40 protein-coding genes, 1 tRNA gene and 2 pseudogenes (1 of these 43 only partly in view) are annotated in these 57,671 nt (G+C 69.0%); 16 read left to right on the top strand and 27 right to left on the bottom strand.

Annotation, left to right across the window (positions count from 1 at the left end; translation table 11 throughout):
- The 4 genes in view from J1M64_RS09280 to J1M64_RS09265 are tightly spaced (at most 29 nt apart) and all read right to left on the bottom strand, a layout consistent with a single transcriptional unit that may run on beyond the window.
- Positions 1-1,221, bottom strand: the 5' portion of a protein-coding gene (locus J1M64_RS09280) for a TniQ family protein (RefSeq protein WP_206473961.1). 1,122 nt of this gene lie to the left of the window's left edge; 1,221 of the gene's 2,343 nt are visible here — the first part of the coding sequence; it begins with the start codon at positions 1,219-1,221; its stop codon lies off the left edge, out of view.
- Positions 1,211-2,299 carry a TniB family NTP-binding protein gene (locus J1M64_RS09275; protein ID WP_206473960.1) on the bottom strand — a complete coding sequence of 363 codons (1,089 nt, stop codon included), beginning with the start codon at positions 2,297-2,299 and terminating at the stop codon, positions 1,211-1,213. Before J1M64_RS09275 ends, J1M64_RS09280 begins: the two co-directional genes overlap by 11 nt.
- On the bottom strand, positions 2,296-4,299 hold the full coding sequence (locus tag J1M64_RS09270; protein ID WP_241261327.1) for a Mu transposase C-terminal domain-containing protein: 2,004 nt from the start codon (positions 4,297-4,299) through the stop codon (positions 2,296-2,298). Before J1M64_RS09270 ends, J1M64_RS09275 begins: the two co-directional genes overlap by 4 nt.
- Before the next feature lie 29 nt (positions 4,300-4,328).
- Positions 4,329-5,165 (bottom strand): TnsA-like heteromeric transposase endonuclease subunit, encoded by an 837-nt coding sequence (locus J1M64_RS09265; protein WP_241261326.1) that lies wholly within the window; start codon positions 5,163-5,165, stop codon positions 4,329-4,331.
- Between the two features lie 641 nt (positions 5,166-5,806).
- Between J1M64_RS09265 and J1M64_RS09260 the strand changes: the two genes are divergently transcribed.
- Positions 5,807-10,711, top strand: a complete 4,905-nt coding sequence (locus J1M64_RS09260; RefSeq protein WP_206473958.1) for a DEAD/DEAH box helicase — start codon at positions 5,807-5,809, stop codon at positions 10,709-10,711.
- 38 nt (positions 10,712-10,749) lie between these two features.
- A complete protein-coding gene (locus J1M64_RS09255) occupies positions 10,750-11,319 on the top strand; it encodes a hypothetical protein (protein WP_206473957.1) in 570 nt (189 codons plus the stop codon).
- Between the two features lie 169 nt (positions 11,320-11,488).
- Here J1M64_RS09255 and dnaB read toward each other — a convergent pair whose 3' ends face one another.
- The 5 genes from dnaB to J1M64_RS09230 form a co-directional block, all read right to left on the bottom strand.
- The gene (gene dnaB, locus J1M64_RS09250; protein ID WP_067720007.1) at positions 11,489-13,312 is read right to left on the bottom strand and encodes a replicative DNA helicase; all 1,824 of its coding nucleotides are present in this window, start codon (positions 13,310-13,312) and stop codon (positions 11,489-11,491) included.
- A gap of 486 nt (positions 13,313-13,798) precedes the next feature.
- A complete protein-coding gene (rplI, locus tag J1M64_RS09245) occupies positions 13,799-14,251 on the bottom strand; it encodes a 50S ribosomal protein L9 (RefSeq protein WP_067720010.1) in 453 nt (150 codons plus the stop codon).
- A gap of 115 nt (positions 14,252-14,366) precedes the next feature.
- A complete protein-coding gene (locus J1M64_RS09240) occupies positions 14,367-14,942 on the bottom strand; it encodes a single-stranded DNA-binding protein (protein ID WP_067720013.1) in 576 nt (191 codons plus the stop codon).
- Between the two features lie 105 nt (positions 14,943-15,047).
- On the bottom strand, positions 15,048-15,335 hold the full coding sequence (rpsF, locus tag J1M64_RS09235) for a 30S ribosomal protein S6 (RefSeq protein ID WP_067720016.1): 288 nt from the start codon (positions 15,333-15,335) through the stop codon (positions 15,048-15,050).
- A 157-nt stretch (positions 15,336-15,492) separates the two neighbouring features.
- Positions 15,493-15,753, bottom strand: coding sequence for a LuxR C-terminal-related transcriptional regulator (locus tag J1M64_RS09230; protein ID WP_067720216.1), 261 nt, complete (start codon positions 15,751-15,753; stop codon positions 15,493-15,495).
- Between the two features lie 168 nt (positions 15,754-15,921).
- Between J1M64_RS09230 and J1M64_RS20530 the strand changes: the two are divergent.
- Positions 15,922-18,288 (top strand): annotated as a pseudogene (locus tag J1M64_RS20530) (NACHT and WD repeat domain-containing protein); the annotation flags it as partial.
- 1,557 nt (positions 18,289-19,845) lie between these two features.
- Here the strand turns inward: J1M64_RS20530 and J1M64_RS09225 are convergent.
- From J1M64_RS09225 to J1M64_RS09210, 4 genes and pseudogenes are all read right to left on the bottom strand, one after another.
- Positions 19,846-19,977 (bottom strand): annotated as a pseudogene (locus J1M64_RS09225) (antibiotic biosynthesis monooxygenase); the annotation flags it as partial.
- A gap of 200 nt (positions 19,978-20,177) precedes the next feature.
- The gene (locus J1M64_RS09220) at positions 20,178-21,746 is read right to left on the bottom strand and encodes a glycosyltransferase 87 family protein (protein ID WP_206473956.1); all 1,569 of its coding nucleotides are present in this window, start codon (positions 21,744-21,746) and stop codon (positions 20,178-20,180) included.
- Between the two features lie 36 nt (positions 21,747-21,782).
- Positions 21,783-24,080, bottom strand: a complete 2,298-nt coding sequence (locus J1M64_RS09215) for a transglycosylase domain-containing protein (RefSeq protein WP_206473955.1) — start codon at positions 24,078-24,080, stop codon at positions 21,783-21,785.
- A gap of 130 nt (positions 24,081-24,210) precedes the next feature.
- The gene (locus tag J1M64_RS09210) at positions 24,211-24,699 is read right to left on the bottom strand and encodes a DUF5318 family protein (protein ID WP_227022312.1); all 489 of its coding nucleotides are present in this window, start codon (positions 24,697-24,699) and stop codon (positions 24,211-24,213) included.
- A 188-nt stretch (positions 24,700-24,887) separates the two neighbouring features.
- Here J1M64_RS09210 and J1M64_RS09205 point away from each other — a divergent pair, with 188 nt between their 5' ends.
- The 5 genes from J1M64_RS09205 to J1M64_RS09185 all read left to right on the top strand — a co-directional run bounded on the left by J1M64_RS09205 (position 24,888) and on the right by J1M64_RS09185 (position 28,064).
- Positions 24,888-25,439, top strand: a complete 552-nt coding sequence (locus tag J1M64_RS09205; RefSeq protein WP_096906350.1) for a PadR family transcriptional regulator — start codon at positions 24,888-24,890, stop codon at positions 25,437-25,439.
- Positions 25,436-26,524, top strand: coding sequence for an inositol-3-phosphate synthase (locus J1M64_RS09200; RefSeq protein WP_096906351.1), 1,089 nt, complete (start codon positions 25,436-25,438; stop codon positions 26,522-26,524). Before J1M64_RS09205 ends, J1M64_RS09200 begins: the two co-directional genes overlap by 4 nt.
- Before the next feature lie 295 nt (positions 26,525-26,819).
- Entirely contained in the window at positions 26,820-27,080 is a 261-nt protein-coding gene (locus J1M64_RS09195; protein WP_206473954.1) for a hypothetical protein, read from the top strand.
- Between the two features lie 110 nt (positions 27,081-27,190).
- Positions 27,191-27,859, top strand: a complete 669-nt coding sequence (locus tag J1M64_RS09190; RefSeq protein ID WP_206473953.1) for a HemK2/MTQ2 family protein methyltransferase — start codon at positions 27,191-27,193, stop codon at positions 27,857-27,859.
- Between the two features lie 34 nt (positions 27,860-27,893).
- Positions 27,894-28,064 (top strand): CDGSH iron-sulfur domain-containing protein, encoded by a 171-nt coding sequence (locus J1M64_RS09185; protein ID WP_206473993.1) that lies wholly within the window; start codon positions 27,894-27,896, stop codon positions 28,062-28,064.
- Between the two features lie 156 nt (positions 28,065-28,220).
- On the opposite strand, the gene J1M64_RS09180 is transcribed toward J1M64_RS09185, so the two are convergent.
- Both J1M64_RS09180 and J1M64_RS09175 read right to left on the bottom strand, forming a co-directional pair.
- A complete protein-coding gene (locus tag J1M64_RS09180; RefSeq protein ID WP_206473952.1) occupies positions 28,221-29,258 on the bottom strand; it encodes an iron-containing redox enzyme family protein in 1,038 nt (345 codons plus the stop codon).
- A gap of 9 nt (positions 29,259-29,267) precedes the next feature.
- The gene (locus J1M64_RS09175; RefSeq protein ID WP_307872407.1) at positions 29,268-30,518 is read right to left on the bottom strand and encodes a hypothetical protein; all 1,251 of its coding nucleotides are present in this window, start codon (positions 30,516-30,518) and stop codon (positions 29,268-29,270) included.
- Positions 30,519-30,712: 194 nt separating this feature from the next.
- Here J1M64_RS09175 and fdh point away from each other — a divergent pair, with 194 nt between their 5' ends.
- Genes fdh through nrfD form a run of 3 tightly spaced genes read left to right on the top strand, consistent with a single transcriptional unit; the run spans position 30,713 to position 36,069 of the window.
- Complete coding sequence (gene fdh, locus J1M64_RS09165; RefSeq protein ID WP_241261366.1) at positions 30,713-33,970, top strand: formate dehydrogenase; 3,258 nt, start codon at positions 30,713-30,715, stop codon at positions 33,968-33,970.
- 3 nt (positions 33,971-33,973) lie between these two features.
- Positions 33,974-34,963: a 4Fe-4S dicluster domain-containing protein gene (locus J1M64_RS09160; RefSeq protein WP_206473951.1), complete on the top strand. Its 990-nt coding sequence runs from the start codon at positions 33,974-33,976 to the stop codon at positions 34,961-34,963.
- Positions 34,963-36,069, top strand: coding sequence for an NrfD/PsrC family molybdoenzyme membrane anchor subunit (gene nrfD, locus J1M64_RS09155; RefSeq protein WP_206473950.1), 1,107 nt, complete (start codon positions 34,963-34,965; stop codon positions 36,067-36,069). The genes J1M64_RS09160 and nrfD overlap by 1 nt, the downstream gene beginning before the upstream one ends.
- A 71-nt stretch (positions 36,070-36,140) precedes the next feature.
- Here the strand turns inward: nrfD and selB are convergent, their stop codons facing one another.
- The 3 genes from selB to J1M64_RS09140 all read right to left on the bottom strand — a co-directional run bounded on the left by selB (position 36,141) and on the right by J1M64_RS09140 (position 39,381).
- The gene (selB, locus tag J1M64_RS09150) at positions 36,141-37,904 is read right to left on the bottom strand and encodes a selenocysteine-specific translation elongation factor (protein ID WP_206473949.1); all 1,764 of its coding nucleotides are present in this window, start codon (positions 37,902-37,904) and stop codon (positions 36,141-36,143) included.
- Positions 37,904-39,166 (bottom strand): L-seryl-tRNA(Sec) selenium transferase, encoded by a 1,263-nt coding sequence (gene selA / locus J1M64_RS09145; protein WP_241261365.1) that lies wholly within the window; start codon positions 39,164-39,166, stop codon positions 37,904-37,906. The genes selB and selA overlap by 1 nt, the downstream gene beginning before the upstream one ends.
- A 119-nt stretch (positions 39,167-39,285) precedes the next feature.
- Positions 39,286-39,381 (bottom strand) — tRNA-Sec (locus J1M64_RS09140).
- 72 nt (positions 39,382-39,453) lie between these two features.
- On the opposite strand from J1M64_RS09140, the gene selD reads away from it, so the two are divergent.
- Entirely contained in the window at positions 39,454-40,464 is a 1,011-nt protein-coding gene (gene selD, locus J1M64_RS09135) for a selenide, water dikinase SelD (RefSeq protein ID WP_206473948.1), read from the top strand.
- A gap of 146 nt (positions 40,465-40,610) precedes the next feature.
- Here the strand turns inward: selD and J1M64_RS09130 are convergent, their stop codons facing one another.
- From J1M64_RS09130 to J1M64_RS09115, 4 genes are all read right to left on the bottom strand, one after another.
- On the bottom strand, positions 40,611-41,798 hold the full coding sequence (locus tag J1M64_RS09130) for a M20 family metallopeptidase (RefSeq protein WP_206473947.1): 1,188 nt from the start codon (positions 41,796-41,798) through the stop codon (positions 40,611-40,613).
- The gene (locus J1M64_RS09125) at positions 41,776-43,665 is read right to left on the bottom strand and encodes a S9 family peptidase (protein WP_206473946.1); all 1,890 of its coding nucleotides are present in this window, start codon (positions 43,663-43,665) and stop codon (positions 41,776-41,778) included. The genes J1M64_RS09130 and J1M64_RS09125 overlap by 23 nt, the downstream gene beginning before the upstream one ends.
- A complete protein-coding gene (locus J1M64_RS09120) occupies positions 43,658-45,877 on the bottom strand; it encodes a carboxylate--amine ligase/circularly permuted type 2 ATP-grasp protein (protein WP_307872406.1) in 2,220 nt (739 codons plus the stop codon). The genes J1M64_RS09125 and J1M64_RS09120 overlap by 8 nt, the downstream gene beginning before the upstream one ends.
- A 323-nt stretch (positions 45,878-46,200) precedes the next feature.
- The gene (locus J1M64_RS09115; RefSeq protein WP_206473944.1) at positions 46,201-47,001 is read right to left on the bottom strand and encodes a crotonase/enoyl-CoA hydratase family protein; all 801 of its coding nucleotides are present in this window, start codon (positions 46,999-47,001) and stop codon (positions 46,201-46,203) included.
- A gap of 500 nt (positions 47,002-47,501) precedes the next feature.
- Between J1M64_RS09115 and J1M64_RS09110 the strand changes: the two genes are divergently transcribed.
- Positions 47,502-48,212 carry a GntR family transcriptional regulator gene (locus J1M64_RS09110; protein ID WP_185952087.1) on the top strand — a complete coding sequence of 237 codons (711 nt, stop codon included), beginning with the start codon at positions 47,502-47,504 and terminating at the stop codon, positions 48,210-48,212.
- A gap of 251 nt (positions 48,213-48,463) precedes the next feature.
- Here the strand turns inward: J1M64_RS09110 and fadD5 are convergent, their stop codons facing one another.
- From fadD5 to J1M64_RS09085, 5 genes are all read right to left on the bottom strand, one after another.
- Positions 48,464-50,056, bottom strand: a complete 1,593-nt coding sequence (fadD5, locus tag J1M64_RS09105) for a fatty-acid--CoA ligase FadD5 (RefSeq protein WP_206473943.1) — start codon at positions 50,054-50,056, stop codon at positions 48,464-48,466.
- Between the two features lie 59 nt (positions 50,057-50,115).
- Positions 50,116-50,907: an enoyl-CoA hydratase gene (locus J1M64_RS09100; protein ID WP_206473942.1), complete on the bottom strand. Its 792-nt coding sequence runs from the start codon at positions 50,905-50,907 to the stop codon at positions 50,116-50,118.
- On the bottom strand, positions 50,904-51,890 hold the full coding sequence (locus J1M64_RS09095) for a nitronate monooxygenase family protein (RefSeq protein ID WP_206473989.1): 987 nt from the start codon (positions 51,888-51,890) through the stop codon (positions 50,904-50,906). The genes J1M64_RS09100 and J1M64_RS09095 overlap by 4 nt, the downstream gene beginning before the upstream one ends.
- Before the next feature lie 313 nt (positions 51,891-52,203).
- Complete coding sequence (locus J1M64_RS09090; RefSeq protein WP_206473941.1) at positions 52,204-53,283, bottom strand: oxygenase MpaB family protein; 1,080 nt, start codon at positions 53,281-53,283, stop codon at positions 52,204-52,206.
- Between the two features lie 6 nt (positions 53,284-53,289).
- Positions 53,290-54,786: an aldehyde dehydrogenase family protein gene (locus J1M64_RS09085; protein WP_206473940.1), complete on the bottom strand. Its 1,497-nt coding sequence runs from the start codon at positions 54,784-54,786 to the stop codon at positions 53,290-53,292.
- Between the two features lie 134 nt (positions 54,787-54,920).
- On the opposite strand from J1M64_RS09085, the gene J1M64_RS09080 reads away from it, so the two are divergent.
- The 3 genes from J1M64_RS09080 to J1M64_RS09070 are packed head-to-tail and all read left to right on the top strand — an operon-like array spanning position 54,921 to position 57,423.
- Positions 54,921-56,063, top strand: a complete 1,143-nt coding sequence (locus J1M64_RS09080; RefSeq protein WP_206473939.1) for an acyl-CoA dehydrogenase family protein — start codon at positions 54,921-54,923, stop codon at positions 56,061-56,063.
- On the top strand, positions 56,060-56,572 hold the full coding sequence (locus tag J1M64_RS09075; RefSeq protein ID WP_307872405.1) for a DUF4334 domain-containing protein: 513 nt from the start codon (positions 56,060-56,062) through the stop codon (positions 56,570-56,572). The genes J1M64_RS09080 and J1M64_RS09075 overlap by 4 nt, the downstream gene beginning before the upstream one ends.
- A 50-nt stretch (positions 56,573-56,622) precedes the next feature.
- The gene (locus J1M64_RS09070) at positions 56,623-57,423 is read left to right on the top strand and encodes an LLM class F420-dependent oxidoreductase (RefSeq protein WP_067720072.1); all 801 of its coding nucleotides are present in this window, start codon (positions 56,623-56,625) and stop codon (positions 57,421-57,423) included.
- Positions 57,424-57,671: the final 248 nt, after the last annotated feature.

Raw genomic sequence — 57,671 nt, 5'->3', positions numbered from 1 at the left:
TGACTCTGCGGCGGGCCAGGCGGCGGGAGCGCCAAGACGTCTCGGCTTGCGCGGCACCAGGCTGTACATCCGGTAGGACAGTTGATCGGCGACCTTCATCGTGTCGCGGTCTCGCGTGAGAGTGATCGCGGTGGCCAGCGCACTATCTGAGCGATCCTGCTGGCGGATGAAGGGCCTGGTGAATGGTGCACCGTAGGCCGGAGGCGAATGCTTGAGGTCCTCGTAGCGCTCCAGGGCTTGAGCCGCAGCCTCGAGGTGGGGCGCACTGAGGATGTCGGCTGCGGCAGCCAACTGCACCCCGTACTGAGCCGCACTGAGATGCGCGGCGAATATCGGTCCCGGACCAGCGGCGTGTTCGGAAAGCCGGTATCCCGTACCCGCGCTGATTCTGCGCCCGGGTGCGAGATGGGCGGCTACTGCGTCTGCGAGGTCCACTTGCCACATCGATAGCCAGTTCACGATACGCACCAGCGCATTGAGAACCACCGTCGCCGGAACCAAAAGGCCACAGGCCGTGACCTGGTCACCGGACACCAACGCGGTGAGGACCTGGTCAACCATCCGTTGAGCGGCGATAACCGGGTGCCCGTGGTCGACGCCGCGCGCCGCTGCGCTGGTCAGATCTGTCCCGCACCGCGCCGGACGGCCTGGGCGTTTCGCATCCTTGCTGAGTGCCTTCGGGTGCTGACAGCGAGTCGCATCAGCTGGCACTGCAGTCAGACGCTTCTCCCCGGAGTGCGGTACTCGACCGCACCCCGGGCAGGCGTCGACCAGAAGCACCAGGTGTTTCGTGCACGCCACGGCCGTTGGCAGATACCAACGCAGCTTCCACGCGCCGTCTCGGTCAACCAAACAGGCAGGGCAGTACCGGGCTCCGGAGCGCCGTAGACGCTGGTCTCGCCGATGCCCCTGCCGTTGGTAGGCCTCGGGGTTGATCCAACTCTCGGCGATCGCAACCTCAGAGGGGATGCTCTGGAAGGTGGCCGACCGCAGCGACTCTGCGCCAATGCTTAGAGCGTGCCCGATCCGGGCCCAGTCGATTTCGGGGCCTGACAGCAGGTCGTATGGCCCCTGAGGCGCCTTCTCTCCGTAGGCGCGCAGCAACTCGCTGACCGAGAGGGAGTTGTCGCCAGCGACTAACTCAAGGAAGCTCTGCAGGTCCTGGCCAGATCGCATCGTGCGCGTGACAGCCAGGGGTGCACTGGGGAACTCATGCTCCACGACGTTTCCCCTTTGCTGCCTTGCCCTTCCGGGCGCGTTGTTCTCCGGCAGCGGCTCTGCGTGCTGCGACGGCTCCGATGTCAAGGGGGGTCTGATCGATCACGCCTTCATCAACCCGCTCCGCGCCGCTGACGATCGCAATGGCGGCGGCGCGTTTGAGTAACTCAGTCAGCGAACCCACGCTGCCAGTAGTGCATTCATAAAGCAGGTCAGCGTGACTAGCCAAATAGCCGTACTCGTGATTGCACAGCGCGAGTTGAGACTCCAACGTCGCGACCAGACTCTTCCACTCCTTTCGCCCCTCCGCATCGGCGAGGGAGATCCGGTCACCGCGAACCAGGGTCCACCGCCGGGCGGTCTGGTCGATACGACCGCGGGTTCTCCTGCCGCTGGTGTCATAGAGACCCTTATCGGCCAAGTCCACGCCGGCGTACACACAGGTGCCGGCGAAGTCGTCAAGTATCCGCTTGAGATGGTCAGTCAAGGCCTGCCCATCGCGGCTACCGGCGTTGAGACAGTGCAGGTCATCGACTATCAGCAGTTCGGTTTCAGCCTTCTCGAGTGCCCCCATCGCGGCCGCTGTCCACCTCTCAGTGGTGAGATTCAGCCCCTCGGGGACCCCGAGAAATGTTGCTATCGACCGTGAGAACGCCTTGATCGAGGGACTTCCGCTCAAGCCGATCCGGGCGGTCGGTATGCGGTGCGCGCCAGTGGCGGTTCTGTCACCGTTGAGGCGGCGGGAGCGCCGATCCACGGCTCGAGCGACATGGTTGATCGCCGTTGTCTTGCCGACCGTCGGCGCGCCGTCGATGACGACCGCGTTGCGTGCTGCGTACCCACCGACCGGATTCGTCGCTCGAACCAACTGAACTACCTGGCGGATTTCTTTGAGGAACGCGGTCTCCACCGGCGTCATGAAGGTGTGGTAGCGGATCCGCAGCTTTTGATACTCCTCCAGCGCGTCCTCCTCCATATCCGCGAGTTCTGGGGCGGTCTTGAGGTCTGGCCGTTGCAGATACGGTGTGTCGCAGAAGGCTTGCCACCCCTGCCAACTTCTGCGCGAAATCTCAGTAGTCATAGCCCCAAGCCCGTCCAGTCATCATCCGACTCATCGCTGTCCTCAGAGATCGCCAGAAGAACGACATCGTCGAAATCTGCGTCCGGATCATCGAGATCGTCTTCGAACGCGTCCTCGGATGTTGGCCGCTGATCGTCCGGTTTCGCTTCGGCCCACGCGCGATCGGCGGCAGCGAGCTTGTCTAGCACGCTCGGCAACCGGGAATCGTCTTCGTAGATGCGCGAGCGCAGCTTGCGATCCTTGCCCATTGCTTTCAGTGCTGCGTCGACGAATTCCCGTTCGTGGTGCCATCGATCGGGCAGGTCCTCGGCCCCGATGGTGCGGACCATCTGCATCGTGGCGTCGCTGAACGGTGCGTCGAGACCATGTGCTTCCGTCCACCACAATGTGTGGATCTCATTGGTCTCGGGATCTTGGAAGTAGATTTTGCGGATGTCCTGCGGGTCAACAGCGAATCGAAACTTCTCCGCCCGGTTGACACGGGGCTCTGTCGACCGGCGATGACGGTAGGCGTCCAGAGCTGGGCCGTCGTAGATGCGGTGGTCGTGCTGCACTCCGTAGTGCTGAATCGTTCTGGCGACCTTGGGCAGGAACTTGAACCAGTCGTCGGGCCTGACCAGCAACTGCGGCAGCCCATGCACGGCAATCGATGCGGAATACATTTCTGCCGGTGACATCTCCCGCTGATGCAGACCCGGGAAGGTCAGGCGGCTCTGCGCGTTGTGGTGGTACACCTCGCACACCCATCGGCGCAGGACTGTATCGAGTTGGTCAATAGTCAGTAGCTGTTCCTTGTCGACGTCTAGTCCGCGCTGGGTTGGGTCACTGCCGACATAACCGGGCAGACGTGAGAACAGGCTGTCGTTGGCGGTGCGGAAAAACCGCTCCAACGTTGCCTTATCGGTCGGTTTGTACGGCTGAGCTGCGTACACAGAGATGCCCAGGCCCTCGCACACCGACACCACGTGCTCAGAGACGTACGGCTTTCCGCGATCGGTGAGGATCGCCTCGGGGCCCACGTACGGCATGCCCCACACCTGCCCTTCCGGCACCGCGATCTGCTGTGGGATTCCGTGGAATCGCCACGTGGACTCAATCGGGGTGCCCTCGGGTGCAGGCATCGGAGTACATGCCTGCATGATGACGTTCCCGACGTCCACGCGATCGGTGGCCGGGCTCACCTGAATTCCGACGATGGCTCGGGTGTAGTAATCCTGCGCAACCGAGATCTCGACCCGCGTGACGAGGTCTTTGTGCAACCTGGACCCCGGCATCACGACGAGGATGTCCACCCGGTGCGAGTCCAGCACCACCAATTGCCCTGGCCGGGTGATGTCCATTCGCCCATGTGCGATCTTGGGGGAGTTGGCCACCGACTCACGTCGCTTGGTGCCGGCGAAGGTTGCTGCACCCTTCGCGCATTCCTCCAGCCTTCGATACTGGGTCCGCTGACTGGGCAAGTCAGCTGAGTCACCGAGCTCCCACAGGAACAGCTCGTTAATCTCCTCGAGCAGGAGTTTGCGGCTTCGTGTGGTGTCTCGCACGTGGCTGGCGAGAACCTCGCGGGCAATCTCGCTCCATCGTTGATCAGTTCGGATGAGGCGCCGCCTCTTGAGGTTGCCGGAAACGAGGCCGTCGGCTCCTTGTTCGCGGTAGGTCTTCAGCAGTCGGTACACGGTCCGCATGGACTTTTCCCGGGCAGATGCGATCGCCTCGACACGTTCTTCAAGTGAGGCGGGGGCGCTCGCGTCGTCGAGCGGATCGATAATCCACGACAGCTCACGCACTAGCGTCTCGAGCTTGTCTCGCTCGTTGGCCGTGAGTAAATCCAGCCCCGTCACCATCGAGCTTTGCTGCACTGGGTGGACTTGCTCGACAACCGTCAGGAACTCAACGATCCCGATCGTTGACATCCTGTTGGAGACGACTGCCCGCAGAACTATGTCGGTGCCGGTAATCTCCACGATCGTCACCAGCTCCCCGCGGACTTTCACCGTCATACCTACTGCAGGTACCCACGTGGTGCTCATCAAGCCACCGCCTCATCCGCATCGGCGCCACGTGCGTGAAGCACGGTGTCCAGGCGAAGCTTCGTGGCCCAATCCAGGCTGACGTGGCCATGCCACGCCAGATGAAGAGCGGCGGGGACGATACGAGGTCGATCCACTCGCGGCGGGAGGTCGCTGAGCAACTGGCGGACCGACACTCCATACGCGGGAATTGACTCCAGAACGATGTCCAAGTCCTCGGCCGCGACGAGCCGTGGATTGCGGTAGCCCGCCGCATGACGAAGCGTGCGTAGCCGCACCGGGTCATCACCCGTCCATAGTCGGTAGCGCCAGCCGCGCAGGAGACAGACATGTCGCAACCAGCCGGTCGCTTCTTGAACTCGGTCGGTCCTCGCTCTATTCGGGGTAGACACATCCACCAATTCAACTGATCCGTCGGCGTAGGCCAGCAGATAATCTGGGATCCGGTCGCGCTCCCGTTCGCTGACCACGTCTGGACCGGTGAGCTTCATAGGCTGGGACGAGATATGCACGACCTCGGGGTCTGAATCTGCGGTGATCAGGAATGCCCGTTCGTGCAGTGATTCAAATCCGACAAGCGACCGCGTGGTTGATGACCACCACAACCCGTCGTAGTGCCTGCGGCCCTTGTAGGCGCGAAAAGTGCGGGCTGGACGCGCATCAGCGACGTCATGCCAGGTCACATCCGCCAAGCTCACCTCACGGACAGATCGATCGCTTTGATGCAACTGAGCGACCACACCCTCGAGAGAGGTGATTCTCAAGGTCTTCGCGGGAGGCGTAGCGCTGTCGAGATTCTGGTCGCCATTGACCGGCGTCTGGGAATGCGTCATCATGACGGGGACTCCTTCAGGAGAAATGATGAGAGTGAAGCCTGAGCGCTTCGCATGATCACGAGCCGGGTTGCCCCCCGGCTCGTGGCGATTTCGCTGCAGGAGTCACCAAGACAACTCGCTGACACAGGCCAGCTAGCGACTTGGTGTGCTGAGGAATTTCGATGCGCGCCCCGACGCGATCCGACTAGGGCCCGTCTGGCGACTCCGGGGGTTCCGAGATACCGAGGTACTCCGCAAGCGCCAGCGACGCAACGGAAGACAGAGCCCGGTGGTCCCTGCGCGCGGCGCTGTACAGCTCGCGCGCGACCCAACCGGGTATGGAGAGATGGACACTGACGGCAGTGTGGTCGTCAACTGTCCTGGGTACACGCCGAGGCGCCCCAAGTCTGGCCGAAGGAAGATTCGACATATCGGAATAACCGCCGTGCCCGACCGAGATCGACTCACGGTGCCACGATCAGTGGCTCGGTCGACCTCCTTCCGTAGTGTCGGGGCCCCTTCTGGCTGCGTACTCCGATGCCCTTGAGGCAACCACACCACCGCGAACTGGTCAAGGTTTCACAGCATTGCGCAATGCTGTCCATCAACAGGCATTGCGTGTCCGCAGACGCCCGACGCTGCACTAGGCCAGAATGTTGGTCATGTCATCGTTTGCTCAGGTCATCGACGCATTCCGCCAGGCTCCAAATACTGTGGAGATGGGGACGAAGTTCGAGCAACTAATGGTGCGCTACTTCGAACTCGACCCGACTCTGTCGCGGGAGTACGACGCGGTATGGCGGTGGATCGACTGGCCTGACCGAGACGGCAAGCCCGACAACGGGATCGACCTGGTAGCTCGCGTACGTGATACCGGTGAGTACGCGGCGATACAGTGCAAGTTCTACGCACCAGACCACACCTTGACCAAGGCGAACATCGACTCGTTCTTCACCGAGTCGGGCAAGGCACCATTCTCGCGGCGGATCATCATCTCCACGACCAACAAGTGGGGCAAGAACGCACTCGCAGCGCTTGAGGGGCAGACCGTGTCGGTGCAGCGGATCGGCACCGAGCATCTCGAGGCCGCTCCGATCGACTGGGACATCGCCTGGCCCAAGGGTGAACTCTCTATCGACCTGTCCCCGTCAACGCCGCACGAACTTCGCCCGCACCAGCAGACGGCGGTGGACAAGGTGTTCAACGGCTTCAACGAGGGCAACGACCGGGGAAAGCTCGTCATGGCCTGCGGCACTGGCAAGACCTTCACGGCCCTGAAAATCGCTGAGCGCACCGCAGCCGACAATGGAGGCCGAGCCAGGATCCTCTTCGCAGTCCCGTCGATCTCACTGCTGTCACAGACACTGCGGGAGTGGTCAGCCCAGTGCCAGCTCGACATGCGCTCGTTCGCCGTCTGCTCAGACAACAAAGTATCCCGCGCTGCGGAGGACTACGCCACCGAAGACGTGGCCATCCCGGTGACCACCGACCCTGCTGAGCTGGCCGAAAGGATGGGTAAAGGCAAACGCGCCGCCGGCCTGACAGTCGTCTTCACCACCTACCAGTCCCTCCCCGCGGTCGCGGCTGCACAGTCCGAGCACGGGGTCGACCCATTCGATCTGGTGATCTGCGACGAAGCGCACCGCACCACCGGCGTCACCCTTGCCGGCGACGACCCGTCAAACTTCACCCGCGTTCACGACGCGGAGTTCCTTAGAGCCCACCGCAGGCTCTACATGACGGCGACCCCGCGCCTGTTCGACGACACCACCAAAGCCAAGGCCGAAGAGCACTCCGCGGAGATTTCCTCCATGGACGACCTCGAGATCTTCGGCCCCGAATTCCACCGCCTCGGATTCGGAGAGGCCGTCGACAAGGGCCTGCTCACCGACTACAAAGTGCTCGTGCTGACCGTGGACGAATCCGTGATGGCCCCACGGATGCAGGACCAGTTCGCCGTCGACGGCGAACTCACCCTAGACGACGCCTCAAAGATCGTGGGCTGCTGGAACGGCCTGGCCAAACGCGCCGGCGCCACCGCGTCGGGAGAATCCTTTCCGCCCGGTGCGCAGCCAATGAAAAGGGCCGTCGCGTTCGCCAAAGACATCGCCTCGTCCAAACAGATCGAAGCAATGTTCCCCGCCGTCGTGGACGCCTACCAGGACCTGCTCGACGACGCCGAAGACGACGGCCGCGAAATCCTAGAGACGAACCGCAATCTGAGCTGCCAAGTCCACCACGTCGACGGCACCTACAACGCAATGCGCCGCAATGAAGAACTGTCCTGGCTCAAAGCACCCATCGACGACGACGAGTGTCGCATCCTGACCAACGCCCGCTGCCTGTCCGAAGGCGTCGACGTACCCGCGCTGGATGCGGTGCTATTTCTGCACCCCCGCAACTCAGTAGTCGACGTCGTCCAATCCGTCGGCCGCGTCATGCGCAAATCCGCCGGCAAAGACTACGGCTACATCATCCTGCCCGTCGCAGTCCCCGCCGACACCCCACCCTCCCAGGCATTGGCAGACAACAAACGGTTCAAGACCGTGTGGCAGGTCCTCAACGCCCTACGCGCCCACGACGAACGCTTCAACGCGATGGTCAACTCCATCGCCCTCAACACCAGCAACGCCGACAAGGAGCTCGGCAAGGGCACCTCCCAGCTCCTCGCCGGCAACATCTCCGCGGCCACCGACCACGTCGACGGCCAAGAAACCACAGAGACAGAGAAGAAGAACGACGACAAGGCCGCCGCGACGCAGATGGCATTGTTCTCCCTGTCCGAATGGCAGGAAGCCATCTACACCCGCATCGTCGACAAGGTCGGCACCCGCACCTACTGGGAAGACTGGGCCTCAGACGTCTCCGACATCTCAGCTCGCCTCATCACCCGTATCAACGCCATCCTCGACGCCGCCGACCCGGCTCTCACCCATAGGTTCGAGGACTTCGTACAAGGACTCAAAGACAACCTCAACGACTCCATCGGACGCGAAGACGCGGTGTCGATGCTGGCCCAGCATCTGATCACCAAGCCCGTCTTCGACGCCCTCTTCGAAGGCCACGACTTCGCCGCCCACAACCCGGTCTCCCGCGTCATGCAAACCATGGTCGACGCCCTATCCGACAGCGGCTTGGATTCAGAAACCAACTCTCTAGAAAAGTTCTACGCCTCCGTACGCGTGCGTGCGTCCGAGGTGTCGTCTGCTGAAGGCAAGCAGCAGGTGATTGCCGAACTCTACGAACGCTTCTTCAAACTCGGCTTCGCCAAACAAGCCGACGCCCTCGGCATCGTCTACACCCCAGTGCAGATCGTCGACTTTATTCTGCGGGCCGCCGACCAAGCCTCCCGCGATGCCTTCGGCCGCGGCCTGACCGACGAAGGGGTGCACATCCTCGACGGATTCACCGGCACCGGCACCTTCATGACCCGCCTCCTGCAATCCGGCCTCATCCACTCCGATGACCTCGCCCGCAAGTACGCCAGCGAACTGCACGCCAACGAGATCATGCTGCTCGCCTACTACATCGCCGCAGTCAACATCGAAACCACCTACCACGCCCTCACCGACGCCAACGTTGACGACTACGAGCCGTTCCCCGGCATCGTGCTGGCAGATACTTTCCAGATCTCCGAAGCGGACGACGGTCTCGACCTGCAGGTATTTCCTGCGAACAACGACCGCATTACTCGTCAGCTCAACACCACGATCAACGTCATCATCGGCAACCCGCCCTACTCGGTCGGGCAGGGCTCGGCCAACGACCTCAATGCCAACATGTCGTACCCCACTATCGACGGCCGGGTCGCCGACACCTACGCCAGACTCTCCACTGGCGCGAACAAGAACAGCCTGTACGACTCCTATCTGCGAGCCTTCCGCTGGGCCACCGACCGCATTGGCAATCAAGGAATCGTCGCCTTTGTCGCCAACGGCGGGTGGATTGAGAACAACACCTCGGACGGAATTCGCCTATCCCTCGCGCAGGACTACGATCGAATCTACGTCTACAACCTTCGCGGAAACATGCGAAAGTCCAATTGGAAAGAAGAGGGAGGTCAGATCTTCGGCGGAGGTTCCCAAACTACGATCGCCATCTGGATCGGAGTGAAAGACCCGTCGCACAACGGCGACTGCGAAATTCTCTATCGCAGCATCGGCGACTACCTCTCTCGCGACGAGAAACTCGCCACCATTGACACCGCCACTCTCGAAAATCTCGACTGGCATACCATCACCCCCAACGCACATGGTGATTGGATCGGCCAACGCGACGACGCATACGGCGCCTGGCCTGTCCTCGGCACCAAGAAAACCGGCGACACCTCAACCCGCTACTTCCACACCTATTCCGCAGGACTGCAAACCAACCGAGATCCATGGGTGTACAGCTACTCGCGCCGGCGGCTCGAAGATCAAGTTCGAACTCTCATCGACAACTACAACCAGGCCGCCGCCGACTTCTCTGCGTACAAGCAGAAACAGGGCTTGACCAGGGCGAACGAGAAGAACGTCACCGCGTTTCTCGCCACGTATCCCGAGCATGCGAGGGAAACAACGATCAAATGGTCTCGAAGCCTGCGCACGCACGCTGCCCGAGGAGTTGAACTCTCGTACGATCCCGAGAAGATCGTCCCTAGCCTCTACCGGCCCTTCAGCCAACAGTTCGCCTACTTCGATAAGTATCTCAACCATGAGCGCGGACGCACACCGTCGATGTTCCCCACCCCACACCACCACAACATGGGCTTTTACGTGGTTGGCGCTGGCAGCGACAAGCCATTCAGTCTGCTCATGTCAGATCGCATCGTCGACCTCGCACTGTGGGGGTCCAGCAGTGGTCAGTTCTTCCCTCGGTGGATGTATGTGCCCGCCGGGTCATCTGATGGCGGGTTTGATCTCAGCGACCAGGGGCCAGTCGACGAGTTCGGCTATCGGCGAGTGGACAACATCACCGACGACATCGCTGCGGTGTACTCGCAAGCACTCGGCGGCCCAGTGGAGAAAGACGGCATCTACTATTCTGTCTACGCTCAACTCCACGACCCCGGCTACCGCACCCGCTACGCCGCGGACCTCAAGAAGACGCTGCCGCACCTACCACCGCCCTCCTCACGCGAACGGTTTGATCAGCTCGCCAATTGGGGGAGGCAGCTTGCAAACCTGCACGTCGGGTACGAGAACGTCGAACCGTGGCCACTAGACGTGACCGTCAAACCGGGCGTCGACGACTGTGACCGCACCACCTGGCGAGTTGAGAAGCTGAAGTTCAAGTCCAAGACCGACCACACCACGATCATCTACAACCGCCACGTCACCATTTCCGGCATCCCCGACGACGCCGAGCGCTACCTCCTCGGCTCACGCACGGCGCTGGCCTGGCTTGTCGACAGGTACCAGGTCAAGTCGGACAAGGCCTCAGGGATCGTCAACGACCCCAACGACTGGGCCGACGAACACGACGACCATCTCTACATCGTCAACCTGATCGCCAAAGTCACTCGGGTTTCAATTGAGACGGCGATGATCGTCGACATGATCACGGAAGAGTCTCAGTTCAGCTAACCCCGCTCTGTTCTTCGACGGACGAAAATGGTGATCTGATGGATGTCACTACTTGGACGGCTATTGGTGCCGTCGCGACTGCAGTTACGGCAGTCATGGCTATATGGACGTTGTGGGCCCTTCGGCAAGACAGCCGGGATCGAACACGTCCAGTTATGGTGGCAATGCTCAAACAGGCGGTTTTGACGAGAAACTATGAGCTACACATTGTGAACTTGGGAAGCTCAGTAGCCAAAAATATTCAAGTTACGTTTGAGCCGGAGCTTCCAAATCTCAGCGGCACCATTCTTGAGAATGCCCAGTCATTTGCCGTTTGGAGCATCCAACGTCGGTACGAAAAACCGATTCCTTCGCTTCCTCCGGGACAAGTGTTCGATAATCTATATCAAGATGCCGAGAATAACGACCAACCAGTACCTGACACGATCGCTGTAAGTTTCAACTACCGCGACGACCGAAATCGTAAGTACTTCGATAAGTACGAACTATCCACGTACGTGTTGGGTCTTCAGACGGGCGCATACCCTTCTACCGATTCCGAAGAGGGAATGAATAGACGGCTCGTCAAGGCGGTCGAGAGCATCGCGCGCGGGCTCGGGCATCCGTGAGACAGATCAATACGCTTAAGTTGAACCCGCCCTACGGCGGTCCGGCGCCAGGGACACCCCATCATCTCGAGCGTGAAGTTCTGGCCTGCAGCCGCCACTGACAAATTAGTGGCACGCTACTGACACAGGTTTGGCAAACTGACAAACTGTTTGGCAACCGACACGAGAGCTACAGCCCCCGCGCCATGTCCACGAAACGCGAGTAATGGAGCTGATGCGCCACCGTGATCGTGGACGTGGGACCACCGCGGTGCTTGCCCAGGATCAGGTCCGCCTCGCCGGCCCGAGGGTCGTCGCGCTCGGAGGCGTCCGGGCGGTGCAGCAGCATGACGATGTCGGCGTCCTGCTCCAGTGAGCCGGACTCACGCAGGTCGGACACCTGGGGCCGCTTGTCGGTTCGCTGCTCGGGGCCACGGTTCAGCTGGGAGATCGCGATCAATGGGACGTCGATCTCCTTGGCCAACAGCTTGAGCTGACGAGAGAACTCGGAGACCTCCTGCTGACGGGACTCCACCTTCTTGCCCGACGACATCAGCTGCAGGTAGTCCACCACGATCAGCCGCAGGTCGTGCTTCTGCTTGAGCCGGCGGGCCTTGGCGCGGATCTCCATCATCGTCATGTTGGGCGAGTCATCGATGAACAGCGGCGCCTCGGAGATCTCCCCCATGCGCCGCGCCATCCGGGTCCAGTCCTCATCGCTCATCTTGCCCGACTTCATATCGGACAACTTCACGCGCGCCTCCGCGCTCATGAGGCGCATGACGATCTCCGTACGGCTCATCTCCAGCGAGAACACCACCGAGGAGAGCCCGTGCTTGATGGAGCAGGACCGCATGATGTCCAGGCCGATGGTCGAGTTGTGCGTGGGGATCGCGGTGGGCCCGGCCAGATACAGGTGATTGGCGGCGGCGACCTCGATGCACCTGACCGGGACGCTCTCCGCACTGCGCACGTCGGTGATGAGCCGGGCCGCCCGGCCGGAGCCGGGATTCTCGGGGACGACGATGCCGAAGTCGCAGACCAGCATGAGGGTGTCGAGTGACTTGGTGGTGACGACCTGCTCGGTGCCGCCCATTTCGATACGCCACTCGTGCTCGGCGTCGGCGACCAGCTCGGTGCCGTCGTTGAACCGCACTGTGAAGCACGGGCGGTCCTGCCACACCTCGGTCACGGCGACGACCTCGGTGGGCTGCCCGTCGGCATCCAGCACCCGGTCCCCCACGGCGACCTCGCCCATGGTGGTCTGCCCGTCGGGCGTGGGCAGGACGGTGTCGAGGGCCAGCGCCTTACCCACGCCGGGGCGGGCGGCGATGATGATCATCTGGCCACCGTGCAGACCGTTGGTCACGGCGTCCAGGTCGGCGAATCCGGTGGGCACACCCTGGGCGAGCCCACCAGCGGTGTGGATCGCGTCGATCTCGTCCATCGTGGGCTGCAGCAGCTCCTCGATGATCACGAAGTCCTCGGTGGTGCGTCGCTCGGTGACCTCGAAGATCTCCGCCTGGGCGCGGTCCACCACTTCGGCGACGTCCGCGCCCTCGGACCCCGAGTAGCCGAACTGCACGATCCGGGTGCCGGCGTCGACCAGGCGGCGCAGCACCGCCTTCTCCGCGACGATCTGCGCGTAGTACCCGGCGTTGGCCGCGGTGGGGACGGTGGAGATGAGCGTGTGCAGGTACGGGGCACCGCCGGCACGGCGGAGGTCGCCCCGGCGGTCGAGCTCGGCGGCCACGGTGACGGCGTCGGCCGGCTCACCGCGTGCGTACAGGTCGAGGATGACGTCGTAGATCGCCTGGTGCGCGGGCTTGTAGAAGTCGCCCGGCTGGATCTCCTCCACCACGTCCGCGATGGCGTCCTTGCTCAACAGCATCCCGCCGAGCACGGACTGCTCGGCGGTGAGATCCTGCGGCGGGGTGCGGCCGAACTCCCCGCCGCCACCCTCATCCGGCGGAGGCGGCATCTCGCCGGGACCGCTGAATCCCCCCTGCGCCATGACCGCTCCTCTCCGCTGTAGAACTCGTACCGCCACCGACCCCGATCAGGCACCGACCCGAACGGGCACCGACCCTGAACAGGCGCCGAGCGACCCCTCCACTGTAGGTCACCGGACCGACACGCCCGGCGTCCCGCCCACCCGGTTATCCACAGGTTTGTCCACATTTGCGAGAGAGCACCTGTGGACAACTGTGAATGGATGTGGGTTACGCAGGGCCGATGGGCGTATCACTGTGGACAACCGGTGGAAACCGCTGGCCACTTTCAGCAAAACCGCAGTTCACCATCATCGTCGCAGGTCGCGGCGCCGGTGGAGAACGGCGCTTACCACGTCACAAACAGGGACACAATGGATAACGAAAGATGAACGGCACTGATCCGAGAACCGTCCGGACCCTAGGCATTACAACTAGTTATCCACAGGCCGTCCACAAAAGCGAGGGCCCCGACCGTCACTGTGACGATCGGGGCCCTTCGCGGTGAATCAGGCGGGGACGACCTCGACCGCGACGCGCGCGGTGGTGTCGTGACCCAGGTCGACGACGACGCTGTGGGCGCCGGTCGACTTGATGTGCTCCTTGGGCATCTCGACGGCACGCTTGTCGAGAGTCGGTCCGCCCGCGGCCTTGATGGCAGAGGCGACATCGCCCGCGGTGACCGAGCCGAACAGCTTGCCGGTGTCCGAGGTCTTGACCGCGACCTTGACGTCGGCCAGCGACTCGAGCTTCTGCTTGAGCTCGTTGGCGTGGTCCGAGTCGCGCACCTCACGAGCCTCCTGGGCCCGCTTGATGGAGTCGACCTGGCGCTCGGCGCCACGGGTGGCCACGATGGCCAGCCCGCGCGGGAGCAGGAAGTTACGACCGTATCCGCCCTTGACCTCGACGATGTCGCCCGGCGCACCGAGCTTGTCGACGTCGGCGGTGAGGATCAGCTTCATGATCCGTCTACCTTTCTTTCCTCCGACGGACCCGACCTGGGCCGGGATGTCGCGAGGTCATGTCTCATGCTTATGGGGTGGGACGCGGGTGGCGCCCCGGGGAATTCGACGCGCTCTAGAACGGGGGCTCGTCGTCCATACCACCGAAGCCACCGGAACCGCCGGCCTGCGGGGCGCTGCCCCACGGGTCGTCGTTCTGCTGACCACGGCCCTGGCCGCCGCCGTAACCGCCCTGCGGCTGACCGCCACCCTGGAAGCCGCCGCCCTGCTGGCCGCCACCCTGGAAACCGCCGCCCTGCTGGCCGCCGCCCCCGCCGCCTTCACGGTTGGTGCGGGTCACCTTGGCGGTGGCGTACTTGAGCGACGGGCCGACCTCGTCGACCTCCACCTCGTAGACGGTGCGCTTCTCGCCCTCACGGGTTTCATACGACCGCTGGCGCAGCCGACCGTTGACGATGACGCGCATGCCCTTCTGGAGCGACTCGGCGACGTTTTCCGCCGCCTGCCGCCAGACGTTGCAGGTGAGGAACAGGCCTTCGCCGTCCTCCCACTGGTTGGTCTGCGAATTGAAGCGACGTGGCGTGGAGGCGATCCGGAAGTTCGCCACCGCGGCACCCGACGGCGTGAACCGCAGCTCGGGGTCCGCGACGATGTTCCCGACCACTGTGATAGGGGTGTCGCCCTGTGCCATGCGCTTGTCCTCCGTGTTGAAGCCGGCGTATTACAGCCTGAGGTGGATGGTGATCGAAGGCCGACCGACCGCGCCCAGATTACCGGTGCGGTCGGACACTCCGGGTCACTTGTCGGCGCGGAGCACCTTGGTGCGGAGAACGTTCTCGTTCAGACCGAGCTGACGATCCAGCTCCTTGACCGCGTCCGGCTCGGACTTGATCTGCGCGACGGCGTAGATGCCCTCGGTCTGCTTGTTGATCTCGTAGGCGAAGCGGCGCTTCCCCCAGACATCGACCTTGTCGACCGATCCGCCCTCTTGCCGGATCACGTTGAGGAACGTGTCCAGCGACGGCGCCACGGTGCGCTCGTCGAGACTCGGATCGAGGATGACCATCACTTCGTATTGACGCATGGGACCTCATCACCTCCTGTGGACTACAGATTCGGCCACGGTGTCTCCGTGGCAGGAGGGTCGTTGCGTCAGCAACCGCTCAAGGCTACCCCGGTGACCTCGGCAGACGAAATCACCGTCGGCGGCGGCAGCACCGTCGCACGGGCGCGCCACCCCCTCACAGGTCGTCGAGTCTGACGTAGCCGTCCTCCACCGCTCGCAGCAGCAACCGGACCTTGGTCCGCGCGGGCCGGCCGACGGCGTCGTACTTGGAGCGCACCCGCTGGATGTAGGTGCTGACGGTGGAGTCGGCCAGGAACAGCCGCTCGGTGACCTCGCGCTTGCTGTCCGAGGCGAGCCAGGCGATGAGGACCTCGACCTCCCGGTCACTGAGGTCCGGACGGGCCGCGGCGGGGCGGAAAGGAATCGTGGCGGTCATGGCGCCCTCTCGTTCGATGAGTTCCGATTCATTCTGGCGACGGCCGGTCACGGCGTGAACTTCCCCCGAATTGTCAGTACAAGTCCGTACGGATGCGTCCTACGATCGTATGAAACCCCAGCACATGACCTCCGAATCCCTTCCGTACGCCGGTCGCCCGGCCGTACGATGTTGACCGTGCACACCCCCCGCGAGCCCGTCGAGGGCGCAGTTGGACGATCAGCTCCTTCTCAGATTCAGACTCGGGAGGAGCTCGGCACCGCGCTCACCGCTCTCCGGGTGACGGCCGGTCTCTCGGTCCGCGACGTTGTGCGGCTGGTCCCCTCCCTGACCCTCGGGACCGCCTCCGGCTGGTTCTCGGGCCAGCACGTGCCGACCCGCGCGAGCGAGGCGACGCTCGTGGAGCTGCTCCGCCTGCTCGGTGTCGGCGGGGACGCGGGCTCGGATACGGACCCGGCCGGCACGGGCCCTGTCGGCACGGGCACTGCCGGCACGGACCCCGCCCGCGCAGACTCCGCCGCCGCGGCCACCATCGACGAGTGGCGGGCGGCCGTCGAGCGGGTCCGGATGCGTCCGGGGCCCCGGCGCACCACCCGCCGCACGCAGAACGGCACCCGCCCCGGGGAGGCCGGATCGTCGACGGACCCCGCTGCCCCGACCGGGACCGACCCGACCGACGCCCGACCGACGCCCCGCTCGGCCGTGCCCCAGCCCGATGACACCGGCAGCCCGTATGTCGGCCTGCGCTCGTACCTCAGTGACGACGCCGCCCTCTTCCACGGTCGCGGGGCCGAGATCGACCAGGTCCTGGCCCGCGTGACCGCCTCACGGACGCGGCCGCTCGTCGTGGTGGGCGCATCCGGCTCGGGCAAGTCGTCGCTGCTCGCCGCCGGGCTCGCCCCGCGATGGGTCGCCGAGGGCTCGACCGTGGCGATCGTGCGCCCGGCCGGGATCACCACCGAGGTCGCGAACAGCACCGGCCACCTCGTCGTCGACCAGCTCGAGGAGCTCTGGGCGGACGAGGTGGGCCCCGCACGCCGCGCGGAGGTGCTCGACGCGCTGGCCACCCGCGCCGCCGAGGGCCGGCCGACGATCCTCGCCCTGCGCGCGGACTTCTTCCAGCCCGCCCTCGCCGAGCCCGTCCTGCGCGACGCCCTCGACGACCCGGTGGTGATCGGCCCGCCCAGCCGCGAGCAGCTCGCCGAGATCATCGTCGAGCCGGCACGCTCCCTCGGCTACACGGTGGAGCCGTCGCTGGTGAACCTGCTGCTCGACGCGGTCGCCCCCGCCGACGGCGGCGCCGACGAGCGCTCCCTCCTGCCGCTGCTGTCCCACGTGCTGCTGGTGTGCTGGGAGCGCAGCCGCCGCCGTCGCATCACCGTGGACGACTACTACTCTTCCGGCGGGGTGGAAGGCGCCGTCCGCGCGTCGGCGGAATCCGTCTACCAGGAACTGGATCCGGCCGGCCGGGCCGCGTGCAGGACCCTGTTCCTCCGGCTGGTCGACGTCCGTTCCGTCCGTCCCGTCCGCCGCCACGCCCCGCTCGCCGAGCTGTCCGAGGACCTCCTCGTCGTCGCCACCCCCTTCGCCCACGCGGGCCTGCTCACCGTCGACGGCGAGGCGGTGACCCCCACCCACGAGGTGCTCTTCTCCTCGTGGCCGCGCCTGGTCGACTGGATCGACGCGGACCGGGAGGGCCTGCGCACCCTGGCGCGCGTGCGCTCCGCCGCCGCCGACTGGGAGGGGTCGGGGCGCGACGAGTCCGCGTTGCCCCCCGCGTCGGCGACCGCGGACTACCTGAGGTGGAGGGACGACGACGACGGCCCCAGCGCCCACCTGGCGGAATCGGAGCGGCAGTTCCTCGCCGCCGCCGAATCCCATCACCGATCCGTCGCCCGGAGGGACCGCAGGCGCATCCGCACGCTGACCGTGCTGGCGGCGTCGTTGGCGGTGGTGACCGTCCTGGCCCTGGTCGCGAGCGGTGTCGCACTCCGCGCCGGCGCGGACGCCCGCCACACCCGCGACGTGGCCCTGTCCCGCTCCGGCTCGGTCTCCTCCACCACCGCCTTCTCCCGCGACCCCGGCCTGGGCCGCGCGTTGGCCCTGGCCGCCTACCGGATCCACCCCACCACCGAGGCGCGCTCGGCGCTGCTCAACACCAGCCGCGCCGACGTGCCACTGCGGTTCGAGGCCGCCCCCGGCAGTGGACGGGTCATCGCGCTGCCGGACGACGGCGGTGTCGCCGCCGTCAGCTCGGACGGCGTCCTGCGTATCTTCCGCGCGGGCGACCCCGCCGCGGTCGCGACCCTCGCCCTGGGCGCCGGGGAGCGCCACGAGCTGTACGCCGCCGCCCTGTCGCCGGGCGGCTCGGTCCTCGGGGTCGCCGGACAGGGCGCGGTGCACCTGGTCGACCTGCGCGATCCCACCGAGCCCACGATCCTGGCCGCCCTCGAGGAGGGTGCCGGGCCGTTCCACTCCGTCGCCTTCTCCCCCGACGGCACCACCCTCGCGGCCGGCACCGGTGACGGCCGTGTCCTGCGGTGGCCGCTGGGCATGCGCGGCGGGGCGCTGGCCGTCACCGACCAGCGGGCGCGGGTCGCCGTCCCCGAACCCGGGGCCGAGGTCGCCAAGCCCGTCGAGGCACTGGCATGGCTGCCCGACTCCCAGACCCTGCTGGCGGCCAACCGCACCGCGGGCGTCAAGACGCTGCTCGACGCCGACGCGTCCGGCCGGGGTCACCGCGGACCGGACCTCGACACCGGGCCGGTCGCGATCCCGCTCGCCCTCGCGGTGAGCCCCGACGGGACCCGGATCGCGGCCGGGACCACCGACCGGTCCGTGCAGCGCTGGCAGCTGGACGGCGCCGGTGGCGCTGACGGCGGTGCCGAGGTCCTCGAGGGTGCCCGCCCGCTGCCCGAACTGACCGGATGGAACGCCTACGTCCACGACGTCACCTACGACGACCGGGGACGGCTCGCCGCCGCCGGATCCGACGAGCGGGTCCGCGTCTACGACCCCGTCGGGCGGATGCTCACCGAATTGCCGGCCTCGCAGGTCGCGACCGGGGTCCGCTTCACCGACTCCGACCACCTCGTGACGTATTCGGTCGACGGCCTCGTCCGGCTCTGGCCGCTGGGGCGCCTAGGGGCGGCCTCGGAGTCCAACTCGATCTTCCAGACCGCGTCCTCGGCGGATCGGACCACCGGGGTCCTCGGCGTCACCGCCGCGGAACTGCACCACACCGTCGTCGACACCACCGGCCCGGTCCCGCGCGAGACCGGCCGCGTCGTCCCCGACGCCGGGACCCGGTTCTCCGGCTCCCTGGCCATGTCCCCCGACGGCCGCGTCGTCTACGCCGCGCTCGCCGACGGGGGCCTGCAGGTGTTCACCGCGCCGTTCGGGCCCGCCACCCGCCCGGTGGCGGCCCTGCCCGTGACCTCCGGGGTGGTGGTGGCCAGCCCGCTCAGCCCCGACGGGCGCACCCTGGCCGTGTGCAGCGACACCAGCCCCGACCTGGGACTGGTCGACGTCACCGATCCCGCCGAGCCCACGCTCCGGGTCACGGTGCCGCTGCCCGACCCGTGCGTCGTCGCCGAGTTCTCGGCCGATTCCGGGCAACTCGTCGTGCCGACCCTCGGGCCCGAGACGGTCGTCCTCGACACCACCGACCCCGACCGGCCGACCGTCGCCCACCGGCTCACCACCGGGATCGGCGCCTCGCCGTCGGCCGGGTACGCGCACGGCTCGCCACTGCTGGCCACCTCCGGCGGGGACAAGACGATCCGACTGTGGGACATGGCCGACGCGACCGCGCCCCGCGAACTGTCCTCGTTCACCGCGCCGCCCGGGGAGATCTACTGGACCGCGTTCTCCGCGGACGACGACCTGCTCATGCTCACCTCGAGCACCGGCCAGGTCACCGTGGTGGACGTGTCCGACCCTGCCGGGCCGCAACCGTGGGCGGTTCTGGGATCGACCACCGATCCCCTGCTCTACCAGGGCCGCAGCGCCTCGCCCACGGGCGGCCTGCTCGCGGTGGGCGTCGAGGGCGCCATGTGGATGTGGCAGCTCGACCCGGACCGGGTGGTGAGCGAGGCCTGCGCCGATGGCGCCGTTGGCGTGGGCGTCGCGAGCGGACTCGTCGGGGAATGCATCGAAGATCCAGAAGGTGTCGGCGTGGGTCCTGACCGCGAACCAGACAATCGTTCCTGCTTCTTCGTTGGCGTGCGGGGGCGGTCAGCCGTGTTGGAGGCCGATCGTCAACGCCTGCGTGACCGGGATGACGGTGAGGAACAGGAAGGCCGCCACCGTCCAGCCGATCCACACGGGTTGGCGCCACCCTGCCCGGTAGCCGCCGGCAGCGGTGACCATGCAGATGAAGCCGATCAGGATGCAGACGAACATCCAGATCATGGAGTTGGTGCTCATGGGGCGGCGTCCTCTTTCCGGGGGGCGTCGACGGGGTCGCGCCTCGCGGGCGGGGCGACGACGAGGGGTTCGTCCGGGTCGGCGAGCACCCCGGCCAGCGGGTCCGGGCCCTCGGGCGTGCCCTGGTGCGTCATGCGGACGCGGTCCAGGTGGGGGCGGTAGATCTCGAGGATGACCACGGCGCAGATCGCCACGACCAGCAGGTCGCGGACCAGGACGAGTGGGTGGAACACGTCCGCGCCGATCCCCTTGTTGTCGACGCCGTGGAAGTACGACATGTGCGCCACCCAGAGCAGGGCGTCGAACGCCATCCACGGCAGCAGGAGCCGCACGCGGGGGACGGCGAGCACCGCGAGGGGCACCAGCCAGAGCGAGTACTGCGGACTCCACACCTTGTTCGTGAGCAGGAAGAACGCCACGATGAGGAACGCCAACTGCGCGACCCGGGGGGTGACGGGCGCAGTGAGTCCGATGACGAGCACCGCGATGCAGCCGAGCGCGAACAACCCCAACGACACCAGGTTGAGGGTCGCGGGGGCCTCCCCCGCCGCGCGGGCCGCGTCGAAGCCCTGCCACCCGGTGAGGGTCTGGATGACCGCGTAGATGCTCTCGGGATTGGCGGGCCTGTCCGAGTTGAGTCGGTAGAACTCCCGCCAGCCCTCGGGGAACGGGATCATGATCGGCAGGTTCACGGCCAGCCAGGCCACCACCGCCGCCGCGGCCGCCTTACCCAGCTCGGCGAAGCGCCGACGGCGCAGGGCCACCACCAGAAGTGCGCCGAACAGGAACAGCGGGTACAGCTTCGCCGCCACGCCCAGGCCCAGCACGACCCCGGCCCAGACCGGGCGCGAACGGGCCCACAGCAACAGCGCGACGGAGGCGAACGCGATCGCCATCAGGTCGTAGTTGGTGAAGGCCTGGAAGATGATGAGCGGGCTGGCCGCCATGAGCAGCGTGTCCCAGGGCCTGCGCCCCGCGGACTGGTAGGTGGCCCATACGGCGATCATCCACGCCATCGCGAGCAGGACGCTGCCCAGGACGAAGTACTTGGCCACCTCGATGAGCCCGCCGGGGAAGGCCGCGTGCCAGGCCTGGGCCGCCTGGGCCGTGACGTACTGGAACATCCCGGACAACACCGGGTACTCCATGTAGCGGACCTCGCCGTTGTCGGCGATCCACATGTACTTGTACGGGAAGGCGCCGGTGTCCAACCCCTCGGCCGAGTACAGCGGCAGCGGGTCCGCGTAACACGCCTTGTAGTACTGGCGGCCGTCCCAGTTGAGGCCCGGCTGCGAACCGTCGGTGGGGTGGGTGGTCTCCAGGCAGGCGGACTTGGAGAAGAACCCGAACGCCAGGAAGATCACGGCGAACAGCATGATCACGCGCAGCGGCGTCCAGAACCGTTGACGGCCGACCACCGCGTGACGACCGACCGGCCCACCCCACGCCGCGATGGCCTCCGCGCCGACCCCGTCACCGGGGCGGACCCGCTCGTGCGGCTCCAGGGAGCGGAGGTCGTCGTCGAGCGGCAGCGGGGAGATACGGCCGTTGCTCTGCACGGTCACACCCTAGCGGCGGGGGCGGGGGCCGGTCGCCCGGGATCAGGCCCCGTCGTCCCCGCCGCCTGCGCCACCGGTGCCTCCGTCTCCGCCGGTGCCGCCACCGGCATCAGCACCACCGCCGCCGGGGACCGGGGCGGGCTCGGGCGCGGGCGCCGGGGCGGGTGCGGGTGCCGGCGCACCGGCGCCCGGGATGACGATCTCCGGCAGTCCGGGGACCTGGAGCGTGAGCGGGCCGGGAGCCTGCGGCGCCGGCGCGGGCTGGACCGGGGCCGGGGCCTGACTGGCCTGGGGGACGTAGTCATCGGTGCCGGCACCGGTACCGGTCCCGCCCGTGGTGCCCGAACCGCTCCCGTAGGACTGCCCCTGGGACGCGCCGGCCTGGCCGCCGATGTACCCGGGCTCGGGGAAGCTCTCCCATTCCGTGCCGGACAGGGCGCCGTCCATCGTGGACTTCCAGATGTCGGCGGGCAGCGACGCGCCGTACATGGTGCCGCCCCAGGCGTTGAGCAGCGGCTGGTTGTCGTCGGTCCCCACCCAGACGGCCGTCGCGATCGACGGGGTGTAGCCGACGAACCAGGCGTCCTTGTTGTACCCGGTCTCGCCGAGCTGGGTGGTGCCCGATTTCGAGGCCGAGGGCCGCCCGCCGGCCAGCGAGTGACCGTTCGAATAGGCGGCGATGGGCTGCATCGCGGAGGTGAGGTTGTTGGCGACGTCGGGGTCGACCACCTCCTCGCCCTCGATCGAGGAGTTGTCCAGCAGCACCTCGCCGTCGGCGGTCTCGACCCGCTCGATGAAGTGGGTCGGCCGGTGGACGCCCTCTGCGGCGAAGGTCGCCAGGCCGGTCGCCATGTCCCGCACGCGGATCGGGTACTGGCCCAGGATGAGGCCGTCGTAGGGATCCTCGCCCTGCTCGCTCAGCGTCTCCCACGGTAGACCCGGGATCTGCTTGGGGATGCCGGTGCGGTGGGCCATGTCGCGGACGTCGTTGGCCCCGTTGTCCAGCATGCGCTGGAGCCGGATGAACGAGGTGTTGAGCGACAGCAGCAACGCCTGGGAGATGGAGCACGAGCCACACGACCGGCCGTCGACGTTGGTGACCGTGACGTTGCCGGTGGTCACCGGCGCGGACGAGATCTGGGTCCCCAGGCCGATGCCCTGGTCAAGAGCGGCGGCGACGCCGAAGATCTTGAACGTCGAACCGGTCTGCAGGGGGGCGTTGGCGTAGTCCCAGCCCTCGGCCTCCTCGCCGCCGTAGTACCCGATCACGCCGCCCGTCTTGGGATTGATCGAGACGATGGCGGTCCGGTTCTCCGGCCTCTCGCCCTGCATGTTCGACCGGGCGGCGTCGACGACCGCCGACTGGGTCTGGGGGTCGATCGTCGTGGTGATCTTCAGGCCCCGCGTGTTGAGCATCTGCTCGTCGATCCCGGCGGCCGCGAGCTCGCCCAGCACCTGACGGCGGATGGGTCCGTTGCTCGGGTCGCCGACGTTCTGCTCGATCGCCTGCGGGTCTTCGACGACCTGAGGGAACGCCGCGTTGCCGCGCTGCTGGGCGTCGATCGCGCCCATCTCCCGCATCCCGTCCATGACGTAGTTCCAGCGGCCCTCGGCCGCGGCCCGGTTGTTGAGCGGGTCGAGCGCCGACGGCGACTGGATGACGCCGGCGAGCAGCGCGCCCTCCTCGATCGTGAGCGCCTCGACCGGCTTGTTGAAGTAGGCGGTGGACGCGGCGGCGATGCCGTAGGCGCCGCGGCCGAAGTAGATGGTGTTGAGGTACGCCTCGAGGATCTGGTCCTTGGACCACTCGTTCGTCATCTTGGCCGCGATGACGATCTCCTTGGCCTTGCGTTGGTACGTGGGGGCGTCGCCGACCATCGTGTTCTTGACGTACTGCTGGGTGATGGTCGAGCCACCGCCCGCACCGGCCTCGCCGGTGATCTGCCCGATCGCCGCGCGACCGATGCCGGTGGGGTCGTACCCCTCGTTGGTGTAGAAACTGCGGTCCTCGGCGGCGATCACCGCGTTGCGCACGTGCACGGGGATCGCGTCGAGCTCGATGAGCGTGCGGTTGCCCTCCGGGGGCACGATACGACCGATCATCGTCGTGCCGTCGCTGGAGTAGATCTCGGAGATCTGTTCGGTGCGGACGCTGCCGGGGCTGGGGATCTCGGTGCGGTTGTACATCACCCCCGCGATGGCCAGGGGGATCACGAGGACGACGACGGCGAGGAGGATCACCGTCGTCCAGATCGGATGGCGACGGGCCCAGCCGCGCCGGTCCGAGCTGGTGCTCCGGCCCTCGTCGGCGGACCGGTTCGTCCTGCCATTCTGCGACATGTTCTACCCTCCTGCGAGCCGACCCGTCTGGCCCGGGAGTCCCCCGGTTGCGGTGCTCTGGCGACCATTGTGTACGAAATCGCGACCGATTCTGTACTCCGGAACCCGCGTCGGGCACTCCGGGCGGGCGTCAGCTGTGTCGGCGGAGCTCTCGCGCCGCTCGTCGCACGCGCTTTCCGGCACCCGGGGTGAGCCCCACCTCGTAGGAGAGGATGAGGTGGTTCCAGGAGCAGCTGCGGCACACCTCCACCACGTGGACGGTGAACCCGTCGTGGGTCAACGCGAGGTGGTCTATCTCGTCCTGACCGCGGGCCGACCCGGACGCCGGCCCCAGGTCGTCACCGAACACCCAGGAGACCTCCGTGAGGTTCTCCTTGCGGCACACCGGGCAGACCGTCTCCGTCTCCACGCCGTGGAAACCGGCGGCCCGCAGGAGGTAGACGTCCGCGTCGCACACCTCGCGCAGCGAGAGCGCGCCCTCGCGCAGGCCCCCCAGGACACCGCGGCGGCGCAGGGCGAAGTCCACCACCCGTCGACGCTGGAGCGCCGCACGGCCGGTGGGGTCCTCGGGCCCCGGCGCGGGGCCGGGTCGCGGGGAGCGGGAGTCGGCCTGGTCCACGTCCTCCAGCCTACGGCCCCCGCCGCGGGCCCGAGCCCGAGCGAGCCGCAGAGCGCGCCGACACGTCGGGCCGATGCCACCGCTCGGTATATCGGCTCGATACATCAGCAGGTGTACAGTGTGAATCCGTCGCATGACGCACGGCGCGCGACGCGCACAGGCACGATTCGCGGGAAGGGGGAGGTGGAGTGCTCGAACTGGCAATCCTGGGTCTGCTCGACGAGCGGCCGATGCACGGCTACGAGCTGCGCAAGCGACTCTCCGAGATGCTCGGGACGGTCCGGACCGTGTCCTTCGGCTCCCTCTACCCCACTCTGCGCCGCCTCCAGCAGCAGGGCGACATCGTCGAGGACTCCTCGGCCGCCACCGCCACCAGGCCGCCCGCCACCACGCGGCGCGGGCGCAAGACCTACCGCATCACCACCCGCGGCAAGGGGACGTTGGCGGCCCTGCTCGACGAGCCGGTGACGGCGTCGTTCGCCGACGACGGTTTCGGCGTCCACCTCGCGTTCTTCGACCGCACTCCCGGGCCCGCCCGGGTGCGCCTTCTCGAGGGCCGGCGTCGGGTGCTGGAGGAGCGTCGCGAGAGCCAACGCGACGCCGCCACCCGCGCCGGACCCACCGAACTGCGCTACGCCCGGCAACTCACGTTGCTCGGGCTGGAGACCAGCGAGCGCGAGCTGCGCTGGATCAATGAACTCATCCGGACAGAGAACCCATCACAAGGAGATCCCCAATGACCGACAAGAAGGTGCGCGTCGCGATCGTCGGCGTCGGCAACTGCGCGTCCTCGCTCGTGCAGGGCGTCGAGTTCTACGCCGGCGCCGCGATCGACCAGACCGTCCCCGGACTCATGCACGTCAAGTTCGGCGACTACCACGTGGGCGACGTCGAGTTCGTCGCCGCGTTCGACGTGGACGGCAAGAAGGTCGGCATGGACCTCGCCGAGGCGATCAACGCCTCCGAGAACAACACCCTGAAGCTGTGCGACGTGCCGCCGACCGGCGTCACCGTGCAGCGCGGACCCACCCTCGACGGCCTGGGCAAGTACTACCGCGAGACCATCGAGGAGTCCGCCGCCGAGCCCGTCGACGTGGTGCAGGCCCTGCGTGACGCCGAGGTCGACGTCCTGGTCAGCTACCTGCCCGTCGGTTCGGAAGAGGCCGACAAGTTCTACGCGCAGTGCTGCATCGACGCGGGCGTCGCGTTCGTCAACGCCCTGCCCGTGTTCATCGCCTCCGACCCGGAGTGGGCCGAGAAGTTCCGCAGCGCCGGCGTCCCGATCGTCGGCGACGACATCAAGAGCCAGGTCGGTGCCACCATCACCCACCGCGTCATGGCCAAGCTCTTCGAGGACCGCGGCGTCGCGCTGGACCGCACGTACCAGCTCAACGTCGGCGGCAACATGGACTTCAAGAACATGCTCGAGCGCGACCGCCTGGAATCCAAGAAGGTCTCCAAGACCCAGGCGGTGACCTCCAACCTGGAGGGGTCGCTCAAGGACAAGATCCACGACCGCAACGTCCACATCGGCCCCTCCGACTACGTGGAGTGGCTCGACGACCGCAAGTGGGCGTACGTTCGTCTCGAGGGACGCGCGTTCGGTGACGCCCCGATCAACCTCGAGTACAAGCTCGAGGTGTGGGACTCCCCCAACTCGGCGGGCATCATCATCGACGCCGTCCGCGCGGCCAAGATCGCCAAGGACCGCGGCATCGGGGGACCGATCCTGCCCGCCTCGGCGTACCTGATGAAGTCGCCGCCGGAGCAGATGGCGGACGACAAGGCCCGCGCCGAGCTCGAGGCCTTCATCATCGGGGCCTGACCAGCGCAGCAGAAGGATCGTATGAACACAGCGACGAACCACCCGCACACCACCCCGGGGCGTCGTCGTGTCCCGGCCGTCATCGCACTCGCGATGGCGGCCGGTGTCGCACTCGCGGCCTGTTCCGCCGACACCGCGGACGACTCCGCCACCTCGCCGACGACGCGGCCCGACACCTCGTCGTCGTCGTCGTCATCCTCGACTCCCGCCCCCACCACCATGGCTCCCGAGACCGCGAGGCCCTCCTGCGCCCCGACTGCCCGCCAACGTCGTCGGCACCGGTGGGCCCTGCCAGATGCTCGGCGAGGTCGCCCAGGCCGAGGACGGTTCCGCCCTGTTCTGCACCGAGGACCCCGGGGGCGCCGGCCCCCTGTGGCTGCCGCAGGGCGGCACGGGTGGGACCGGCGGGGCCGCGGTCGCGGACGCCACCGGACAGGCGCGACCCGGCGGACCGTGCGCCCAGGAGGGCCTCGCGGTCACCTCCGCCGACGGCGACGTGCTCACCTGCCGTCTCACCGGCGGCGGCGACGTCCCCGGCGGCCTCTACTGGCAGTAAGCCCCGGGGCGCCGGCCCGGCCGGGCCCGATGGGACCGCATCCGGTTGCAGGTGGGGCGCTTCGCCGATTGACTGGACAACATCTGTCCCGAAGATCAACCGGAGGCCCGATGACCCAGACCCGGTTCACCCATATCGAGGTCGACGACGGTGTCTACGCGCCCCAGGACGACTCCTGGCTCATCTGTGAGGCGCTCGACCAGTGCGATCTGGTCGCCGGGCGGCGGGTCCTCGACATCTGTACAGGCAGCGGCATCCTCGCCATCGAGACCGCGCTCAAGGGCGCACGGGAAGTATTCGCCTACGACATCTCCCCCGCCGCCGTCGCGTGCGCGTCCCGCAACGCCGACCGGGCCGGAGTGCAGGTGGACGTCCGGCTCGGCACCCTCGACGACGCCCGCCGGGCCGGCCCCTACGACGTGGTGGTCTCCAACCCGCCGTACGTCCCGTCCGACGCCCCGCTCGAGGGCACCGGACCCAACCGGGCGTGGGACGCCGGCGCCAACGGCCGCGTGGTGCTGGACCAGCTGTGCGACCTCGCCCCGGACCTAGTCTCGCCCGGCGGGAGCATGATGATCGTGCACTCGGAGTTCTCGGACCCCCCGCAGACCATCCGCAAGCTCGAGCAGTCGGGATTCACCGCGCGGACCGTCGCCACCCGCGTCGTGGACTTCGGTCCCGTCATGACCTCGTACGCCGGGCGACTCGAGGCCGCCGGCCTGCTCGAGCCCGGTCGCCGCGAAGAGGAGCTGGTGGTGATCCGCGTTGACCGCGTCTGACGCCCGGCGGGTGCGGATCGTGCCCGGGGGACCGATGCTCATCGAGGGCCCGGTCGACATGACGACGCCCGACGGCGAGCGCGTCTGCTCGGACCGCTTCATGGTGGCCGTGTGCACGTGTCGGCGCAGCAAGACCTACCCGTTGTGCGACACGAGTCACCGCCGCAAGGTCCGGCCGACCGACCCGGCCCGCGACGGCGACTGAGCGCTGTCCCGGGGCGGCGGCGGACCCCTTCCCGCGAATCCGCTACCCGGAATCGGGATCTGCTACCCCGATGCGCATAGCGGATCCCGATTCGGAGTAGCCGATTTTCCGGGGCGGTGGGGCGGGCGGCTCGCCGGGAGAGTGGCCGGGAGAGTGTCAGGACAGGAGCGAGGACTCGCCGCGCTTCCACGCGGCGAGCATCTTCTCCGCGGCCAGGTCGTCGAGATAGTCCAGCGCGCGCATACCGAACACCACGTCGGCGGCCAGTTCCGGCTCGCGGCGCACCAGATCGCCCACGACGTCGTGCCGCATGACCTGCTCGTGGACCGCATCGGCCTCCACGTGCTCGGCGTAGAAGTGGACGCACTCCTCGGGAGCGCCCAGCCGACGCAGTCCGGCCACCAGTCGGGCCGATCCCGGCGACGAGGTGATCTCGATGGCCGCGAAGTGGCCGATCGCCGCGCCCCGCAGCGACCGGTGCAGGCCGAACATCGACATGAGGTTGACCGTTGACAACGTCTCGGCCGAGACCCGGTCGAGGTAACCCAGGTAGGTCGGGTCCAGCTCGGCGGCGCTCATGAGGTCGGCCCACAACTGCTGGTGCACGCGCTCACCCCGCCCACCGCCGAACTCGTCGAACTCCACCGCGACGAACGAGGCCTTGGCCTGACCCTGCAGACGCGGGATGGTGAACGCGTGCGGGTCGCCCTCCTTGAGGTGGTACAGGGACCGGTGGGCGAAGTACTCGCGCAACTGGTCCCACGACCCCTCGTCCTTGAAGTACCAGGACGGGCCGGTGCCGGAGGTCGCCTCGACCGACAGTGCGTCCATCTCTGCCACGGGGTCGTCGCCCGGCTCGACGGCCGACCGCAGGTGCCCGAGGAAGACCCGCTCGAGGTCCCGCCGCAGCCGCAGCACGTCCGGCTCCCACTCCAGCTCCGCGTCGACCCCGTCGAAACCCCGGTAGTGCAGTTCGTACAGCGTGTACAGGGCGAGCTGCAGGTCCCGGCCCAGCGGATCGGTGTCCGCCGGTACCGGCGGCAGGTCCTGCACGGCGCCAGACGACAACGCCGCGACGACCGCCTCGGACAGTGGACCACAGGCGACGGGAAGCGACGGCGCGGTCGTGGCCGAGTCCTGCGCGGTCGTGGCGGAGCCCTGCGCGGGGGCGGCGTCGATCGGTGCAGCTGTCATATCCCTTGTCTACCCCCTCGGCCGGTCGTCCTCCACCTCGCGCGGCCCCCCGTCGCGGGAGCTCTGGCTCCCGTTCCCGCTCTCGCCGCCGTCGTCGTTGTCGTCGCCCTCGTCCCCGCTCTCGCCGTCGTCGTCGTCGTTCTCGTCGTCGTTCTCGTCGTCGTCGTCGTACTCGCGCTCGATCCGCTCCTGTTCCTCCTGCTCGTCGCTGTCGGCATCCCCACTCTCGTAGCTGTCGAACATCTTGCGGCGTTCGTGCCAACGCAGGCTGTAGGTGGCTTCGCGGACGGCGTCCTCGTCGTCGAAGTTCGACCCGAGCGCCCCGGCGAAGGCGCCGAGACAACTGGACAGCCAGGCCAGGTGGACGTAGTCCCAGATTGAGACGGGCCGCTCGAGCTGCGTCTCCAGGTATCCGGCGTCCATCACGGCGATCGCCAGCACGAACATGGCGGCCAGCAGGCCGAGGTACATGATGCCGACGCCGGTACCGACCGTCAGGACGGTGGCCGCGTTGTCCATCCGCCGGTTGCTCGCCGTGAGCCCGTCATCCGGGCGGGTCCACAGGCCGTTGCGGAGGATGAGCCACACCACCAGGGTGAGCACGCCCATCACGCTGATCAGCAGCAGCCGGAGCGGATGCAACGCCACCGCGAGCGAGGCGATACTCCCGTAGAAGATGCCGAAGGCGCCGGTCCCCGCTCCGGCGGCCACGACACCGGTCAGCGCCGTCATCATCCGGGTCGGCCGGTTGTTGCGCACCATCCCCGTCAGCAACCGGGCCTTGTTGAGGAAGCCTCGGCAGTGCTCGGGGGGCAGGTCGTCCGTCGCGGGTGCGCCCAGCCCACTCTGGTGGGTGCCCGCACGCACCAGCTTCAGGACGAGCTTGCGGACCTTCGAACGCACTCTGACGACGCCGAACACCGGGATACACACCAGCGCCGCGGTGGTCGAGCCGCTCACGTCGTAGAGCAGCGGGTCCCCGTCGGAACGAGTGGCGAGGTCCGTCAGATAGAGCACGAAATCCCAGTCGTGTTCCTGCAGCAGCCGGGGAGCGTGCTCGGTGAGCCGGATCTCGCCGTCCGGTCCGAGCGGGAGGGTCTCCTGGTCGACCTCCACCCGCCACCGACCCCCGAGTTCGCTGGACAGGTCCTCCGCGAGATCGTCCGCGATCGCCACCGCGACCCTCCGGGGCACGCCCGGATCGGCCATGAGACCGACGGTCGCCCACACCTCGTCCTCGTTCCATCTCTGCTCGTCCACCCCACCATCATGCGCGCGGCAGGCGTTTCACCAAATCGGTTGCGACGGTCATTGTGCTGGCGTTACATGGGAGCGAAACCCACGTGGTGCGGACAGGAGAACTGGAGGTGGCGATGTCGGAACAGGCGAGGTCGGAACAGGCGAGGTCGGAACACCAGCCCGACCCCGGTCGGCCGCGCGCGTCGCGGCCGGAACTGGCCCGCCGCGGTTCACCGCTGAACTGGCCCGTGTGGCGACAGTTCAGCGGAAACGATCTGCTCGGTCGCGGCTCCGCGACCCGTTCCCGGCGTTCACTCGAGATCACCCCCCGCACCACCACCGCCGACAAGGTGGTCAAGAGCGTCTGCCCGTTCTGTGCGGTCGGGTGCGCCCAGGACGTCTACGTCTCCGGTGGCAAGGTCACCCAGATCGAGGGCGACGACGACAGCCCCATCTCCCGCGGCCGCCTGTGCCCCAAGGGTTCGGCGAGCAAGCAGCTCGTCACCAACCCGGACCGCATCACCACGGTGCTCCACCGCAAGCCGTACGCGACAGACTGGGAGGAACTCGACCTCGACACGGCCCTGGAGATGGTCGCCGACCGCGTGCTGGAGTCGCGGAAGGAGTTCTGGGAGGAGACGGACTCGAACGGAGACACCGTCCGGCGCACCCGGGGTCTCGCCAGCCTGGGCGGGGCGACGCTGGACAACGAGGAAAACTACCTCATGAAGAAGCTCTACACGGCGCTCGGCGCCATCGAGGTGGAGAACCAGGCGCGCATTTGACACTCCTCCACCGTTCCCGGTCTGGGAACCTCATTCGGGCGTGGTGGTGCCACGAACTACCAGCAGGACCTCGCGAACGCCGACTGCATCGTCATCCAGGGTTCGAACATGGCCGAGGCGCACCCGGTCGGCTTCCAGTGGGTGATGGAGGCCAAGCAGCGTGGCGCCACGATCATCCATGTCGATCCCCGGTTCACGCGCACCAGCGCGCTCGCTGACCAGCACGTACCCATCCGTGCGGGATCGGACATCGCGTTCCTCGGCGGGCTGATCAACCACGTCCTCACCAACGACGCCTGGTTCCACGAGTACGTGCTGGCCTACACCAATGCAGCGACGATCATCGCCGACGACTTCCTGGACACCGAGGACCTCGGTGGGCTGTTCTCCGGGTTCGATGCCGACGGCCGCGAGTACGACGTCGAGTCGTGGCAGTACGCGGGTCCCGAGAACGAGATGCCCGATGAGAGCGGGAGCCGCTCCGACAAGGCCGAGGACGAACCCTCCGAGGCTCCCGGGTCAGGCGGCGCCCGCGCGTCCGCCACGACCCGGGCGCGGAAACGCGACGAGACGCTGCAGGATCCGCGCTGCGTGTTCCAGATCCTCAAACGGCACTTCAGCCGCTACACCCCGGAGATGGTCGAACGCACCTGCGGTGTCGCCGTCGACGACTTCCTCCGCGTCGCCCGAGCCCTGACCGAGAACTCAGGACGCGAGCGCACCTCCGCGTTCTGCTACGCCGTCGGCTGGACTCAGCACACGGTGGGAGTGCAGTACATCCGCACGGCGTCGATCCTGCAGTTGCTGCTGGGCAACATCGGCCGCCCCGGCGGCGGGATCATGGCGCTGCGCGGCCACGCGAGCATCCAGGGCTCCACCGACATCCCCACGCTGTACGACCTCATGCCGGGGTACCTGCCCACGCCGAACGCCGCCGAGCAACCGGACCTGGACAGCTACATCAGCACCGACGACGAGGCCCAGGGCTTCTGGGGCCACATGAGGTCCTACACCGTCAGCCTGCTCAAGGCGTGGTGGGGCGACGCGGCCACCGCGGACAACGACTTCGCCTACGGCTACCTGCCCAAGCTCACGGGCAAGCACGACTCGACCGCGACGGTCCAGCGGCAGGTCAACGAAGGCGGCGGCGGGTACTTCCTCGTCGGAGAGAACCCCGCCGTGGGTACCGCCAACGGGCGGATGCAGCGCGCCGGGCTGGCCAATCTCGACTGGCTGGTCGTCCGCGACCTCGTGATGATCGAGAGCGCCGACTTCTGGCGCAGGGGCCCGGAGATCGAGACCGGTGAGATGCGCCCGGAGGAGATCGGCACCGAGGTCTTCTTCTTCCCGGCCGCCAATCACGTGGAGAAGAAGGGCACGTTCACCAACACACAGCGGTTGCTGCAGTGGCGCCACCAGGCCGTCGAGCCACCGGGGGACGCGCGCAGTGAACTGTGGTTCTACTTCCACCTCGGACGCCGTCTGAAGGAGAAGCTGGCCGACTCCACGGACCCCCGCGACCGGCCGCTGCTGGACCTGACCTGGGACTACCCGATGGAGCCGGGGACGGACGACGAGCCCGACGCCGAGGCCGTGCTGGCCGAGATCAACGGCCGTGGAGCGGACGGCGAACCTTTGTCGACGTACACCCAGCTCGAGCCGGACGGCTCGACCTCGTGTGGGTGTTGGATCTACTGCGGGGTCTACGCCGACGGCGTCAACCAGGCCGCGCGACGCAAGTCCCGCCACGAGCAGAGTCCGGTGGCCCCGGAGTGGGGATGGGCGTGGCCGGCGAACCGTCGCATCCTCTACAACCGTGCCTCCGCGGACCCGGAGGGTCGGCCGTGGAGCGAGCGCAAGGCACTCATCAGCTGGGATCCCGACGCCGCCGACGGCGCCGGCCGGTGGGTGGGTGAGGACGTGCCCGACTTCGAGGCCGACAAGGCCCCCGACTACATCCCGCCCGAGGGCGCGGTGGCCCAGGACGCCATCGGTGGGGCACACCCGTTCATCATGCAGGACGACGGCCGCGGCTGGCTCTATGCACCGCGCGGTCTGGCCGACGGTCCGCTGCCGGCGCACTACGAGCCGCCCGAGTCACCCGTGGCGAACCCGATCTACCCGGGTCACGACGCCAATCCCGCCCGCGCGATACGCCCCGGCCGCTACAACGAGACCCAGCCGGGCCACGGGGAGCCGGGCAGCGAAGTGTTCCCGTTCGTCTTCACCACCTACCGCCTGACCGAGCACCACACGGCGGGGGCCATGAGCCGGACGCTGCCGTACCTGTCCGAGCTGCAGCCGGAGTTCTTCTGCGAGATCAGCCCCGAGCTGGCGCGGGAGCGGGGCCTGGTCAACGGCGGCTGGGCGACGATCGTCACCTCCCGCTCCGCGATCGAGGCGCGGGTCCTGGTGACCAGGCGGATGACGCCACTGCTCATCGACGGTCGCACCCTGCACCAGATCGGGCTGCCCTATCACTGGGGCGGCAACGGCGTGAGCATCGGCGACCCGGCGAACGACCTGCTCGCCCAGTCCCTCGATCCCAACGTGTCCATTCCCGCGACCAAGGCGACGAGCTGTGACATCGTCGCGGGACGCCGACCGCGTGGACCGGCGCTGCTGGAGTTCGTCGAGGGCTACCGCCGGCGTGCGGGAGTCATCACCGAACCGGGAACGGAGAGCTGAATCATGTCCGCCTTCCTGTCCGATCTCGGGCGGTCCTTCTTCGGGGACATCGACCCCGCCGAGGACAACGGCTACTCGGACCCGCCGCCCCGCAAGGGCTTCTTCACCGACACCAGCGTGTGCATCGGCTGCAAGGCCTGCGAGGTGGCGTGCAAGGAGTGGAACCTCATCCCCTCCGACGGCCTCGAGCTCACCGGTATGTCCTACGACAACACACAGGCGCTGGGTGCGTCGACGTGGCGGCACGTCGCGTTCATCGAGCAGGAGGTGCCGGCCCGGTCCGGTGCGCACGCCGGCGCGCCGTCAGCACCCGGCGCCCCCGCCGCCGGGCCGTCCGCGCCCGTCGATCTGGGCATGCCGGCCCCGACCCTGCCGGGCGACTCCCCCGACGCCGGGGAGCCCACCGACTTCCGGTGGCTCATGGAGTCCGACGTGTGCAAGCACTGCACGCACGCCGCCTGCGTGGACGTCTGCCCGACGGGCGCGCTCATGCACACCGAATTCGGCACCGTGGTGGTGCAGAGCGACATCTGCAACGGCTGCGGGTACTGCGTGAGCGCATGCCCGTACGGCGTGATCGAGCGCCGCTCGGGCCCTGCGGGCGACCCCGCCGTGGGCATCGCCCAGAAGTGCACGCTCTGCTACGACCGGCTCACCGAGGGCCAGACCCCCGCCTGCGCCAAGGCGTGCCCCACGGAGTCGATCCAGTTCGGCGACCTCGACGAACTCCGCGAGCGCGCGGCCGGGCGCCTGGACCAGCTGGTCGAGGCGGGCGAGCCGAACGCCCAGCTCTACGGGCACGACTCGAACAACGGAGTCGGCGGCACGGGCGCGTTCTTCCTCCTGCTGGACGACCCGGAGGTGTACGGACTGCCGCCGGATCCGGTGTTGACGACCCGGTTCGTGGGGAAGATGTGGCAGCAGGCCGCTCTGGCCGCGGTGACGCTGCTCGGCGGCGCGGTGGCCGCCTTCACCGTGGGAGGCGGGGCCTGATGAGCGACGGCGACGGGACCGACCACAACCCAGCCGACCACAACCGGGCCGACCACAACCGAGCCGACGACGACAAGGCGAGCATCCCCGGAGGACTGGGGCAGCAGACCCGGACCCGCCGAAAGGGCAAGGGGGGACGCGAGCAGCTCGTGGTGCCCCCCGCGGAATTCCGCTCGTACTACGGCACACCGATCGTCAAGGCCCCGCCGTGGGAGTACGACATCGCGGCTTATCTCTTCCTCGGCGGTCTGGCCGGTGGATCGTCACTGCTCGCGGCCGGGGCCGACCTGGCGGGCCTGCCGAGCCAGCGCCGCTCGGCGCGGATCGTCGCTCTCGGCGGAATCACCGGCAGCCTGTACTACCTGGTCCGCGACCTGGGGCGCCCGGAGCGGTTCCACCACATGCTGCGGGTGCTCAAGCTGACCTCGCCAATGAGCGTGGGCACCTGGCTCCTGTCGGCGTACGGCCCGTTCGTGGGGCTGGCCCTGGGGCAGGAGATCGTGCCGCTGCTGCCCACCCGCCTCGCGCGTCGCCTGCCCACCGACCTCATCACCCGCGCGTCGCGACCGGCCGGGATCGTCGCCGCCCTCGTGGCGCCGGCGGTCGCCTCGTACACGGCGGTACTGCTCACCGACACCGCCGCCCCCAGCTGGAGCGCCGCCCGCCGGGAGCTGCCGTTCGTCTTCGTCGGCAGCGCCGCGGCCGCGTCCGGCGGGGTGGGCCTGCTGCTCAACCCGCTCCACGAGACGGGCCCCGCCCGACGGCTGGCCGTGGGCGGCGCGACGCTCGAGCTCGCCGCCGACCGGATCATGCAGCAGTCGATGGGCATCACCGCCGAACCGCTCCACGAGGGCCGGGCCGGGGCGTACCACCGCGCCGCCCAGATCCTCACCACCGCCGGCGCGGTGGGCGCCGTGCTCGGGCGACGCAACCGCGCGCTGTCCGCGGTCGCGGGCTTCTCGCTGGCGGCGGGGTCGGCGTGCACCCGGTGGGCGGTGTTCCACGCCGGGATGGCCTCCACGCGCGACCCGAAGTACGTGGTCATCCCCCAGCGCGAGCGGCGCGACGCCCGCGGTGGCGGGGAGGCCTACGCGGGCGAGCGGTAACCGGACCTACCCGCGGGCTCGTCCGGCCGGCGGGGTCCGGGGCGGCCCGGCGCGGCAACCGACAGGTCGGGTCAGACAATGGCGTGGCCGTCGTCGCCCTCGCGGCGGGTGAGCCCGCGTTCGGCGAGCACCTCGAGCAGCGGCATCACCACACGCCTCGAGGTGTCGAGGTGGGTGCGCGCGCCGCTCGGGGTGAACGGCTGCGGTAGTTCACGGAGCCGCCGTACCGCCTCCCCGATCGCGCCCGGACCCAGCCACACGCCGGGTCCGACGCCGGTGAGGAGCCCGGCCCGCTCGCAGGCGGCGAGCTCACGCGGTCCGAGGCCCAGCCCGGCCAACTCCCCGGCGGTCGGGGCGTCGAACGGCCCGACCCGGAACCGCTCGCCCAGGGTGCCCGCTGCCGCGCGGACCGCCGGGGGCAGGCCCGGCCCGTCGCCTTCGACCACCCGGCCTCCCTCCGCCCGCAGCGAGGCCGCGGCCGGGTGATCGAGGACGGCCATGAGCAGGGATGCGTCGGGCAGCCCGAGCGCGCGGCGGGCGGCCTCGGTGGGCAGGCCCGGATCGAGCGGATCGGCGCGGTCGTGCTCGCGCACGGCCTCGACGAGGGTCTCGGCGAGGACGGCGACGCGCCCGGGGTCGATCAGCCACCCGCGGTGGGACTGGTCGCGGACCGGGATGGCGATCCCCCATGCGCGCAGGTCATCGACGTGGGCCACGCCGCGCCGACGCAGCTCCGAGGGCAGGTCGGGGCGCTCCGGTGTCGCCGCCAACTCCTCGGCGCGGTGGCGGGCCGCACCGCGGCGACGCAGCGCCGGCGGGGCGGGATCCAGCACGACGGCGCCCGCCGGGATACGGTCGGCTCCCGGCTCGCGCAGGATGAGCCGGTCCCCCACCCGCAGCGGCAGCGGGTCCGCGAGCGCGAGGCGGGCATGACCCTCGTCGAGGGGCCGCACGCGAGCGGCTGTCGAGGCGGATCCGATGTGCACCATCACCTGCTCCGGCAGCGCGCCCGTCCGCCCGTCGACGCGCACGTCGAGGGTCCCGACCGAGCGCCACCGTCGCGGGGTGACCAGAGTGCTACCCCGCGGGATCTCGTCCGCGGCGACCCCGCGCAGATTCACGGCGACCCGCGCCACCGCCGCCACCTCGTCGCGCCGGTGCCCGAGCGACTGCAGACCACGGACGGTGACCTGGGGACCGCCCGGGCCCAGTTCCAGCGTGTCACCCGCCCGTATGGTGCCCGCGGGAAGCGTGCCGGTGACGACGGTGCCGGCTCCGCCGATGCTGAACGACCGGTCCACCCACAGCCGCACGTCGGCGCCGCGATCGGCCTCCGGCAGCAGCGTGCCCAGCCGGGCGAGATCCCCGCGCAGCGCGTCCATCCCGGCGCCGGTGACGGCCGAGACGCACACCGCCGGTATGTCCGCCAGGGGTGTGCCGGCCATCGCGTCACGGGCCTCCGCCAGCGCGAGGTCCGGGTCCAACAGGTCGCTGCGCGTGATGACGAGGACGCCGTGCTCGACGCGCAGCGCGGTGAGCGCGTCGAGGTGTTCGGCGGACTGCGGCATCCACCCGTCGTCGGCGGCCACGACGAACATCACCGCGGGCACCGGCCCGACCCCGGCCAGCATGGTGGGGACGAACCGCCGGTGGCCGGGCACGTCGACGAACGCGACCGTGCGGCCGTCGTCGAGGGTGGTCGAGGCGTACCCCAGACCGATGGTCAGGCCGCGGCGGCGTTCCTCGTCCCACCGGTCGGGCTCCTCGCCGGTGAGCGCGCGGACGAGCGTCGACTTCCCGTGATCGACGTGGCCGGCGGTGGCGACGACGAACATCAGGCGGGCGCCTCCGCCCGGAGCACGAGCCGCGCCAGCTCGTCGTCGTCCCCCGGCGGCACTGCACGCAGATCCAGGAGGCACCGGCCGTCGGTCACGCGCCCCAGGACGGCGGGGCGTCCCGCGCGCAACGTCTCGGCACAGCGCTCCGGCAGGGACACCGCGGCGCTCGAAAGGTCGACACCGGGCGCGCCCCCACCGCCGACGGCGGCGACGGACCGGACGGCCTCCGCATCCAGCCCCGCCGCGCGCAGTCGTGCGGCGATCCGCTCGGCCCGCTCCCACAGTTCGGCGGGGTCGGCCTCGAGACCGGCGACAACGGGCGGACGCGGACCGCGCAGCGTCGCCTCGAGAGCGGCCAGCGTGAGCTTGTCGACGCGCAACGCGCGGGCGAGCGGATGGCGACGCAGGCGCTGCACGAGCGCGGCGTCGCCGGCCATGATCCCGGCCTGCGGGCCACCGAGGAGCTTGTCGCCGCTGGACGTCACGAGGTCGGCGCCCGCCGCGAGCGTCGTGGTCATGTCCGGCTCGTCCGGCAGCGTGGGGTGGGGGGCGAGCAGCCCCGAGCCGATGTCCACCACCAGCGGCACCCCGAGATCCCGCAGTTCGGCGGGCGGGACGGACGAGGTGAAGCCGCTCACCACGAAGTTGGAGGGGTGGACCTTGAGGACGAAGGCAGTGGTGTCGTCGATCGCGCGGGAGTAGTCCTCGGCGTTGACCCGGTTGGTCGTGCCGACCTCCCGCAACCGGGTCCCCGTGGATTCCAGCAGCTCCGGCAGGCGGAACCCGTCGCCGATCTCCACCATCTCCCCGCGCGCGATGACGATCGTCCGCCCCGGCCCGCCCAGCGCGGTCGCGGCGAGGGCCAGGGCGGCCGCGCCGTTGTTCACCACGTGGACGTCGCCCGCCGTGGGCACGGCGGCCCGCAGGGCGTCGAGGGCGCCGCGGCCCCGCCTGCCCCGGCGGCCCGTCGCCAGGTCCAGCTCCACGTCATTGGTGCCCGCGGCCTCGGCGAGCGCGCGGACGGCGGCGTCCGACAGCGGCGCCCGGCCGAGGTTGGTGTGCAGCAGGACGCCACTGGCGTTGAGGACGGGCGTCAGCGTCACGGGCGCGCCGGGCAGCGCGTCGAGCACCGCGTCGACGATCTCGGCGGGCGGGAGCGCTCCCGCCCGGGCGCGGTCCTGCGCGCCGCGGATCTCACCCTTGACCAGCTCGCGGCCCAGCCCGTCGACCGCCGCAGCGAGCCGGGGATCGCGGAGCAGGACGTCGGTGGACGGGATGAGACGACGCGGATCGGGCGACGGCGCCCCCGACCCCTTCCGCGGCTGCTCGGTGATCGTCCGTTCCCCTTTTCGGATCGGTGCCGGTGACGGTGAGGTTGTGGCGGAGGCGGACGGGAATCGAACCCGCCTGACCGAGATGCTCGGCCACGTCGGTTTTGAAGACCGCGGGGACCACCAGGTGCCCGGACGCCTCCCTGCCCCCACGAGACTAGGCGGTGTTTCCCGGCCGCGCCCACCGATCGGCGCCGCGTCGTTAGGGTCGGACCATGGCCACCGAACCCATCTCGCCCACCGCCCGGCTCACCTCCTACGCACACGGTGGCGGGTGTGCCTGCAAGATCCCGCCCGGCGCGTTGGAGAACGTGGTGGCCGACCTCATCGGGGCCCCGGTCCGGGAGCCGGCCGCGGAGCTCATCGTGGGCCTCGACGACGGTGACGACGCGGCGGCGGTGCGGATCACCGGGGGTCGGGCCGTCATCAGCACCGCCGACTTCTTCACCCCCGTCGTCGACGACCCGTACGACTGGGGGCGCATCGCCGCGGCCAACGCTCTCTCCGACGTCTACGCGATGGGCGGGACGCCGATCATGGCGATCAACCTGCTGTGCTGGCCGATGGACGTCCTGCCGTACGAGATGGCCGGACAGGTGCTCCGCGGTGCCCAGGAGGTGGCCGGCGCCGCCGGCTGTCACGTGGCCGGCGGGCACAGCGTGGACGACCCCGAGCCCAAGTACGGCATGGCCGTCACCGGGCTGGCGGACCCGGACCGGCTGCTGCGCAACGACGCGGGCCGGGCCGGGGTGCCGCTGTCGCTCACCAAGCCGCTGGGGATCGGGATGCTCAACTGTCGGCACAAGAACACCGGGGAGGTGAGCCGCGAGGCGATCGAGACGATGACCACCCTCAACGACGTCGCCTCCCGCGACGCCCTGGCCGCCGGGGTCGAGTGCACCACGGACGTCACCGGATTCGGCCTGCTCGGCCACCTGTACAAGATGGCCCGGGCCAGCGGCGTCTCGGCCGTGATCGACCCCGCCGCGGTGCCCTACCTCGAGGGCGCCCGTCAGGCGCTCGCCGACGGATACGTCAGCGGCGGGACGCGCCGCAACCTCGACTGGGTGCGTCCACACCTCGCGGCCGACGTGGACGAGGACGAACTGCTCCTGCTCGCCGACGCCCAGACCTCCGGCGGGCTGCTCGTCGCCGGGGAGATCCCGGGGGGCACCGTGATCGGCGAACTCGTCCCCGCCGGTGACGCGGCGATCACCGTGCGCTGACGAGGCCGGTTTCCCCGCACCTCGCCGAGCAGAGGATTTCGCACACCCGCTCTCGGGCGATACCGGCGAAATCCTCTGCTCGGCGGGAGGGTGAGCGCACGAGGGCGGGAGGGTGAGCGCGCGCGGCCGGGATCCGCCCCGCCAGCTCAGGCGGGGCGGTCGAGGCGGGCGAACGCGTCGAAGATGCGGGCACCGTGGGCCAGCGCCCGCTCGTCCAGCACGAAGCCCGGATGGTGGAGATCCGTCTCCTCGGACTCGCCGTCCCACACCCCCAACCGCAGGTAGACGCCGGGGATCTCCTCGGTGTACCAGGCGAAGTCCTCGCCGCCGCTGGACTGGTCGGCGGTGCCCACCCCGTCGGTTCCGAGCACCGATTCGACGGCCTTCGCCGCGAGGTCGGCGCACTCGTCGTCGTTCACCACGGGCGGCACACCCTGGATGTACTCGACCTCAGTGCGCGCCCCGTACAGGGCACCGATCCGCTCGACCGTCTCGCGGACCAGCGGCTCGACGGTCGCCCACACGTCCCGGTCCGCGCTGCGCAGCGTGCCCCAGATCTCGCCCGAGTCGGGGATGACGTTGGGCGCGGACCCGCCGGCCTTGATCGAGGCCCACGTGAGCACGGTGCCGGACCGCGGGTCGATCCGCCGGTCGATCACGCCCGTGACGCCCGTGACGATCTGGGCGAGGGTGAAGACGGTGTCCTGGGTCTCGTGCGGACGCGCGGTGTGCCCGCCGTCCGAGTGGATGGTGATGCCGATCTTGGCGTTGGACGAGGTGATGGCCCCGCCGGTCACGCCCACCTCGCCGACCGGGCGGTGCGGGTCGCAGTGCAGCGCGAGGATGCGGTCGACGCCCTTGACCACGCCCTCCTCGACGCAGTCCTTGGCACCGCCGGGCATCGTCTCCTCGGCCGGCTGGAAAATTAGGCGCACCGGGCGGGGCGGCGGGTCGGCGACCAGCATCTCGGCGGCGCCCAGCAGCATCGCCGTGTGGCCGTCGTGCCCGCAGGAGTGGCTGACGCCCTCGACCTCGGAGGAGAAGGACTCGCCGGACTCCTCGCTCATGGCCAGCGCGTCGATGTCCGCGCGCAGCGCCACCACGTCTGTCGACGTGGCCCCGTCGGCGGCCGCGACGTCGCACCACAGCCCGGTGCCCACCTCGAACCGCTCGGGCTTGAGCCCCATCGAGCGGAGCTCGCCCTCGATGTACTCGGTCGTCTCCCGCTCCTCGTAGGACAGCTCGGGGTGGGCGTGGATGTGCCGCCGCCATCCGACGAGCCGGCCCTCGAACCCGGTCGGGTCGGGGGTCTCATTCTTCTTGCGTCCGAACATCGAACACCTCCTGGCAGAACTGGACCACCCGGTCGCCGAGACGCTGCCGGTTGGCCAATTTCACGAATTCATGACCTTCGTCCTCGAACAGCAGGACGTCCACCGGTACGCCGCGCCGGCGCAGGAACTCCACGGCCTGATCGGTCTCGCTGAGCGGCACATTGGTGTCGTGCGCGCCGTGGACGAAGAGCATCGGGACGTCCACGTGGTGGTACCGCCGTAGGGGCGAGGCCTCCCGCAGTAGCTCACGTTCCTGGAGCGGGTTGCCGTACTTGGGGTAGGCAGCCGCGGCGATCCACGGCTCGGTGGTGCGGTAGAAGGTCTGCAGGTCGCTCATCCCGCACGCGGCGATTCCGCCTCGCCACCTGCCGGGGTGGCGGACCAGCGTGGCGTTGACCAGGTAGCCGCCGTAGGACCGGCCCGAGACCACCGCCCGGCCTGGATCGGCGATGCCCTCGTCGATCAGGTGCAGCAACGCGTCCTCGACGTCGTCGATGCCGGAGAAGCGACCGTAGCGGTCGTCGGCGTGACTGAAGAAACGACCCGAGCCGGTCGACCCGCGCACGTTGGGCAGGAAGTAGTTCACGCCGATGTCGAGGTAGCGGCGGGCGATGTCGTTGTACCCGGGGCGCGACTGCCCCTCGGGACCGCCGTGGAGGTGGACCACGGTCGGGCCCGGTTCGTCAGCGATGTCGGGACGGTACAGCCAGCCGCTGAGCTGGAGTCCGTCACGGGCGGTGAACTCGACCAACGTCGGCGCGGGGTCGGGTTGCTCGGGCGGCCGCCCGGTCCACCTGCGGTTGTCCACGTCGTACATCACCACGCGCGGCGGCTGGTCGAGGCTCTCGATGGTGAGCGCGAGCAACCGGCCGTCTGCGGTGAGCGTGGGTGAGGTCGCCACGACCTCGGGCAGCGGTGGCCGAACGATCACGCGGGGGCGCTCCGGCCGTAGGTCGAGTACCTCGATCTCCGACAGACCACCGCGCACGTTCCACAGCAGCACCGCGGTCGAGCGGTCCAGGCTCACCTCGACGCGGTCGAGATCGGCGTCGGTGCGGAACGCCACCGGCCAGGACTCGGTGGAGTCCTCGTCCGCCTCGACCGCGAGCAGGCCCATCCGGTCCGCCGAATGGTCGCTGCGGACGACCATCCGCATGGGACGGTCGTCGTCCCCCGCGTCGAGGATGACCCCGGCGTCCGTGGTGGAGCCGGTGTCGACGGGCAGCAATGGCCACCACCGGCCGTCGGGGACGATGCGCAGCAACTCGCGGTTACCGCGGGCACCCACCCGGAACAGCGCGGCTCCGTCCCACGCGTGGACCAGTGCACCGCCCATCCGTCGATCGACGACGGTGTGCTCCCCGGTCTCGGGGTCCACGAGGCGGCCCTCGGCCAGGCCCTCGGAGTCGAACGCCGTCACCGCGAGCAGGTCGCCGTCCCAGCCGACGATCTGGACGGTGGCGTCGCCCGCGGTGTCGACGGGGTAGACGTCGTGATCGTCGGGGTCGGTGGTGACCAGCCAGATCCGTTCGCGCTCGCCGCCGTCCGGGGCGACCTCGCAGGCGAGCCACCTGCCGTTGGGCGAGTAGGCCACGCGGCGCACGGGGCCGTCGACGGGCAGCACGACGTCGCGCTCCGGCCCGGCCCCGTCCAGCCCACCCGGCCCCAGCGGCCGCTGCACGGCGCGCGGGTAGCCGGTGCGCTCGGTGACCACGCACGCCAACATCGACCCGTCCGGCGACAGGTTGGGGGACGTAGTGTGGCGGATCTGGGTGGGCCCCCCGGCGGCGTCGTCGGGTGGTCCCGCGACGTCGCGGGACTCGGCCTCCTCGGTGACCTCGACGTCGACCTCGGTGGTGTCAGGCACGGTGAATCCAGGTGTCCTTTCCGCCGCCTCCGCTCGAGGCGTTGACGACCATGGTGCCCGCCGGGGCCACGCGCGTCAGTGCGACAGGCGGGGCCGTGGCGGCGATCTCTCCCCCCTCACCGTGCCGCAACATGACGAACGCCCGCATGTCGACGTGGCGTCGCTGCAGTTCGCGGCCGTCGAACGTCGGCAGGGTGGACAGTGGCTGCACCTCCTGCGCGACGAACCGGTCGCCGTGGCGGCGCAGCTCGTCCCGACGCTCGTCGAGCTCGCGGGGTGAGCACTCCGGACCCACGGTGATGTCGGACCCGCCGTAGCCGTCGATCGGCTTGACGACCAGCTCGCCGAGCCGATCGAGGACCTGTCGACGCTGGTCCGGGTCGGCGCACAGGTACGTGTCGACCTGGCCGATGAGGGGCTTCTCGCCCAGGTAGAAATCGATGATCTTCGGGACCATCGCGTAGATCGCCTTGTCGTCAGCGGCGCCGTTGCCGGGCGCGTTGACCACGGCGACGCCGTGCTCCGCCATCGCGCTCAGCAGTCCACTGCGCAGCGCCGCACCATCTGCACCCGTAGAGGACAGGAGCATCTCCTCGTCCATACGGACGTAGAGCACGTCGATCTTCTGCCGCTCCCCGCCCTCGACCCGCCACAGGGCGGAGTCCTCGCACACCAGGTCCGAGGGGGTCACCAGTGTCCCGCGGACCGCCTCGGTGACGCTGTTGAGGTCGAACGCCTCGAGCTCGTCCTCGGCGATCACCACGGCGATCGCGGGATCGTCGACGCCCTCCGGTGCGGCCGCCCGCAGGGTGTCGGTCAGCATCGCCAGCGCCTCGCGGGGGTCGTGGACCTCCGACCGCGCACCGAACTCGGGGAAACCCTCGGCGATCCGGTCGCGCAGTGCGACCGCCATCGCCATCCCCCCGGGCATCCGCAGGTTGTCCTCGAGCACGATCCACTCGCCCGGCGCCGTGGAGACCAGGTCCACGCCACACACCGGGGCGTGGAGGACGCCCTCGGGCACCGCGCGTCCGGTGGGACGGAACCCCGGTGCGCGCTGGAGCGCCTCGGCGGGGACCACGCCGGCCCGGCTGATCTCGCCCGCCCCGTAGATGTCGCGCAGGAACATCTCCATCGCGCGCGCCCGCTGCTCGATGCCTGCGGAGATCCGCGCCCATTGGTCAGCCGGGACGATCCGCGGGACGGAGTCCAGCGGGAAGACCTGCGGCTCGTCCTTGCCGTACACCTTGAGCGTGATGCCCATGGAGCGCAGTCTGTCGTCCACCTGCTCCTTGCGCTCGCACAGGACCTCGGGGCCCATGTCGGACACGGCCTTGAGCACGTCCACGTACTCGGGCCGCGGGTTGCCGTCCTCGGAGATGGCCTCGTCGTGCACCTCCTCGGTGACCGCCTCCCCGAGCGGCGAGTAGGAGGCGAGCATGTGTCGCATCCCGCGGTCGTCGGCGGTGTCCCGGGGGCGGATCCGCTCGACGGTCTCGGCCAGCAGGACGGCGATCACGTCGCTGCGGCGTCCCCGTCGGCGGTGCGCCGCGCGTTGGCGGGTGGCCGAGGTCGCGGAACCGCGGACCCCGTCGAGCAGGTTCAGCACCAGGTCGAGTTCGCTTCCGGACCGGAGGTGGTCGACGTGGTCGTCGACCAGTCCGGTGAGCACCTCGGTGGCGGGGCGGGGGCGCCCGGTCGCCACGTCCACGAGGTCCCCCTCGAGTCCGGAGCGTGCGGCGCGCCAGAACGCCGCGGCCAGCACGGCGTCGGAGGGTCCGTCCCACCCACCGGATCCGGAGTCCTGACCGGCGTCCCGTTCGGCGAGGACGCGGTCGACCGCCGCGCGGAACAGGGCGGCGACGACGACGAGGGTGTCGATGGTGCTGCAGGAGTCGCAGGCCACGAGTTCGATCCCGTCGCCGTCCCGGGAGGGGCGGACGTCGACCGCGATCCCCTCCCGTCCCGCGACCACGCCGGTGGCGACGATCTCGTCCTCGCAGGCGAGCGCCTCGTCGGCGGTGTCGGCGGCATAGGCGGGCAGGTGTGCGGGTGACCACTGGCTCTCGAAGTAGCGGGTGGAGGCGTACCCGGAGTCGGTGCCGTCGGCCCAGTAGGGGGAACTCGCCGACAGTGCCAGCAGCACCGGCGCGAGGGCGGCGACCCGTCGGGACGCGTACTGGGCCTCGTCGGCGTCGGCGGTCTCGACCACCACCCGGAAGCCGGCCGAGGCGCGGGTCTGCGACTCCCGGCCCGGCGCGGGGTGGGGGTCCTGCGGGCTCCGTCGCGGACCCGGCAGAGGCGGTCGCGGCGCGGATGACGCAGTTGCGCAGTTCCTCTCCCGCGCCACCTCCACCCCGCAGGGCCAGCAGCTCCGCCGCCCGGGGCGTCAACTCCCTGCTCGCGGTGTCGAGGACGTGCAGGTCCTCTTCGACGACCATCGACCTCAACACTGCTTCCATAAAGGAAATGTAGGGCCGGGGGGCGGAGTTCACATCCGGTCGGGTCGGGGGATGGGTCTCATCGGATCCGGGTTCAGCGCGCCTTCCACACCGGGGCACGCTTCTCCGCGAACGCCCTCGGGCCCTCCGCCGCGTCCTCGGAGGTCATGACGGTGATCATCTCCGTGTCATTGACCTTCCACTTGTCGACCTCCGCCGGACGCCCGCCGTCGGTGATACCGAGCGCGACCCGCTTGGTCCCCTGGACCGCCAGCGGCGCGTTGGCGGCGATGGTTCCGGCGAGCTCGAGCGCGGTGTCGAGCAGCCGGTCGGCCGGGACGACGTGGTTGATCAGGTGCAGGTCGAGCGCCCGCCCGGCGGTGATCGGCTCGCCGGTGAGCATCATCTCCATGGCCACCCGGTGGGGCAGCTGGGCCGGCAGCCGGAACGCGCCACCGGCGGCGGCGATGAGCCCACGCCGCACCTCCGGCAGTCCGAACACCGCGTGGTCGGCGGCCACCACGAGGTCGCAGGCCAGGGCGATCTCGCAGCCCCCACCCAGTGCGGTGCCGTTGACCGCGGCGATCACGGGGACCGAGACGTACTGCTGCATCATCCCCGCGAATCCCCACTGCCGGTTCTCGGCCGGGAAGATGTCCTCACCCCGGGAGATGGCCTTGAGGTCGGCGCCCGCACAGAACGACCGCTCTCCCGCGCCGGTGATCACCACGACCCGGATCTCGGGATCGGTGTCCGCCTCGTGCAGCGCGTTGCCCAGCAGCGTGCTGACCTCGCCGTTGACGGCGTTGCGGGCCTCCGGGCGGTCGAGGGTGACGAGTAGGACGTGGTCCCGGCGCTCGGTACGGACGGCGGGACGGTTCTCGGTTGACGTCATGGGCCCAGTCTCGCCCGGCTGTGGCCGCCCGGCAGCCCCTCCGCGCTATTCGGCCCTCTCCGCAGGAGGGTTCGTGCGCATGTCCGCGCATCGCACGCTCGAGTGGCACGGCCGACGTCGCTGCGCGTAAACGCATCCTTCCCCTCGGCCGGTCCCGGTGCGGGCGGGCCCAGGCGCCCCGCCGGTCGGGCACCGTGCCCCGCCGGTCGGGCTCCATGTCGCGGGTCGGGGGCGCCACTCGCGGGTCGCCGACGGTCGCCGCGGGGCCACCGCCGAACTGTCGCCGATTCCGACCCGCGCTGCAGCGCCCCGAGGAGACGGGCCGGTCGAGGGTTGTCATAACCGAAACGAAGGCGAGCGAGAGATGTTTCACGTGAACCCTTCTCGGCGGTGGGTGGATGCCCCGCCCCCGGCGAGGTAGTGTGAGCCACTACGGATATATTTGATTTAGATCATCGGTCTCGGCGCTCCGGGTGGGTGCCCTTCTCTCGTGGAATGAGGTGGCGGACGTGGCCCCCACACGACTCGGCCAGCGCCCGCAGCTCTCCGAGGAGGTCGCCGACCACGTGCGGACTCGGATCATGAGCGGCGATGTCCGCCCGGGGTCCTTCATCCGGCTCGACGAGACCGCCTCCGCACTCGGGGTGAGCGTGACCCCGGTCCGGGAGGCACTACTCACCCTGCGCGGCGAGGGCCTCGTCGATCTGGTGCCGCGGCGCGGCTACCTGGTCTCGCCGATGAGCCGCCAGGACATCGAGGACATCTTCTGGCTCCAAGCGGAACTCTCCAAGCGCATCGTCGACCGGGCCATCACCCGCTACGACGCGGAAACTCTCGAGCTCCACGGTCGTCTGATCGACGAATTCGAGAAGGCATCCGCGTCAGATGACACCGACGGCGTGGTGCACGCCCAGTACGCGATCCACCGGTGCCTCAACCGGGCTTCCCGCTCGGACAAGCTGTCCCGGTTCCTGTCCAACGCCGCCCGCTACATGCCCTACCGGCTGTACGCGGACGACCCCGAGTGGCGTGCGGGCGCACTGACGGACAACCGCCGCATGCTCGAGGCGCTGCGTGACGGCGACGTCGAGACGGCCCACGAAGTGGTGGACGCCGAGTTCACCGGTGGCGCGAGTCTGCTCATCGCCCATCTCGAGCGAGCGGGCGTGTGGGACGACGAGCGCGCCCCGGAACTCGACCCCGAGCACTGAGTCCCACTTCAGTGATCGGTCCGTCCGCACTCTCCACCTCAGATCGGTGAACAGGATGCGGTAGGTGGCCGTCCGAACCGTCCGGGGGAGTTCGTCGGGCCGCGTGCGAACCCCACGGGATTCCGAGTTCATCCCGGAACGGTCGCTGCAGGAAGCCGGTGGTCGCGCACCTGTGGATCCGGCCCGACGATAGAGCTGGTGAGCACTTCCCTGCTCTCCCGGAGTGGTCGGACGGGAGCCGGGACACCAGCTCAGACGCCCACGGTGCCGTGCTCGGAACGCAGTGTGCCCTTGACGACCTTGCCGCTGGCGTTGCGGGGGAGTTCGTCGACGTGGACCAGATGCTTGGGGAGCTTGAAGCCGGCGAGCTTGTCCCGCAGCCACTCGCTGAGCTCCTCGAGGGTGAGATCGGCAACGCCGTCCTCCACGTTCTGAGCGACCACTGCGACGGGGACCTCGCCCCACCTGTCGTCCTTGCGGCCGATCACCGCGACCTCGCGGATCCTCGGGTGCCCGGCGATGATGTTCTCCACCTCGGCGCAGTAGATGTTCTCGCCGCCGGAGATGATCATGTCCTTCTTGCGGTCCACCACGTAGACGAAGCCCTCGTCGTCCATGCGGACCAGGTCGCCGGAATGGAACCACCCGCCCTCGAAGGCCTCCGCCGTCTCCTTGGGCTTGTTCCAGTAACCGGACATCGTGGTGGGACCACGGTAGACGATCTCGCCGACCTCACCCGGGCCGACGGGCTCGCCGAAGCCGTCGACGACGCGGGCCTGGAGGGTGGGGATGACCTTGCCGACGGAGCCGATCTTGCGGATCGCGTCATCGCCGTCGAGGGCACAGGTGATGGGGCTCATCTCGGTCTGGCCGAACACCGCGCAGTTCAGGGCGTCCGGGAAGGTCTCGGCCATGGCGCGCAGGATCGTGTCGGTGGACGGGGCCGCGCCCCAGGAGATGGTGCGCAGCACCAGGCTGCGCGGGTGGGCCTGCTGCTCGGCGCAGACGGCCTGCCACTGCACGGGGACGAGGAAGATGCTGGTGATCTGCTCGGCCTCGAGGGTGTCGAGGACCGCCGCGGGGTCGAAGGCCTGCAGCGGGTGGACCACCGTGACGCCGCCGAGCTGGAGGCTCGGCGCGATCGAACCGAGCGCCGCGATGTGGAACATCGGGGCGGCGCACAGCGCGCGTCCGTCCTCGTCGAACAGTCGGAAGACCCGGATGCAGGTCAGGGACTGCGCCGTGAGGTTCTCATACGAGAGCATCGCGCCCTTGGGCCGACCCGTGGTGCCCGAGGTGTACATGATGAGCGCGGTGGAGTCCTCGGGGACGTCGACGGGCTCGTGCGGCTGGCCCTCCTCCGCGATCGCGTCGGCGTACGTGGTCTGGTCGGGCGTCCCCGGTTCACCGCCGATGACGATGTGGTGGCCCGGCTCCTCGCCCTGGGCGCGGATCGCGCCGACGAGCGGGGCGAGCATCGCGTCGGTGATGACGACCTTCGGCGTGCAATCGCTGACCAGGTAGGCGAGCTCGCCGGGGGTGAGACGGAAGTTCACCGGGACCGCGATGGCACCCAGCTCGTTGATGCCCAGGACCGCCTCGACGAACTCCGGGTTGTTGAGCGTGATGAGCATGACCCGGTCGCCCCTGCCCACACCGCGGCGGGCCAACGCGTCGGCGAAGCGGTTGCTGCGGTCGTGCAGCTGGGACCACGTGGTGGTCTGGCCGAGGAACCGCAGCGCCTCGGCGTCGGGCTGCATCTCGGCGTGGGTGGCGACCCACGTGTTCCAGTTGTTGCGACGTGCCGCGTGGAGTTCGGCGATGGGATCCGTGGCGGTGGTCATGATCTCGGCCTTTCGTCGGGCGGTGGGTGACGGGAGGGGCAGGTGGCAGGAGGGACGGTTCAGGAGAAGTTCGGGCGCCGTTTCTCGAGGATCGAGGACACGCCCTCGGCGAAGTCGGGGGAGATCAGCAGCTCGCACTGGCCCTCGTGTTCCCTGGCCAGGGCCGCGTCCAGCTCGGCGAGCGTGGCCCCGGTGACGGCCCTCTTGGTCAGTTCCAGGGCGCGGCGCGGACCCCGGGCCAGTCGGCGGGCGAGCTTCGCGGCGGCGGGCTCGAGGTCCGCGGTCGGGTGGACCTCCATGGCCAGCCCGACGTCGTGGGCCTCCGCGGCGGAGACGGCGTCGCCACGCAGCAGCATGCGCGAGGCGATCGACCGTCCGACGGCCGCGGGCAGCAGCACGCTGGCGCCGCCGTCGGGCATGAGTCCGATGTTGGTGAACGCGAACAGTAGGTAGGCGTCCTCCGACATGAGGACGAGGTCGGAGGCCAGCGCGAGCGAGACGCCCACCCCGGCCGCCGGGCCGGTGACGGCGGCGATTACCGGGACCGGGACCGTGAGGACCGCGCGGACCAGTGCGGCGGCCCCGGCCATGGTCGCGTCGGGGCTGGGCGCGTCCGCGCCGGCGTCCTTGATCGCCTGCAGGTCAGCTCCGGTGGTGAACGCCCCGCCCTCCCCTGAAAGCACGATGACCCGGGTGCCCGGATCGGTGCCGTGTTCGGTGATGAGCTCGGTCAGAGCGGTGACGGTGGGGTGGTCGAGGGCGTTCATCCGGTCGGGCCGGTTGATGCTGATCGTGGTCACGCCCAGGTCATCGCGGGAGATCCTCACCGCGTCGCGTCCGGTCGCGGTCATCGGACCGTCTCCCCCGCCTCGACCATCCCGGCCAGCCTGCCGGTGATGATCTCCTCGGCCTCGGCCATCATCCGGTCGACGAGCTCGGCCGCGGTGGGCACGTCGTGGATCAGACCCTGGCACTGGCCGGCGCTCCAGATGCCCGCGTCCAGGTCGCCGTCCTCGAAGACCTTGCGTCCGCGGGCTCCGGCGACGAGGTGCTGGATGTCGGAGAACTCGGCGCCCTCGGCCTCCTTCGACACGACCTCGGCGGAGACGGCGTTGGCGGCCACCCGCGCGGTGTTGTGCAGCGTCCGGAAGATCAGCTTCGTGTCGAGCTCGGTGTTGGCCACGATCTGTTGTTTGACCTGCTCGGCCACCGGTGACTCGGCGGTGCACATGAAGCGGGTGCCCATGTTGGCGCCGTCGGCGCCCAGCGCGAGTGCGGCCACCATGCCGCGGGCGTCGGCGATGCCGCCGGAAGCCAGGATCGGGATCGACAGTTTCGCCGCCGCGGCGGGGATGAGCACCAGGCCGGGGACGTCGTCCTCCCCCGGGTGGCCGGCGCATTCGAAGCCGTCGATCGACACCGCGTCCACGCCGAGCTGCTCGGCCTTGATCGCGTGGCGGACCGAGGTGCACTTGTGGATCACCTTGATGCCGGCCTCGTGGAACACCGGTAGGTGGTCCTTGGGATTGGACCCGGCCGTCTCGACGATCTTCACGCCCGACTCGACGATCGCCTGCCGGTACTCGGCGTACGGGGGCGGAGAGATCGCGGGAAGGATCGTGAGGTTGACGCCGAACGGCTGGTCGGTCATCTCCCGGCAGCGCGCGATCTCCTTGACCAGGTCCTCGGGCGTGGGTTGGGTGAGTCCGGTGATGATCCCCAGCGCGCCGGCCTCGGACACAGCGGCGGCGAGTTCGGCGCGGCCGACCCACATCATGCCGCCCTGGACGATGGGATGACGGACGCCGAACTCCTCGGTGAATCGGGTGCGGATCACGGCTGGACCTCCTCGTAGGTGCCACCGGAGGTGGCCTCAGGACTTGGCATGGGCGACTGATCCCTTCTGCAACCGACCGCGATGACGTCGTCCCTCCAGAACGACCATGGATCCGATCACATATATGTGTAAGTGTCGCTACGCGATGCCCACTGTAGCCGGTGTCGTCAAGATCACACCGTGTTCCACCTAACCCGGAAAGCGCACCCATGTGCCCCTCACGCCCTCGTGGGTCACGCACCCTCTCCGGGCATCGGGTTCGGCGTCCCGACATGCGGAAATCACGGGGCGCGGCGGCGGTTCCGCCGGGTCAGGCGGCTCCGGTGGAGCCGGCGGCTGGAGCGTGCACGACCGGGCAGGCGCCCACCCGGTCGCGCGGCTGGATGGGGCAGGCCCCCAGGTCGGCGGGACGGTAACCCTCCGGGTATCCCGGGTACGTCCGGTTCTCGGTCCCACGGGACCCGAGCTCGCGGCGGCGGACCGGCAGCCACCGCACCACCTTCGACCGCATCCGCAGCGCCGCGTAGGCGGCCTCGCGGAACGCCGGAGGTTGCCACGGGAAGCCGAAGGCGCGGGTCATGTCGTCGTCGATCAGCGCCTGCACGACCTTGCGGACCACCGGCCGGGCCGGCTCCGGGTACCAGGAACACATGAGATCGAGCGTGTACGTCCCGATGAGCTCGTTGGTCCGGGCGTAGCGCATGGTGCGCGCCTCGTAGTCGTCCCGCCAGCGCCGGAACTCCCCGATGTCCTGCGGGATCCCCTTGATCTTCATCCGCTCCCCGACTGCGCGGTAGAAGTGGAACGCCGCGAGCCGTTCGTTCGGATGCAGACGCCGCCAGCCGTTCGCATCGATCCACTCGAGCGGTTCGTAGATGAACGTCGACAACACATAGAGCATGTCGTCATTGGTGATCTCGTACATCGCGTGTTGGCGGTTGATCACCCGCAGCGCCTCCTTGCCGCGGGGCGAGTCGTACCCGTGCTCGACCAGCTCCACCATGAGCAGCGCGGTGTCGTCGTACCGCTTCTGCGGGTGATCGCGGAAGTTGCCCGCCTGCTCCAGGACCGCCGACACCGAAGGGATGCAGTAGGTCCGGTACAGCGCCAGCTCGAGCGCCCGCTGATAGTCCCACGGGAACTCGTACGCGGAGGTGATGCGGTGGATCTCCGCCGCGTCCGCCACCGGATCGAGAGTCGCGATGAGATCACGCCAGTACCAGCGCCCGGGCTTGAACGGGACCCCTGCCGTGAGCGGGTGGTCGACGGCGGCGTCGGCGACGAGGTCGGCCGGGATCGGTCCGAACACCCCGGGCACGGCGGACCGCTCGGTGGCCGCGGCCCTCGTCGTCGTCGTCATCTCCTCGGTTCTCTCGGAGGTGGCGGTCATCTCACCTCACATCCTTCCCTGGACGTTCGCGAGCATCCACTTGACGATCTTGATGTCACGCGGCTTGCGGGTCATGGTCATGAGGTTCAGCGGGGCCGCGAACTTCTGCGCGGTGATGGCCTTGGGGCGGGCGAACTCGCGTAACCCGTCGGCGCCGTGGATACGGCCGAAGCCCGAGTCACCCGAACCGCCGAACGGCAACGCCGGGATGCCGGCGAACGCGAGGAACGAGTTGACCGACACCATGCCCACGTCCAACTTCTCCGCGAGGGCCAGCCCCCGCTTCTTGTCGCCGGTGAAGATCGAACCGCCGAGGCCGTAGCTGCTGGCGTTCGCCTTCTCGATCGCCTCCTCCAGGTCCGCGACAGGGTTGATCACGACGGTGGGGCCGAAGGTCTCCTCGGTGATCGCGGACGAGTTCTCGGGGACGTCGACGAGGACGACCGGCTCGATGATCTTCTCGCCGACCGAGTCCTCGCCGCCGAGTACGGCCCTGCCGCCCTTGGCGATCGCGTCCTTGACGTGCCTGCGGACGATGTCGACCTGCGCCGGCAGCGTCATGGGCCCGTAGCTGGAGGAGATCGAGTTGCCCGGGGTGAGCGCGCGGACCTTGGCCGTGAACTTCTGGACGAACGCGTCGTGGACGTCCGAGTGGACGTAGATCCGCTCCACGCCCGCGCAGGTCTGGCCCGCGTTGCCCATGGCGCCGAAGACCGCCTGGTCGGCGGCCGCGTCGAGATCCGCGTCCGAGTCGACGAGCAGGGCGTCCTTGCCACCGCCCTCGATGACGACCGGCGTGAGCGTCTCCGCGCAGGCGGCCATGACCTTCCGGCCCGTCGCGGCGGAGCCGGTGAACGCGAGCTTGTCCACGCCCGCCCTGCACAACGCCGCGCCCGTCGAGCCGTCGCCGGTGATCGTCTGGATGAGCGGCTGGGAGGCGCCCAGGGAATCCCACACCTCCGCCAGCCACACGCCCACACCCGGCGTGAGCTCGCTGGGCTTGAACACCACCGCGTTGCCCGCGGCCATGGCGTAGGACAGCGTGCCCATCGGGGTGAACGCGGGGTAGTTCCACGGGCCGATCGCGCCGACCACGCCGTAGGGCTGATATTCCACGTAGGCGGCCTGGTTGCTCATGAGCAGCCCGGCCGAGACGGAGCGCCGTCGCAGGACCTTGTCCGCGTTCTTGGCCGCCCACTCCAGATGGCTGACGGTGAGCATGACCTCGAGGGTCGCGTCCTCGTCCGGCTTCCCGGTCTCGGCGGAGATCAGGGACGCCAACTCCTCGGCCCTGGACGAGATCGCCCGCTTGTACTCCAGCAGCCACTCACGGCGACCCCGCGGACCCTGGTTCGCCCACCAGCGAGCCGCGGCACGCGCACGCTCCACGGCGAGGGCGACCTCCTCGGGACCGGCGACGGGGTACTCCGCGAGGACGGTGCCGTCGCGGGGGTCCAGGCTCGCGAACGTGGGGCCGGTCTTGCTGGGCTCGGTGGTCGTCATCTGAGGTCCTCTCGTTTCCGATCACATATATTTGATGTAGCGTACCGTGATACGAACCACAGTAGTCCAGTGTGCACCCAACCGGCACCCCGTGACAGATACCGGGGCAACCACACAGAAAGACGAGGCGAGAAGTGTTCGACATCCTCACCGAAGAGCAGCGTGACTTCGCCAAGTCGATCGATGACTTCTGCGCGCGCGAGGTCGGCGGCGTCGAGAAGCGACGCGAGCTCACCACCGAGGGCGGCACCCACTCGCCGCACATCTACTCCAAGATGGCCGAGCTCGGATGGCTGGGGCTGACCGTCCCCGAGGAGTACGGCGGCTCCGACGCCGGCGCCGTCGAACTGTGCCTCCTGCTCGAGCACTCCCTGCGCGGCCTCGCCCCGATCGGCGGCATCGGCCCCACCCTCATCACGGCCGCCGCGTACCAGAAGTTCGGGACCGAGGAGCAGCGCAGACGCGCGCTCGAGTTGGTCGTGAACGGCGGCACCCTGTCCATCTCGATGTCCGAGCCCGGCGCCGGGTCCGACGTCGCCGCCCTGCGCTGCAAGGCCGAGCGCGACGGCGACGACTGGGTGATCAACGGGCAGAAGACCTGGTGTTCCAACGCCCACTTCGCCGACCGCATCCTGCTCTTCGCCCGCACCGACTCGTCGGGCAAGAAGCACGAGGGCATCACGATGTTCGACGTGCCCGCGGACATCGAGGGCCTGCAGATCACCGGGATCGAGACCATGGGCGGCAAGGAGGTCAACGACCTCTACTTCACCGACGTCCGCCTGCCCGCCGACTCCGTGATCGGAGAGGTCGGCGGCGGCTGGGCGCAGCTCATGACCGGGCTCAATACCGAGCGCCTCATCCTCGCCGCCATGCAGCTCGGCGTGGCCCAGCGGGCGTTCGACGACTGCCTGACCTTCATCAAGGAGCGCGAGCAGTTCGGCCGCCCCGTCGGCTCCTTCCAGGTGCTCCGCCACCGTATGGCCGACCTCGCCACCGAGATCGAGGCCACGCGCCTGCTCGTCTACGCGGTCGCCAGGAAGGTCGACGAGTCCGACCCCACGGCCCTGTTCCCCCACGAGGCCTCCATGGCCAAGCTCAAGGCGTCCGAGCTGAGCAAGCGGGTCACGCTCGAGTGCATGCAGTCCATGGGCGGATACGGGTACGCCACCGAGTACGGGATGGAACGTCTGGTCCGCCAGGCGGTGGTCTCCACCATCTACGGCGGCACCAACGAGGTCCAGCGGGACATCATCGGCAAGACGCTCGGCCTGTGAGCACCGCCGGTACAGCCGGGGCGGCCGGCACCGCCGGGACCGCGGGCGCCGCCGCGCGCGAGTTCGAGCTCATCCTCGCGCTCGACACGGTCCCCTCGGACCGCGTCTCCGCGCTGTGGGACTCCCTCGAGCCCGCGCGGGTCGACGACATCGCGGGCAGCCGCTGGAAGGGCACCGGCCTGGACACCGGGCACCCCATGTTCGGCATGCTCGGGCAGATGCGCTGGTGGGGCAAGGACTTCACCGAGGCCCGCAAGGTGGACCCGATCCTCGTCACCGACGACTCCGGTGAGGTCGTGCCGGACACCTCGGCGACCGGCGGGGGCGGGGCGTCCCTGTGGGAGGTCTCCTTCCGCGGCCGCCCGACCGCCTCCATGGTGTACGACCGCCTGCCGGTGATCGACCACTTCGCCGTCGTCGGACCCGACACCCTCCTCGCGGTGATGAACGGGCGAGGCACCGTGCACGAGGGAGAGCACTTCTGGTTCGTCCTGGAGCGCGAGCGCTGAGACGCACGGGCCGGGTGCGCGGGGCGGCGCCACGCCCCACAATGGGGCGCATGACCCCGAACCCCACGCGCCCGGTCCGCATCGCCGTCCAGCTCCAGCCGCAGCACTCGCCGGACTACGGACTGATCCGGGACGCCGTCCGACGCTCCGAAGACGCGGGCGTGGACGTGGTCTTCAACTGGGACCACTTCTTCCCGCTCTACGGTGATCCCGACGGCGCCCACTTCGAGTGTTGGACGATGCTGGCCGCGTGGGCGGAGCAGACCGAACGCGTCGAGATCGGCGCCCTGGTCACCTGCAACACCTATCGCAACCCCGACCTGCTCGCCGACATGGCCCGGACCGTCGACCACATCTCCGGCGGCCGCCTCATCCTGGGCCTGGGCAGCGGATGGTTCGAGCGGGACTACGCCGAGTACGGCTACGAGTTCGGCACCAAGGGCTCGCGGCTCGACGACCTCGGGCACTCCCTCGAGCGGATTGAGCAGCGCTTCGCCACGCTCACCCCCGCCCCGACGAGGGACATCCCCGTGCTGCTCGGTGGCGGCGGTGAGAAGAAGACCCTGCGACACGTGGCCCGCCACGCCGACATCTGGCACTCGTTCGTGGACGTGGAGACCTACCGCCACAAGTCGGAGGTGCTCGCCGGGCACTGCGCGGACGTGGGGCGCGATCCGGGCGAGATCGAGCGGTCGACGGAGATCGGCGGGGCCAGCTCGCCCGACGAGGCGAAGCGGCTCGCCGAAAACCTGCACGCCGAGGGCGTCACCCTCTTCACGGTCGGGCTCAACGGCCCCGACTACCCGCTGGACCTGGTCGAGTCGCTGGTGGCCTGGCGCGACGGGCGATAAGCCGGCGCGCCGGCGCTGAACCTGCCCGTCGGCGCCGGAAATCCGCTACTCCGAATCCGGATCCGCGGTGATTGTCAACCTGTTGTGAGTCATTCAGGCGGCGATGAGGGTTGCGGCGATTGGTGGGATCGTCAGTCGTGAGCCGTCGTTTGCCAGGTTGATCGTGACGGTGGTGTTCGGGGTGGGGATCTGGGGTCGTTTGCGGTAGCGGCCCGCGTGCTGGCGGTAGTGCTCATCGAGCCTGGTCT

This window comes from Dietzia sp. KRD202 (assembly GCF_017168155.1).
Lineage (GTDB): Bacteria > Actinomycetota > Actinomycetes > Mycobacteriales > Mycobacteriaceae > Dietzia > Dietzia kunjamensis.
Note: the sequence above shows the minus strand (reverse complement) of the source record. Positions and strands in the feature narration are given on the sequence as shown.

Coding starts and splice junctions, on each gene's coding strand:
- J1M64_RS09275 (WP_206473960.1), bottom strand. CDS start 2,299: ATGACTACTGAGATTTCGCGCAGAAGTTGGCAGGGGTGGCAAGCCTTC.
- J1M64_RS09270 (WP_241261327.1), bottom strand. CDS start 4,299: ATGACGGTGAAAGTCCGCGGGGAGCTGGTGACGATCGTGGAGATTACC.
- J1M64_RS09265 (WP_241261326.1), bottom strand. CDS start 5,165: ATGATGACGCATTCCCAGACGCCGGTCAATGGCGACCAGAATCTCGAC.
- J1M64_RS09260 (WP_206473958.1), top strand. CDS start 5,807: ATGTCATCGTTTGCTCAGGTCATCGACGCATTCCGCCAGGCTCCAAAT.
- J1M64_RS09255 (WP_206473957.1), top strand. CDS start 10,750: ATGGATGTCACTACTTGGACGGCTATTGGTGCCGTCGCGACTGCAGTT.
- dnaB (WP_067720007.1), bottom strand. CDS start 13,312: ATGGCGCAGGGGGGATTCAGCGGTCCCGGCGAGATGCCGCCTCCGCCG.
- rplI (WP_067720010.1), bottom strand. CDS start 14,251: ATGAAGCTGATCCTCACCGCCGACGTCGACAAGCTCGGTGCGCCGGGC.
- J1M64_RS09240 (WP_067720013.1), bottom strand. CDS start 14,942: ATGGCACAGGGCGACACCCCTATCACAGTGGTCGGGAACATCGTCGCG.
- rpsF (WP_067720016.1), bottom strand. CDS start 15,335: ATGCGTCAATACGAAGTGATGGTCATCCTCGATCCGAGTCTCGACGAG.
- J1M64_RS09230 (WP_067720216.1), bottom strand. CDS start 15,753: ATGACCGCCACGATTCCTTTCCGCCCCGCCGCGGCCCGTCCGGACCTC.
- J1M64_RS09215 (WP_206473955.1), bottom strand. CDS start 24,080: ATGTCGCAGAATGGCAGGACGAACCGGTCCGCCGACGAGGGCCGGAGC.
- J1M64_RS09200 (WP_096906351.1), top strand. CDS start 25,436: ATGACCGACAAGAAGGTGCGCGTCGCGATCGTCGGCGTCGGCAACTGC.
- J1M64_RS09195 (WP_206473954.1), top strand. CDS start 26,820: ATGCTCGGCGAGGTCGCCCAGGCCGAGGACGGTTCCGCCCTGTTCTGC.
- J1M64_RS09190 (WP_206473953.1), top strand. CDS start 27,191: ATGACCCAGACCCGGTTCACCCATATCGAGGTCGACGACGGTGTCTAC.
- J1M64_RS09185 (WP_206473993.1), top strand. CDS start 27,894: ATGCTCATCGAGGGCCCGGTCGACATGACGACGCCCGACGGCGAGCGC.
- J1M64_RS09180 (WP_206473952.1), bottom strand. CDS start 29,258: ATGACAGCTGCACCGATCGACGCCGCCCCCGCGCAGGGCTCCGCCACG.
- J1M64_RS09160 (WP_206473951.1), top strand. CDS start 33,974: ATGTCCGCCTTCCTGTCCGATCTCGGGCGGTCCTTCTTCGGGGACATC.
- nrfD (WP_206473950.1), top strand. CDS start 34,963: ATGAGCGACGGCGACGGGACCGACCACAACCCAGCCGACCACAACCGG.
- selB (WP_206473949.1), bottom strand. CDS start 37,904: ATGTTCGTCGTCGCCACCGCCGGCCACGTCGATCACGGGAAGTCGACG.
- selD (WP_206473948.1), top strand. CDS start 39,454: ATGGCCACCGAACCCATCTCGCCCACCGCCCGGCTCACCTCCTACGCA.
- J1M64_RS09130 (WP_206473947.1), bottom strand. CDS start 41,798: ATGTTCGGACGCAAGAAGAATGAGACCCCCGACCCGACCGGGTTCGAG.
- J1M64_RS09115 (WP_206473944.1), bottom strand. CDS start 47,001: ATGACGTCAACCGAGAACCGTCCCGCCGTCCGTACCGAGCGCCGGGAC.
- fadD5 (WP_206473943.1), bottom strand. CDS start 50,056: ATGACCACCGCCACGGATCCCATCGCCGAACTCCACGCGGCACGTCGC.
- J1M64_RS09100 (WP_206473942.1), bottom strand. CDS start 50,907: ATGACCGCGACCGGACGCGACGCGGTGAGGATCTCCCGCGATGACCTG.
- J1M64_RS09090 (WP_206473941.1), bottom strand. CDS start 53,283: ATGACCGCCACCTCCGAGAGAACCGAGGAGATGACGACGACGACGAGG.
- J1M64_RS09085 (WP_206473940.1), bottom strand. CDS start 54,786: ATGACGACCACCGAGCCCAGCAAGACCGGCCCCACGTTCGCGAGCCTG.
- J1M64_RS09070 (WP_067720072.1), top strand. CDS start 56,623: ATGACCCCGAACCCCACGCGCCCGGTCCGCATCGCCGTCCAGCTCCAG.